This window comes from Betaproteobacteria bacterium, from assembly GCA_009693245.1.
Taxonomy (GTDB): domain Bacteria; phylum Pseudomonadota; class Gammaproteobacteria; order Burkholderiales; family SHXO01; genus SHXO01.
Genome location: SHXO01000001.1, coordinates 1 through 57,671, shown reverse-complemented (window position 1 = coordinate 57,671; position 57,671 = coordinate 1). Strand labels below are relative to the sequence as shown.

The following is a 57,671-nucleotide window of genomic DNA, read 5'->3' as shown; positions in this document are numbered from 1 at the left end:
AAGGGCGAGAAGACGAGCAGAGGAAACCAAAGGCTCCAGTTCCCGCGTTGCCAGCCCAGAACTCCAAGAGCTGCCGCCAGAAATCCTAGCGGGATGGCCCCTGCGTCGCCCAGAAAAATTTTCGAAGGGGAGAAGTTGAACAGAAGGAAAGGGACCGAGGCGCCCACCACGCAGGCACAAAACCAAGCCATCGCGCTATCGCCAGCAAGCCAGGCGGCGAATGTGTAGAAGCCAAACCCCATGATGGCCATGCCACCCGCGAGACCATCCGAGCCATCCATGAAGTTGTACAGATTGGTCATCCAGCCTACCGCGACAATCAATAGCGATTGAGCGAGAAGACTCATGCCAGGCGCCAGGAAGACCACGAAGGCAGCAGCCACGGCCAGATGCGAGGCCAATCGAATAACCTGCGGCAGCCCCCTCCAGTCATCGATCAGGGAGATACCCGCGAGCGCGAGCGCGCCCGCGAGCGGCAAGCCATATCCCGCGATCCAAATAGTACCGGCGAGAATCCCGAGCACAACGGCGATTCCCCCGGTTCGCGGCACGGGACCGCTATGCAGCGAACGTTCGTTGGGGTGGTCGAGAAAACGCAGCGGCGCCCGCGGCGACAGTAACAGCCGCAGGACCACGAAGCTAACCAGCATCGAAATGAACGGGAGCAGGTAGTAAACCGAGAAGGAAGACCATGGGGACAACCGCATCGGATTCCAGGAGTGGCGTGGATATCCTGATGGATTATCGCGGCGCGGCCAGTACGGGTCAAATATCTCGCCACGACCGCACCGTTACACCGGAGCGCGCATAGCTCTCGCCGCCCCCCGTACACCAGTCCCGCACCCGGCGCTCGCGGCCCCGCGTACTTGCGGAAGAGCCGCAGGTTCTTGAGAAATTCGTCCTGAAATGTCTGCCCGGATTTGATCTCGATGGGAAACAACTCTTGCCCCTGGTCAACCAGGACATCGACCTCGGTGCCGGTATTATCACGCCAGTAGAACAAGTTTGGCCGCTCGCCGGCGTTGAAGCGCTGCTTAAAAAATTCTCCAACGACAAAAGTCTCGAACAATGCGGGCCGAGCGGGGTGTATGGCCATGTGACGGGGATCTCGCACGCCCATCAAAAACGCGGCAAGACCGGTATCGTGGAAATACAGTTTGGGCGATTTAACCAAGCGCTTTCCCAAGTTCTCGAAGTGAGGGAGTAGGCGGAAAACAATGTAACTCGCTTCCAAAACGCTTAGCCAAGCCCGCGCCGTGCCATGGGAGATACCACAGTCGGCTGACAGGCCATCGAGTTTGAGCGCTTGTGTTGACGCCGACCGAAAACTGACCACTTATTGAGGGTAGTGCCGATTCAAAATTGACCAGGGTGTTCAATCACCTGCTTAACTATTAGGCAGGACAAGGAGATTATCACCATGGACATGTTAGGCAAGGTCAGGCGCATGAAGGTGCGCGATAAGTTAACGATCAGCGAGATTTCCAAGCGCACGGGTTTGGCACGTAACACGGTCAAACGCTGGTTAAGGGCGCCGGGGGATGTTGCTCCCAAGTATTTGCGTCGAAGTGACCCTACAAAGCTCAGTGCATATGAAGCCACCTTGGTGATGGCGCTCAAAGCTGATGCCCATCGTCACAAGGACGGCAGGCGCACGGCACGTGCGCTGTTTGTACAAATCACGGCTCAAGGGTATCGGTGTGGCTACAGCGCTGTCACGGACTTCATTCGAGCCTGGCGCAGTGATTCGGGCAAAGCCACCAAAGCGTTCGTGCCTTTGGTGTTTGAGGACGGCGAGGCCTTTCAGTTTGACTGGAGCGAAGAAGGCATGTTGGTGGGAGGGGTGTTTCACAAGGTGCAGGCTGCGCACTTGAAGCTTTGTGCAAGCCGCGCCTTCTGGCTGGTGGCCTATCCCACGCAAAGCCACGAGATGCTGTTTGATGCACACACCCGGTCATTTGCCGCGCTGGGTGGCGTGCCGCACCGCGGCATTTACGACAACATGAAGACGGCGGTGGATGAAGTTCTCAAAGGCAAAGGGCGAGTCGTCAATGCGCGATTTAAGGCGATGTGCAGCCATTATTTGTTTGATCCGGACTTTTGTAATGTGGCCTCGGGCTGGGAGAAGGGTCGGGTTGAGAAGAATGTGCAGGACTCGCGCAGACGCATTTGGATAGAGGCACGCGAGAGGCGCTTTGGCTCCTTTGTAGAGCTGAATGTATGGCTGGCCCAGAGGTGTCGTGCGATCTGGGCTGAGACGGCGCACCCGGAGCATGCGCAGTTCACGATTGCGGACATGTTGGAGATTGAGCGCGAGCATTTGATGGCCATGCCCGAGGCGTTTGACGGTTATGTAGAAAGATCTTCAAGAGTCAGCAGCACATGCTTGGTGACGGTGGCGAGAAACCGCTACTCGGTGCCGTGTGAGTGGGCGGGCAAGCGGGTGAGCACAAGGCTGTACCCCACGCAGTTGGTGGTGGTGGTCGGGGATGCGGTGGTTGCGCGCCATGACAGATTGACCAATAAGGGGCAAACCGCTTACGACTGGCAGCACTACATTGGGTTGGTGGAGCGCAAGCCCGGAGCGCTGAGAAACGGGGCACCGTTTCTGGATATGCCCGATGAGCTATTGCAGCTGCGCCGCTCATTGATGCGCTATCCCGGTGGAGACCGGGTGGTGGCTGATGTGCTGGCTGCGGTACCCCATGCGGGTATTGATGCGGTGCTGGTGGCGGTGGCGATTGCCCTGGAGGATGTAACTCCCAGCGGTCAAGTCAGCGTGGAGCACATCCAGAACGTGCTGGCCCGCTTGCGAAGTCCGCCCACACCAGAGCTGGCACAAACGGATCTGCAATTGCTTGAAGCGCCCCGTGCGGACACGGCGCGGTACGACCAGTTAAGGGATCTTGAGCAGCAAACTGGGGAGCTCCTCCATGGACGTTGATATCAAAACCAGTTTGAAATCGTTGCGCTTGCATGGCATGGCCACGGCCTGGGAGGAGTTGACTGAGGGTGGGGAAACCGGCCGGGTGCAGAGCTCCCAGTGGTTAATTGAGCATTTGCTACAGGCTGAGGACACCAATCGCGAGATGCGCTCCATCTCACACCAGATGAAGTCAGCGCGCTTTCCTTTGCACCGGGACTTGGCTGGCTTTGACTTTGCGGCCTCGCCCGTGGACAAGGCGTTAATTCAAAAGCTATCTGATTTGTCCTTTACCCAGGAGGCGCACAACGTGGTGCTTATTGGTCGGCCTGGCACGGGCAAGACGCATCTGGCCACGGCGTTGAGTGTGTCTGGTGTTACCCGGCACAGCAAGAAGGTGCGGTTCTACTCGACGGTGGATCTGGTCAATGCGCTGGAGCACGAAAAGCTGTTGAACAAGTCAGGGCGCATTGCCCAGAGTTTGGCGCGTCTGGATTTGGTGGTGCTCGATGAGTTGGGCTACCTTCCGTTCAGCCAGGCTGGGGGTGCACTGCTGTTTCATCTGCTGTCCAAACTGTACGAGCACACCAGTGTGTTGATTACGACAAACCTGACGTTTGCTGAATGGTCCAGCGTGTTTGGAGATGCCAAGATGACAACGGCATTCCTCGACCGCTTAACCCACCACTGTCATATCGTCGAAACGGGCAATGAGTCTTACCGGTTCCTGCACAGCTCTAGGAAGGCCAAAAGCCAAATCAAGGCCAGGGAACAAAGCCGTAAAGGAGGTATTAAGGAAGAAGAAATTCAACTGCCGACACAAGAGCCGTTCTGATCAGGGAGGCGCTACGGGCTACGCCCTGCGCGCTGTAAATGCAGATCAAAAAAGAAAGGAAGCGAACATATCGGTATAGTTATACACAGCTGGTAGCAATCAAACCAGCAAAAGCCCCTGGTCAAGATTCAATCGGCACAGGTGGTCAAAATTCAATCGGCGCCAACAATTTCGGCAAGTACGGGGATTTTTCATATGGCGTTTACATCCTTCACTTTCCCATAATCCAGGTCTTTCTCCAGATGGGCTGGTTCGGGGAGAGCCCTTGGTACTTTCTGAATGCCGTAATTCTCGCAGTAAGCGTGAGTGCAGTCGCGATGTGGCACCTAGTTGAAAAGCGTTACCTGCTTCGGCAGAGTCACTACATCATCACAACTTCGCCGTTCAGCAAGATCGCCGCCTAGGCGTGGTCAACCTGCGTCAGCCGCAGGATCTCAGGGAAAATGGGCAAGCAGCCCGTCGCTTACAGCAATAGCTCGAGCACATGCATGGTTGCAAGCCGCTCACCAGATCGTCTCTATTTTCGAGCAACCACCAGAGTAATACGTGCGTATCGAGAAGGAGCCTCACTTATACCAAGCCGCAAGCTCTTCGTCTGGCAGTGGCTCAAAAAACTCCTTCCCCAGCTTGAATTTTCCCTTGAGAAGTCCAGGGGTGCGCCGCGCGGGTGGCTCAAGCGGCACTAGCCTCGCGCATGGTTTTCCGGCCTTCGCCAGGATAATTTCCTCGCCCTTGCACACACGCTCGACCAGTTGGGAAAGATGGGTTTTTGCCTCGCGAACGTTGACAACGTCGGACATGGACACCCCATCTTGTGGACTAAGTTAGAAGGCTAGGCCAATTAGCCACGAGGATCAAGGTTAGCCCGCATTACGCGCAACTCTTCAATGCGCCCACGATGCGTTCTTGGACTTCGCCGCCAAGATCCGCGTGCATGGGCAAACTGATGACCTGGCTGGCCAACTGCTCGGAGACTGGAAAGCGTGCGCCTTTCGCCCACTGTGCATAGGCGGGTTGGCGGTGCAACGGGACAGGATAGTGAACGGCCGTTGGTATTCCAGCGACTTTCAGCGCCGCTTCGAGTTTGTCGCGGTCCTGAACTTTGATGGTGTATTGCGCGTAGGCGCTGGTGCGGTCCGGGCGAAGTTTGAACATCTCGATAGCGGGCGCGGCGTTGGCGAAGCCTTTTCGATAACGCTGGGCAACGAGGGCGCGCTGATCGAGCTCCCACTCGAATCGCTCTAACTTACCCAGCACGACCGCGCATTGGATCGTGTCCATGCGCCCCCCGATGCCGACGCGCGTGTGGTAGTAGCGTTTTTCCTGTCCATGAACGCGGATTTCGCGCATGGCTTTGGCCATGTCGTCGTCGTTGGTGAAGATCGCGCCGCCATCTCCATAACACCCTAGCGGTTTACTCGGGAAGAAACTGGTGCAGCCGATGGCGGATAGGTTGCAGCTTTTCCTTCCCTTGTAGGTTGCACCGAAGCTCTGGGCGGCGTCCTCGATGACAGGCAAGCTGTGGCGCGCGGCGATGGCGTTGATCTCGTCCATGTCCGCGGGTTGCCCGTAAAGCGCCACGGGCATGATGACGCGGGTGCGCGGCGTGATAGCGGCTTCGATCTGCCTGGGGTCGATGTTGGCGGTGTCCGGCTGGACATCGACGAACACGGGTTTTGCGCCCGCCAGCACAATGACTTCGGCGGTGGCAACGAAGGTGAAGGGCGTGGTGATGACTTCGTCGCCCGGCCCTATGTCCAGCGCCATTAATGAAATGAGCAGAGCGTCCGTGCCACTCGCGCAGGTGATGCAGTTCTTGGCGCCAGTGTAGGCCGCGAGCTTTTCCTCCAGCTCGGATACCTCGGGGCCCATGATGTACTGCCCGTGATCGAGGACACGCTGAATACGCGCGTCGATGGAGGTCTTGAGCGCGGCGTATTGGGTCTTGAGGTCGATGAAATCCATGATTAGTGCAATGTAAGTGCGGCGGCTTTCTCGCCAAGCGCCCGCGAGGTAGTCCATTTCCCGCCGAAGATTGTAACGAGGCGATCCGTCCGTTCCAGCACGTATTCTCGGGTTGCCCGGGTTGGGTTTGCGTGAGACCTAAGTAGAGGCCTCAGGCCGGCGAAAGTGGTCTGGATGTCTTCGGCTGTGATCGCGGGTTCGAGATACGTGTTGTGCAATTCGATGAGGGCATTTTGCTCTTCCCCGGAACAACGGATGGAGTCGTCCAATGTCTGCCTAGCTTCCGTGGTTCCAATCAATGTGCGGCCTTGGTACGGCAGGACGAAGAAGATTCGCGGGCTGCCGGGCGCCTCGAGCAAGATGCCTTGCCTCAGCGGGCGGTCCAACAGTAAGTGGCTGCCCCGCACCAAGTCTAGTTCGTAGCGCGACGCGATGCCGCTGTCTCTTAGAAGTTTCCCCGCCCAAGGTCCCGCCGCGTTGACGATTCTGTCATAGCGGTGGGTCTTGCCGCCCGCCGTGGTGAGCTCGCCATGGGCCGTGATGCTGTTAACGGGATGATGCTCGCGGCACTCGGCACCTTTTGCCTTGGCCTGTTCGGCAGCCCAGCAACCCAGCGCCCGGTCATCCATCTGGCCGTCGAAGAAAGCGTAGGCCCCTAGAAGCCCGTCTCGCCGAATTCCTGGCACCCGGCTTTGCATCTGCGTAGGATCTAGCCAGCGCGTCGTGCCGAGGCGGCGCTGGCCGCACAGCCAGTCGTACACCGCCAAGCCAAGGCGCATGATCCACTTTCCTCGGCGTGAAGACGTGTACACCGGCATCAGTATCTCGATGGGCCGGGCAAGGTGGGGGGCTTGCTGAATCCACCACGTCCTTTCTCGCAAGGCTTCCCGCACCAAACCGAAATGTCCCTGCTCCAGGTAACGAATACCGCCATGCAAGAGTTTGGTGGAAGCGGAACTGGTCGCGCCCATGAGTTCGCCGCGCTCGAACACGGTGACCTCGCATCCTAGGTTGGCCAGCGCCCAAGCCGACATCACACCGTTGATTCCGCCGCCAACCACAGCCACCCTCATGGATGGGTTCGGGCCGGTCCCGGTGGAGGAGGAAAGTCCGCGCCAGCGGTCTGGGTCAAGTTCGCTATGATGCTGTTGTAATACAAAACATTGAGCGGGGATCTTATCATGCGGGCCCGCCCCCGATGCCATGGGCATGTTTCTCGCACGACCCGGTGTTTCAGACCCAATCGCCTCGAACCATAAAGGCTTACATGCTTATTCCAGTCATTCTCTCTGGTGGCAGTGGTACGCGGCTCTGGCCGGTATCGCGCGAGGCCTATCCGAAACCCTTCATCAAACTGCAAGATGGTTTGAGCCTGCTGCAAAAACCGTCCGGCGTCTATCCGGGGTGGCTGGTGTCAGCGATATCCTGACGGTCACCAACCACGAGCATTTTTTCATCGCGCGGGACGAATACAAGGGCGCGGAATTCCCCGCAAGACACTTCTATGTTCTGGGGCCCTGTGCGCGCAACACCGCTCCCGCCCTTGCCGTTGGTGCTCTATGCGCGCAAGAGCGTTATGGCGAGGATGTGGTGCTTCTCATCCTCCCTGCGAATCACCTAGTGCATGACACGGCGGCCTTCGCCGCAGCGGTGGGCCAAGCTCAAACGCTGGCTTCCGAGGGATACTTGGTAACTTTCGGCATTCCGCCGACCCGTCCGGACACTGGATTCGGCTATATCGAGCGTGGCCGTGCCCTCGAAGGTGGCGCCGGCTGGGAAGCTGCCCGGTTCACCGAGAAGCCCGATGAAACCACCGCGCGCGACATGTTGGCTTCGGGCAAGTATCTATGGAATTCCGGCATGTTCTGCTTTCGTGCCAGCCTATTTCTTGAGGAGCTTGGTCTATCCGCACCTGAAGTCCTGGCGGGCGCGCAAGCCTGTTGGGCTGCTGCTCAGCCGAAAGGCGATCACGTCAAGCTCGATGCGGAATTGTTCGCGAAAATGACCGACATCTCCGTGGACTATGCGGTCATGGAAAAATCTCGGCGCGTCGCTCTGGTCCCGGCGGAATTCGATTGGAGTGATGTCGGATCCTGGGCCGCCATCATGGACCTCACCGCACCCGACGCTTCCGGTAACCGGGTTCAAGGCCCGGCTCTGATGGTGAATAGCCGCAATTGCTACGTGCAAAGCGCCGAGCGCATGGTGGCGGCGGTAGGGGTGCAGAACCTGATGATCGTCGATACGCCAGACGCTTTACTGGTTGTGCATGAAGATCACGTGCATGATGTGAAGAAGGCCGCGCAGCAGTTAAAATTCGCCAGGCACGAGAGCTACAGGCTGCACAAGACTGTGCCCCGTCCCTGTAGCAGCTACACCGTACTGGAAGAGGGGGAGGGCTTCAAGATGAAGCGCATCGTGGTGAAACCGGGCGCCTCCCTCAGCCTGCAAATGCATTACCACCGCAGCGAACACTGGATCGTGGTCTCCGGGACCGCGAAAGTGATCAATGGCGACAAGGATCTATTGGTTCGCACGAACGAATCGACTTACATCCCCGCCGGCAATAAACACCGCTTGGAAAACCCAGGGCGGGTCGATCTGGTGATGATCGAGGTGCAAAGCGCGAACTACCTGGAAGAGGACGACATTGTCCGCTTCGAAGACCTTTACCGCCGTGAAGGGTGAAGCGCGAAGGGTGAAGGGTGAAGCGCTAGTGGCGAAGTTGGGCATCACCGGGACATCTGATGCTTTCGAATTCCAAGCAGTAGCGAGCGCACCCGGGCCACTCGTGGCAACAATTCGTCCGCGTTTCCCTACTTCAGCCTAGTTGCGATAATTTGCTGGGTTTCGAGTTCCGCCAAGGAACCTAAGGCGATCCCCAGAAAATTGGCGAACTCGCGGCTCGAACGCCGTGCGGCTCCCTCAGCCAAATTGCTGGGCACCGATGCGGCGGCGCGGCGCATCTGCGAGCTCAATCCGTAGCGCTCCTCCGCCGGGAAATTCTGGGTAGGCCGGTATATATCCTCGAATAGGCTCATGGCTTCCCGCCATGCGTCGAGATCTTTATGGCCCATTGATACTCGCACCTTCCGGGCTTCGCCTTTCACGCTTCACGTCTCACCACGCTTCCCCCTTCACGTCTCACGTCTACAGCCTCCAATGCCGTGCGCCCAGCGCTTCGACCTTGGCCGGATCAAAAGCTGATTTGACGTCGACGAAACAGCCGCCCTTTTTCATCTTGCCTACCAGCGTCTCGATGGGTTGCTGCTTGTACCAGCGGCGGGAAACGGCGGCGACGATGGCGTCGGCCTGGGGCAGATCTTCCCATTGGGTGAGGTGTACTCCGTACTCTTCGTGGGCCTCGTCGGATTCGGCGATGGGATCATGAATCGAGACCTGGATACCATAGGTTTGAAGTTCGCGCACCACGTCGATCACCTTGGAATTGCGTAGATCGGGCACGTCTTCCTTGAAGGTCAATCCCAGCACGGTGATCTTCGCGCCCTTGACCGAGCTGCCGGTGCTGATCATTTGCTTGACGGTCTGCTCCGCGATGAACTTGCCCATGCCGTCGTTGATACGGCGTCCCGCAAGGATGACCTCCGGGTGATAGCCCAGCATCTCGGCCTTATGGGTGAGGTAGTAGGGATCGACGCCGATGCAATGGCCTCCGACAAGCCCTGGGCGGAATGGCAGGAAGTTCCACTTCGTTCCCGCCGCCTGTAGAACCTCCAGGGTATCGATACCGATCTTCTGGAAGATGATGGAAAGTTCGTTCATCAAGGCGATGTTCAGATCGCGCTGCGTGTTCTCGACCACCTTGGCGGCCTCGGCAACTTTGATGTAACTGGCTCTGTATACCCCGGCCGTCACCACCGTACTGTAGAGTTTCGCCGCCTTTTCCAGCGTCTCCGGACTATCGCCTGAAACCACCTTGGTGATGCGCGTCAGCGTGTGCTCTTTGTCGCCGGGGTTGATGCGCTCAGGTGAGTACCCGACGAAAAAGTCTTTCTTCCATTTCTTTCCGGATACCCGTTCGATTTCCGGAACACAGACCTCCTCGGTAGCGCCAGGGTACACGGTGGACTCGAACACGATGGTAGCGCCGGGGCATAGGTTTTGCCCCACCGTCCTGCTGGCCGAGACGAGCGGCGTGAGATCTGGCTGGCGGGCAGCATCGATGGGTGTTGGCACCGCGACGATGACCAAATTCGCCTTCCTAAGCTCCCGGGCATCGGTCGTCACCACCAGATGCTTGGCTTGAACGAAGGCTTCTTTTTCCACCTCGCCCGTGGGATCGTAGCCCTTCTTGTAGGCGGCAATTTTGCGCTCGGAAAGATCGAACCCGATGGTGGGCAGCTTCTTACCGAACTCGATGGCGAGCGGCAGACCCACATAACCCAAACCTACCACAGCGACTTGATCAGCCATGCTTACTCCTGTCTTGAATTTTGTAGTAATCGCGATACCACTGCGCGAAGCGGTGCAATCCCGTTTCCAGCGAAGTATCGGGGGCAAATCCAACGGCCTGGCGCAAATCCTCCACGTCTGCATAGGTGGAAGGCACATCGCCTGGCTGCATGGGCAAGAATTCCTTGCGCGCCGGTTTCCCAAGCACTTGTTCAAGGATTTCGATAAATCTAAGTAACGGCTCCGGCCGGTGGTTTCCGATGTTGTACAAACGGTAAGGCGCGGCTCCTTGCGTGGGCGGAATGGCGTTCATGACTCGCACCACGCCTTCGACGATGTCGTCCACGTAGGTGAAGTCCCGTTCCATATTCCCGTGGTTGAAGACCTTAATGGGCTCGCCCGCCAGGATGGCGCGAGTGAACAAAAATGCCGACATGTCCGGCCGGCCCCAAGGGCCGTAGACGGTGAAGAAGCGCAACCCCGTGGAGGGAATCCCGTAGAGGTGGCTGTAGGTATGCGCCATGAGCTCATTGGCTTTCTTTGTTGCCGCGTAGAGGCTAATGGGATTATCGGTGCGGTCCGATACGCTGAAGGGTAGTTTTCGATTTCCGCCGTACACGCTGGAGCTGCTGGCGTAGATCAAATGCCCTGGGGGATGCGTGCGGCATGCCTCCAGCAAATTGGCGAAGGCCACGATATTCGAATTGATGTAGGCGTGCGGGTGGGTGAGGGAATAGCGCACACCGGCTTGGGCGGCGAGATGGATTACACGGTCAAAGTTGCCCGTGCTAAACAGCTTATCCACGGCGCCCCTATCGGCGAGATCGAATCGGTGAAACTCGAAGGCCTTGGAAATAGACAGCCGCTCAAGGCGCGCAAGTTTCAAATTGGGATCGTAGTAATCGTTGATGTTATCCACACCTACGACGTTCACTCCATCGTCCAGTAGGCGGCGGGAAAGGTGCATTCCGATGAATCCGGCGCAGCCCGTAACCAACACTCTCATCGCGGAGCCTTAACGGCGTTGTCCTGGTTGCGTGGCATGGGCGTAGAAATGGAAGTGGTGCAAGTGCGCCGGAGAGAGCAAGATATGCGCCGCGAACCGCCACATTTTGGCGGCGGGCTCATAGTCCGTAGAATGATGTCATGCCTCGCATCCTTTTGGTCAAAACCTCCTCTCTCGGCGACGTCGTTCACAACTACCCCGTGGTCACGGATATTCACCGGTGGATTCCCGGCGCCGATGTTCATTGGGCGGTCGAAGAAAATTTCCGTCTATTGCCTGCGCTCCACCCAGGGGTAGCCCGGGTATTCCCCGTGGCCTTGCGACGATGGCGAAAAAGCCTGCTTCAGGCGGCCTGCAGGCGGGAAATCTCGCAAATGCGCGATGCTATCCAAGCGCAATCTTACGACGTCGTCATCGACACGCAAGGATTGCTGAAAAGCGCTCTCGTGTGCGCCCTGGCCCACGGTCGTAAGGTGGGATTCGACTGGAAAAGCGCGCGCGAACCCTTGGGACTTTTCTATCACGAAACCCATCGCGTTGCGCGGTCTGTGCATGCGGTGGAGAGAAATCGCGCATTGGCCGCCAAGGCGCTTGGCTATCGTCCCGAAGGCTCGGCCGAATTCGGAGTTCGTGCCGATGCCAAGCTCATTGACCATGACGACTGGTATCTCGGCCTACGTGGCCGCCACTATTGCGTGTTTCTGCACTCGACCAGCGCCGACTCCAAGCTCTGGCCCGAGCACCAATGGTCGAAGCTCGGTGCCTACGTCGCGGGGAAGGGCTTGCAAGTCGTATTACCCTGGGCAAGTAATGCGGAGCACGAACGCAGCACAAGGCTGGCCCAATTGATTCCGCGAGCCGTGGTGCCTCCCCATCTGCCCTTGGACAAGATGGCGGCGTTACTCGGGGGCGCCAGTCTCGCAGCCGGGGTCGATACGGGATTGACCCACTTGGCGGCCGCGCTTGGCACGCCCACGTTGGGCATCTATTGCGCGACGAGCCCCCGCGCCACAGGCGTATACGGTTCTCGCCATGTGCTCAATATCGGCACGGGAAAAGCCGCGCCGGCATTGGGAGAGGTGTTGGATGGGCTAGCACGGGTGCCGATGCCATCTTGATCCGGTTCCTCTATCGCCTGCTGGTTTGGCTTGCATTGCCAGGGGCGATGCTAAGGCTCGGCTGGCGCGCGCGGCGGCAACCGGAATACCTGAGAAACCTGTCTGAACGCTTTGGCCGTTCTCGCGCCGCCGGAGGAGGCCGTCCTATTTGGATTCACGCGGTTTCCGTGGGCGAAACGCGCGCGGCCGAGCCTTTGATCCGCGCAATTCAGGCACGCCATCCTGGCGTGCCCATCTTGCTCACTTGCACCACGCCCACGGGCCGTATAAGTGGCGAACAGTTGTTCGGCGATGGCGTCCAGCAAGCGTACTTGCCCTATGACCTGCCGCACGCTGTGCATAGGTTTCTGCGCACCCACCAACCAAGGCTCTGCATCTTGATGGAAACGGAATTGTGGCCAGAGCTCATCCTTGGCTGCCGAAAGCAAGGTGTTCCGGTCTACATCGCCAACGCCCGGCTCTCGGAACGCTCCGCGCGCCGTTATGGCTACGTTTCTTCTTTTACCGCGCAAGTACTCCGTGCCACGACAACGATCGCCACGCAAGCCGAAGCGGACAGCGCCCGCTTTCAAAACCTTGGCGCGGCCAGGGTCGTCACTTGCGGCAATCTCAAATTCGACCGCGGCGCGCAACCGGGCGACTACCTGCTCGCGGAGAAACTGCGGAAGTACCTAGGCCGCAGGCCCGTGCTTCTGGTGGCGAGCACCAGGCAAGGCGAAGAAGGTTTTTTTCTTGACGCCTGGCGTGATGCCGCCCGGCGCGACGTGTTGATGGTTTTGGTGCCGCGCCATCCGCAGCGTTTCGACGAGGTGGCGAAATTGATCGAGCAGCGCGAACTACGATACCAGCGCCGCAGCCACGACGAAGAGGTGGATGCGGCAACAGAGGTCTGGCTCGGCGACAGCATGGGAGAAATGTTCGCCTACTACGCAGCCAGCGACGTGGCGGTGATTGGCGGCGGGTTTCTCGAACTGGGCGGCCAGAATCTGCTGGAAGCTTGCGCCGTGGGCAAACCCGCGATTGTGGGGCCGCACATGTTCAACTTCGCGGACGCAACGCGAGCGGCCTTGGAAGCCCGCGCGGTCATGCAAGTAGATACCGCGGGCGAAGCCATGGACGCCGCCTTGGCGCTGCTCGAAGAGCCCGCGCGGCTACGATCCATGGGGGAGGCCGGACAGGCACTAATGAAAACTCATGCAGGCGCGACGCAACGGGTCTTGGAGGCTCTAGGACTGTAACGGGCGCTCGAACATGCGGGTAGGCGTGACGATCCGGCCGACACCCACATCCAGCGGACCCGTGGGGACGTGCTCCATTATTTGCAGGTCATAGGCGGCGGCGATAAAGAAGCGCTCCCCCTGCCAGCCGCCTAGCAACTTGTCGTAGAACCCGCCGCCGTAGCCCATGCGTTCGCAAGCCGGGGTGAATGCCACCCCAGGAACCAGGACCGCGCCGATCGATCTCGTGTCCAGCACCTCCTCGCAGCGCTTGCGTAGGGGCTCGCGTATACCCCACGTGCCGGGCTCCAGATCCAGGAGAAGGTCGTTCACCCAAAAGAGTTCCAGGCAGCGTTTTTCCCGGTTGACTCGCGGGAGTACCAGCCGTTTGCCATGATCCAGAATGTGATGCAGGAACGCCCCCGTCTGTACTTCACTACCCATGGAGACGTAGGCGAGTACCGCCTGGGCTTGCTCGATTTCCTTGCAGCCGAGAAGACGCTCGGTAATCAGTTGGGAGAACAACCGGCGAGAGGATTCGGGCAGCGCGTCACGCCACCCGGCCACTTCGCGCCGAAGCGCGCGCTTGCGTTGTGCGAGCGTATCCTCCATCGATGCTGGCACCCACTAGGATTTTTGCTCTCGCAAAAGCGTATTGAGGACTTCGATGTCACGCTCCGTGAGCTTACCCACCGCCTGCTTCAACTTGAGCTGGTTGACAATGGCCGAGTAGCGCGCGCGCTGAAGATCCCTGCGCGCGCTGAAGAGCCGCTCCTGTGCATTGAGCACGTCCACCTGTGTGCGAACGCCGACTCCCTTCCCAAGCTTGGTCGCGTCGAGCGAAAGCTTATTGGAAGCCAGAGCTTGGTCCAACGCCTTGATCTCCGCCAATCCCGACACCACGCCGAGAAAAGCTTCCCTCGTACTCTGCGCAACTTGGCGGCGGGTCAATTCGTAGTCTTGCTCGGCCTTGCTGCGATTGGCGATGGCTTCGCGTACCTTGGCGCTCAGGTTCCCGCCCGTATACAACGGGTAGCCCAGTTCGACACCGACGAAAAAGGTTCTCGTGTCCGTTCCGACACCGAAGCTGATGTTATTGGTGGCGTCGTAATTCAGGCCGCTCACGGCATCCACCGTGGGGTTTCTTCCCCCGCGTGTCTTGGTGAGCTCGGCCTCCGATTGCTCAAGAACCGATTTTTGAACAAAAACTTCCCAGCTGCTCTTATAAGCCTGCTCCACCCAACGGTCTATGTCATTGGGCTCTGGCAGGCTCAAGCTGATCGGATCCACAAGTACCGATAGTCTCGCGGGCAAACGGCCGATGATCTGTTGCAGCGCACGCATCTTGACTTCGAAATCGTTCTTGGCCCTCACCTGTTGCGCGCGCACTAGGTCGGCTCGTGCCTGGGCATCGTAGGTATCCGTGATGGTGGCGTTCCCCACCTCGAAGTTACGCTTGGCCTGGGCGAGCTGCTCGGAGATGGCGGCTTCCTGCGATTTCAGATATTCCACCGTATCTTGTGCCAGCAGCACGGCGAAATAGGCCTCCGACACTCGTACCATGAGTTGCTGCCCCGAAAGCGCCAATTGAGCCTCGGCTTGCTGCAAGCCCGCTTTGCTCTGCGTATAGGTCGCGCTATTCTGCGGCCGGTAGAGCGGATGAGATGCGTTGATGCCTGCCTGCCATGAAGTGAAGCTTTGACTGTTGTTGGATATGAGAGTGGTGTTGTCCGACTTGACGTCGACATCGTTCCATTTCGTATTACCCCCCAAATTTATTTGGGGCAACAAGGTCGAACGGCCTTGAACCACTCTTTCCCTGGCCGCTTCAACTTGCGCCCGAATGCCGGCATAGGCGGGATCGGCCTTGACGGAGTCGCGGTATATTTTCAGTAAGTCGTCACCCCAGGCCAAGGGTAGGACGGCGGAAAGGACAAAAGCAAGGAGGGTCTTCCTCATTGGATCTCCAGTAAGAGGCTTCTTAGTAACGCTCAAAAAACGAATGATTCGGGTTGCGGGGCATTACGCAAGCTTGCGATATTTGTCTCGAACAATCCCGTATTGGAGAAAGCATCCGCGGACGTGCGCACAATCAATCGCGCCGTCATAATGGGCGGCTTGCCCATCACGGCGATTAAGCGCCCCCCCACGTTAAGCTGTTGTAGGAACTCGTTCGAAAGAACGGGGGCCGACCCGGTGAGAACGATCACGTCATAGGGCGCTTGGGCTTTCCATCCTCGGGCAGCGTCGCCAGTGTAGAGTGAAGCGTTGCTTATACCCGCCAAATGAAGATTACGCGCCGCCATCTGGTGCAGTTCCGGACGAATTTCCACGGAGTGCACTTTGGCGGCCAATGCCGCCAGTAACGCTGTCATATAGCCTGAACCGCTTCCAACCTCGAGGACGACACTGCCCGGCTGAACGTCCACCTCTTGTAGCAGACGCGCCTCCAGTTTTGGCGCTAGCATGACTTCGCCATGATGACCCAGGGGAATTTCCATATCCACGAAGGCAAGAGAGCGATAGCTTGGCGGCACGAAGTCTTCGCGCCTCACCTTGAACAACAAGCTCAAGATTTTTTGATCCAGCACTTCCCAGGTGCGCACCTGGCTTTCCACCATGTTAAAACGAGCTTGTTCGTAGTCCATCACCGAGGCTTTATGAGTACCCATGTTTATTCTATGGTTCCAAATTATCCCACGATTGGATATGCTTCCCTCTCACTGGAGAGACCATGATGCCAGCTAATTCTCAATTTCTTGCCGCGACGGCGCGTGCCGACGACGCAGCCTTGCAGCCTTTCCCCAAGTCCCAAAAGATTTTTGTCACCGGTTCGCGTCCCGATTTGCGGGTTCCCATGCGCGAGATCAGCCAGGAAGACACGCCCGCTTCCATGGGCAAGGAATCCAATCCACCGCTCTACGTTTACGACACTTCTGGTCCCTATACGGACCCATCGGTCAAGGTGGATATCCGCTCAGGATTGGCCGCGCTGCGAGCACCCTGGATCGCCGAGCGCGGCGACACGGAAGAGCTCGCCGCTCCTACATCGGCATTTGGCCGGCTGCGCTTGAGTGACCCCAAGCTCGCCGAGTTACGCTTCAATTTGAAGCGGCATCCGAAGCGCGCTATGCCAGACCGTAACGTGACGCAGATGCATTACGCAAGAACGGGGGTGATCACTCAGGAGATGGAGTTCATCGCCCTGCGGGAAAACCAGCGCCTGGACCTTTACTCCGGGCTTATTGGGAAGCAACACCCAGGGGAAAGTTTTGGTGCCAACCTGCCCCGGCAGATCACACCTGAGTTCGTGCGCAGCGAAGTGGCCCGCGGCCGGGCCATCATTCCGGCCAACATCAACCACCCAGAGAGCGAGCCGATGATCATCGGCCGCAACTTCCTGGTGAAAATCAACGCCAATATCGGCAATTCCGCGTTAGGCTCCTCCATCGGCGAGGAGGTGGAGAAAATGACCTGGGCGATCCGCTGGGGCGGCGATACGGTGATGGACCTCTCCACTGGAAAGCACATCCACGAAACCCGCGAGTGGATCATCCGTAATGCGCCCGTCCCCATCGGCACCGTGCCTATTTACCAGGCCCTGGAGAAAGTGGACGGCAAGGCCGAGGAACTCACCTGGGAAATTTTCCGCGATACGCTCGTGGAACAAGCCGAACAAGGGGTGGACTACTTCACCATCCACGCCGGCGTGCGCCTGCCCTACATACCCATGACCGCTAAACGCATGACGGGCATCGTCTCGCGCGGCGGCTCCATCATGGCTAAGTGGTGCCTGGCCCACCATAAGGAGAGTTTTCTTTATACGCATTTCGAGGACATCTGCGAGATCATGAAGGCCTACGACGTCAGCTTCTCGCTGGGTGACGGGCTAAGGCCCGGGTCCATCTATGATGCCAATGACGAGGCTCAGCTCTCGGAATTGAAAACCCTGGGAGAACTCACCCAGGTGGCATGGAAGCACGATTGCCAGGTGATGATCGAAGGGCCCGGCCATGTGCCCATGCACATGATCAAGGAGAACATGGATCTCCAGCTCAAGTACTGCCACGAAGCCCCGTTCTACACCTTGGGCCCGCTCACCACGGACATTGCCCCGGGTTACGACCACATCACCAGCGCCATTGGCGCGGCGATGATCGGGTGGTACGGCACGGCCATGTTGTGCTATGTCACGCCCAAGGAGCACCTGGGCTTGCCCAACAAGAAGGACGTCAAGGATGGCATCATGGCCTACAAGATTGCCGCCCACGCCGCCGACCTGGCCAAAGGCCACCCAGGCGCCCAGATTCGCGACAACGCGCTGTCCAAGGCGCGCTTCGAATTTCGCTGGGAAGATCAGTTCAACTTGGGGCTCGATCCGGACACGGCGAAGGATTTCCATGACGAGACGCTTCCCCAGCACGGCGCCAAGCTCGCTCACTTCTGCTCCATGTGCGGCCCCCACTTTTGTTCCATGAAGATCACCCAGGACGTGCGGGACTACGCGGAGAAGCAAGGCATCAGCGATAAGGAAGCACTAACAGCCGGTATGCGAGAAAAGGCGGTGGAGTTTGTCAAGAGCGGGGCTGAGATATACCGAAAGGCCTAACTCTGCCGTAAATACGTAGTCCTCAGCTCCGGCACAGACCCATCCTTCGTGGATTTTCTTATCCTATTCAAAGCGCTCGTCCTCGGTATTGTTGAAGGGCTCACGGAATTTCTACCCGTCTCCAGTACGGGCCATTTGATCTTGGCCGGGGCGTTGCTGGACTTCAACGACGCCAAGGGCAAAGTCTTTGAGCTGGCGATTCAAACGGGCGCCATGCTCGCGGTGGTTTGGGAATACAGAGCACGCTTTGCAACGGTGCTAAGGGGTCTTACCTCGCGGCCAGCCGCCCAGCGCTTTGCGCTGAATGTTCTCGTCGCTTTCATACCGGCGGGGGTCCTGGGGCTCCTGCTGGGAAAGATCATCAAGGGGTATTTATTCGCTCCCGTGCCGGTAGCCATCGCGTTCATCGCCGGCGCTTTCATCATCCTGTGGGTGGAAGGCAAGAATCGCGCGATACGAATCGATACCGTGGACCACATGACGTGGGTGGACGCCCTGAAGGTGGGTTTCGCCCAATGCTTCGCCCTTATTCCCGGAACATCGCGATCCGGCGCAACCATCATCGGCGGCATGTTGTTTGGGCTGTCGCGCCGAGCCGCGACGGAGTTTTCGTTCTTCCTGGCGGTGCCGACCTTGATCGCGGCTGGTGCCTACGATCTCTATAAGCACCAGGATATTCTCCACATAAGCGATCTTCCGATGTTTGCAGTAGGCCTCATTTCCTCCTTTCTGTCCGCCTACCTCTGCATACGCTGGCTCATCCGGTACGTGGCGAACCACGACTTCAAACCCTTTGCCTGGTACCGGATCGCCTTCGGAATCGCCGTGTTAGTAAGTGCATATACTGGATGGGTGGACTGGGGCCCACACTAAGTTGGACAAACAGTTAGCGCCCACTCACGGCATCTAAGACTGTATCCAGGGCAGTCCCGCGAAGCGCCATCCCCCTACCGAATTCCGGTGTCCCTGGTGATCCTTATCGCCCTCGAATCCCTCCAAGACATTGAAGCACTCCACGTAACCCGCGCTTTTGGCGGCGGCAGCGGCGGCATGCGAGCGGGCGCCACTACGGCAGATGAATAAGGCGGCCGAGGTTTTGGGTACCGCTTGTTGAAGTTGCTCCAGAAACCGGGGATTGGAGACGCCTCCAGGATAGGTCTGCCACTCGATCTGGATGCTACCTGGTATGCGGCCAACGTAATCGCACTCCGCGCGGGTGCGCACATCGATAAGCACCGCATCCTCCCGCTCCTGTAGTAACTCGAACGCCTCCGAGGGCAATAGCGCGCCCTCGTACGTAAGGTTGTGTTCTTCAGCCCTTTGACGCGACCGCTTGAGAATCTCCTCGATTGTTGCCATACCGCACCCCCTCCTTATTTCTTCCTGCGATGCTAATCCCCTCTGCTCCCGAGCGGAACTGGGATTGCACGAATATCCCCGCCGCACCATAATGGACTGGCTCCATATCCGGACGCACCAATCAAGCGCGCACTAAGCGAGGCAAGCGATAATAACTACATGATTTATATCGCTATCATGCCGACTCATCGGTCGGCATGATACCTGCGCCACAATGGCCCGTTTTCCTGCTTCGAGCACGCTATCACAACAACCGGGAGATTCATGAAATGACTACGGCGGCAGATGTACTCAATATGATCAAAGACAACGAAGTGAAGTTCGTTGACTTTCGTTTTACCGATACCCGCGGGAAGGAACAACACGTGTCCGTACCCGTTAAGGCCTTCGGAATGGAGAAGTTCGAAGACGGTCACGCCTTCGATGGCTCCTCCATCGCGGGGTGGAAGGGAATACAGGCTTCCGACATGCTGCTCATGCCCGATCCCAGTAGCGTCCGCATGGATCCGTTCACCGATGAGCCAACTTTGGTGCTGTCCTGCGATGTTCTGGAACCCGCCGACGGCAAGCCCTATGACCGCGATCCGCGGTCCATCGGCAAGAAAGCTGAAGCCTATTTGAAGGCCACCGGCCTGGGCGACACTGCCTACTTTGGCCCCGAGCCCGAGTTTTTTGTTTTCGATTCCGTACGTTGGGGCGTGGACATGTCCGGCTGCTTCGTCAAGGTGATCTCCGAAGAAGCGCCCTGGATGACGGGCGAAGAGATCGAAGGCGGGAACAAGGGCCACCGCCCTCCGGTCAAGGGCGGGTATTTCCCCGTGGCACCCGTGGACTCCCTGCAAGACATCCGCTCCGCCATGTGCATGGCGTTGGAAGAGCAAGGCGTGGAAGTCGAAGTGCATCATCACGAAGTGGCGGCCCCTGGGCAATGCGAGATCGGCACCAAGTACGCACCTCTGGTCCAGCGCGCCGACTGGATGCAAATCTTGAAGTACACCGTCCAAATGGTGGCTCACTCCTATGGCAAGACCGCCACCTTCATGCCCAAGCCCATCGTCGGCGACAACGGCTCGGGGATGCACGTTCACCAATCCATCTGGAAGGGCGGGCAGAACCTGTTCGCGGGTAACGGCTACTCGGGGCTCTCCGAGTTCGCGCTGTACTACATCGGGGGAATCATCAAGCATGCGCGCGCACTAAACGCCATCACGAACCCCGGCACGAACTCCTACAAGCGTTTGGTTCCCGGTTTCGAGGCCCCCATTAACTTGGCTTATTCGGCTCGCAACCGCTCAGCCTCCATCCGCATTCCCTTCGTGTCCAGTCCCAAGGCGCGACGCATCGAAGTTCGGTTCCCCGACCCAACCGCCAATCCTTACCTCGCGTTTGCCGCGATGATGATGGCGGGCCTGGATGGCGTTCAAAACAAGATCCACCCCGGTGACCCCATCGACAAGAACCTCTACGACTTGCCGCCGGAGGAAGCCAAGAAGGTTCCCAACGTGTGCTCGTCTCTGGACATGGCATTGGATTATCTGGATCGCGACCGCGAGTTCTTGACCCGCGGCGGCGTATTCACCAACGAAATGATCGATGCCTACATAGCCCTCAAGATGGAGGAGGTTACGCGTTTTCGCATGACCACGCACCCCGTCGAGTTCGACATGTATTACAGCCTATAAACGCGCCAAGGAGCGAGGCCCAGGGCCTCGCTCCTTCGAGGCTGAATTGTTGTATCCGTGAGCCCATTGAGTCGTTAATAAAGGTCTGGAACCATCCAAGGAAAGCTCATGCTCGGCGGAAAGAAATTTATCGTGACAGTGTTGTTAAGTGTTAGCTGGTCCTTCGCGCCGGCAGCGGACATTTGCAGGTACGTCGACGAGGACGGAAGAACCGTCTACTCGACGGTACCCCTCAAGAACGCGAAGAAAGTCGTGTGCTTCAAGACCGCGGCCCCGCCGCCCGCCACCGCGGAATCCCCCAAGCGCGAGGAGCGCTCGGTGGAATCCGCGCCAAAACCCAAGGTGGACAGCTCCACGCAAGCACGCCGCGACAATGACCGGCTAGGAATCTTGCAGGATGAATTAGCCCGGGAACGCCAGCTCCTGGACGAGGCGCGGCAAGCCCTCGCGGAGCAGGAGGCCGCCCGAAGCGGTGACGAGCGAAATTATCAGCGCGTACTCGACCGGCTCAAGCCCTATCAGGACAGAGTCGAGCAGCATCAACGCAATATCGATTCGCTTAATAAGGAAATCAACAACCTTCGATGAGCGCCCGCCGGCATCATCGAGCACGAGTGTAGGAGTGGCTTAGGTGTTAACGATGACTGACCGGTCCCATGCAACATTGCACGCTACCTCTCGCGCTACGTTTGCCACGGGCGGCCTGGAGGCGCTAGCCACTGCGGTGGTGGCGTTGAACGCCGAGCATCGCATCGCCTACGTCAATCCCGCCGCGGAGAATCTTTTCAAGATTAGCCAGCGCCACGTGCTCGATGTTCCTCTCGCTGACGCATTCCCGGAAAGCCCGGATCTGGAGGGCCTCGTGGAACAGGCACAGGTACGGTCCGCCAGCTTCACTTTGCATGGCCTGACCGTGACGCCGGCAGGCCAGCCGAAGGTCGAGGTGTCGTGCACGGCGTCTCCCCTGGACACCGGCGGCTTCTCCGGTTTCGTGCTGGAATTCGTCGAACTCCACCAGCAATTGCGCATGGCCCGGGACGAACGAATGCTTGACCAGTCCGAAGCCAACCGGGCGCTGCTGCGAAACCTCGCCCACGAAATCAAGAATCCCCTGGGAGGTATCCGCGGAGCAGCCCAACTTCTAGAACGCGAATTGGACCGCGCCGACCTGCACGAATACACGCAAGTCATCATGAAGGAAGCCGACCGCCTGCAAACCCTCATGGACCGGTTGCTTGCCAACCGGCGGCCTAAACCAGCCCCGATGAATATCCACGAGGCCCTGGAGCGAGTACGCAGCCTGCTGACCGCCGAGTACCCCAACGGCCTGCGTATCCGGCGCGACTACGATGTGAGTTTGCCGCCACTCATGGCGGACCAGGAGCAAATCATCCAAGCCGTCCTCAACGTTACCCGTAACGCCGCGCAGGCCTTGCACGGCAAGGGCGAGATCGTTATCCGCACTCGCGTCGCGCGGCAAGTCACCATGGCGCGCCGCCTGCACCGTATCGCCGCCATGATCCAGATCACCGACAACGGACCTGGCATCGCCAAGGACATCCAGGACAAGGTTTTTCATCCCCTATTTTCCGGGCGTGAAGATGGCACGGGCCTGGGCCTCACCATCGCGCAGAACTACATACAGCAGCACCATGGCATTATCGAAGTCGAGAGCGAACCGGGTCGCACTTGCTTTACTTTGCTGCTGCCTTTTCATGCCAGCGAACCCGTTCCCGACATCACCTTGGCAACCGCGAAACCTGCACCGGGATAGATAATCATGAAACCAGTTTGGATCGTGGACGATGATCGTTCCATCCGTTGGGTGTTCGAAAAAACCCTTCAGCGCGAGGATATCGATTTCCGGCTTTTCTCTTCCGCGCGCGAAGCGCTCAGCGCACTGGCCCAAACGCAGCCTCAAGTGATCGTAAGCGACATCCGAATGCCCGGTGGCTCCGGGCTCGAACTCCTGCAAAAGGCCAAGGAGCAATATCCCGCGCTTCCCGTCATCATCATGACGGCCTACTCCGATCTGGATAGCGCGGTGGCCGCCTTTCAGGGAGGCGCCTTCGAATACCTGCCCAAGCCCTTCGATGTCGATCACGCGGTGGCCCTCATACGCCGGGCCATTGAGGAAAGCATGCGCCAGGAACACGGCGCCGATGTGAGCGATGCCGAGACCAATATTCTCGGCCAAGCGGCCAGCATGCAAGAGGTGTTTCGCGCCATCGGCAGGCTTTCGCAGTCCCACGCCACCGTATTGATCAATGGCGATTCCGGAACCGGAAAAGAACTCGTCGCGCGCGCCTTGCACGAACATAGCCCGCGCAAGGAAAAACCCTTCATCGCCATCAACACCGCCGCCATTCCCAAGGACTTACTGGAGTCCGAACTCTTCGGCCACGAGCGTGGCGCCTTCACGGGCGCGCAGAACATGCGCCGCGGGCGCTTCGAGCAAGCCGAGGGCGGCACGTTGTTCCTCGATGAAATCGGCGACATGCCCGCGGAGCTGCAAACCCGCCTCTTGCGCGTGCTCTCCGATGGGAATTTCTACCGCGTGGGGGGCCATCAGTCCATCCGCGCCAGCGTGCGAATCATCGCGGCCACGCACCAGGATCTCGAACAACGGGTACGCCAAGGGTTATTCCGCGAGGATTTGTTTCACCGCCTGAATGTGATCCGAATCCGCATCCCGGCGCTGCGTGAACGCCCCGAGGATATTCCTCTGCTGGCTCGTCACTTCCTTGCCAAGAGTGCGAAGGATATCGGCGTGGAACCCAAACGATTATCCGAAGCCGCGATGAAGTGCCTGGGCGCTCATGACTTACCGGGCAATGTTCGGCAGTTGGAAAATCTCTGTCATTGGCTGACCGTCATGGCGCCCGGGGTCAATGTGGACATTGCCGATATGCCCCCGGAATTTCGCGCAGGGCAGCGTAGTGCGCACTCGGACAACTGGGTGAGCGCGTTGGAGAAGGAGGCGGAAAGCGCATTGCACCGCGGCGAACATAATCTCATGCACGACATGACACGACAATTCGAACGCACTCTCATCCTCAAGGCACTCGCCCACACGGGCGGGCGGCGCATCGAGGCATCCCACCTCCTGGGCGTGGGACGCAACACCCTAACCCGCAAGATTCAAGATCTCGGTATTGAAGACAAGGAACCGCACCGCGAACCCGGGTAGCGCCTGCTGGGAGGAATATCGCCCCTCCTCGGTACACGGCAGGCTCTTCACTCACAAAGCGGCTTGCAGGCGCCTGTTTACGTTCTTGAGTCTAGCGATATTTTCCCAACGGGACAAGACACTAGATGCGTAAGGAGCCGCCGTTGCACGGCCGCGCAGCGGCAAACTCTCTGGCCCGCCCATTGCGTCATCTACCCCAGGCCCAAGACCGGCACCCGCCGGTATGTCGCAGGAGGGAGCAAGCATGACACTCTTGAATTCGTTGTTGATCTGGCCCGACAGGCCATTACCTTCTCTACTGGTCCTACTCGTCATTGCGATGCCATTCATGTATGCGGCACGCCATCCGGTCCACGCATTGGTGCGCCGTCTATTCCGCGCCTTCGAGAACCCCCTCAGACTGGCATCGCGTTGGTTGTTCGATGTTGCCAACCGCCTGCGTACGCGAAACCGCGAGGTGCTATTCGCTCACGGAGGGCGTGAAGCGAAGCTGGTCATCGACCGTGAATTCGAGCGCGTGACCCTCCTGGTGCAACGGGATCTTGAGGGTTACCCGGCGCTGCAAAGAAAGATCATGGATGAGATCACGCGCATCGAGGAGGATTACAAGAAGAGCGGCGAAGTGCCGCCTCCGCCGCCGGAGTGGGTGACGGCGATACAAGCGATCGCGGCCATCAAGGCGACGGGCGACGGCGTCGTGGAAGACATTCTGGCGGCCATTCGCGACCCCCTGGACAAAATATACAACCGCGTGGTCGCCGAGTATCGCGCCGGTTATCAGGAACGTCATGGCCTGCTAAAACGAGCATTGCCGTCTTGGCGCTCCCTCGGCCAGACCATGAGCCAGGTCGAACGCGGCATTACCGGCCTGCACCAAAGCGCGGTGAAAATCGATTCGACCGTGCAAAAGCCCGAAGGAATTTTTTCTCGGGGCGCCAAAACCGAGGATTCGCTAACCGCTTCGGCCTCGGCACAATTCTTCATCTCCTGCCCGGTCATGCTAGTAGCCATCGGGGGTGCTTACGTCAACTATAAGCTGATCTCGCTTCCCATGTCGGCGATGGTGGGCGGCGGCGACTACATCACGGAAACGCTATCGGCCGCCCAGGTCTCTTCCATGGTCATCATCTTGTTCGAGACATTGATGGGTTTGTTCCTGATGGAAACCATGCGCTTTACGAATCTGTTTCCCTTGGGCAATCTCACCGAGAAAATGCGCCGCCGCATGATGTGGGCATCGCTGAGCATTCTGCTGGTGCTTGCGGGTTTTGAAGTAGCGCTGGCCATTATGCGCGATACGATCATCGCCTCCGACGTTGCCCTCAAGCAATCCCTCGCGGACGCCACCACCGCCGCGGCGAGTTCCGGATGGGTAACGCGCATCCCAACCTTCGGACAAATGGTTCTGGGATTTACCTTGCCCTTCGCCCTGGCCTTCGTGGCGATACCCTTGGAGCACTTCGTGAATACAGGCCGGATCGTGCTGGGAGCCCTACTGGTCATGGCGGTGCGCGGCGGGGCCATCTCGCTTCGTGTCGCCGCGAGTCTGGTGAGAGAGGCGGGCAAGATACTCGTGGTGGCCTACGACGTATGCATTTTCGCCCCGCTCGCCGTGGAGCGCTGGGTCGCGAAGGCCTGGGATCACACACCCGAGTTGGACAAGGCGAGCGGCCAGGGGGCGGCATGAAGAAGAGCACGTGGTCATTCATGCTCGTTGCGGCGCTTGCCTGGTTCGCCGCGGGCTGCGGCCCGCAAGCCAGCCACAGCCAAGCCATCTATATGCTGGTTGACACGTCGGGGACTTACGCGAAGGAAGTGGGCAAGGCTGAGCTTGTGATTCGGTACATCCTGGGCAACTTGAACCCGGGCGACACATTCGCCGTGGGCAGGGTGAAGAGCCGGAGCTTCAGCGAGAAAGACATCGTGGCGAAGGTCAGCCTAAGCAAGGATCCCCTGCAAGCCAACGCGCAGAAGAAAGCGTTTAGCGAGCAGATCGCGAAATTTTCCAAGGCAACCTCTGGTAATCAAGGCAGCCGATACACGGACATCACCGGGGGTGTCTTGCAAGCCGCGGAATTTTTGAACGAGGCTGGCGCCAGGCGAAAAACCATCGTGATCTTCTCCGATATGCAAGAGGATCTCGACCAACAGACGGTGCGCGATTTCCCCATCAAGCTCAATGGCATCGGTCTGGTGGCTCTCAACGTAACCAAGCTCTCCGCCGACAACATGGACCCGCGCCGCTATCTCGAACGTATCGAGCGCTGGGAGCGCAAGGCGCGCACCGCTGGCGCGACCGACTGGCGCGTAGTCAACGATATGGAGCATCTGGAACGGGTCTTCGAGAAGCGCGGATAAACGGACCCGTTATCTTCACCACTTAGGGCGCGCCGCTTCTGGCTCGATTGTTTCTACCGGTAGAAGACGTGTTTGCCGATACGAGCGATGGGGCGCTTGCCCTTTGCCCAACTTGGCTTGATGTAGACCGCATGATAGTGCAGCGCGCCCTTGAGCATCGGCGGCACCTTCCCGTGGTACATGGTTTCGGCGATCATGGTGGATTGCCGCCATGCCTCGCCTTCGGGCCGGGGCACGCTGTCGAATTCAGTCCACGAGAAAGCCCCCACGTAACGTTCGCGCAGCGGATCCCAATTCTTTTCATAGACGACTTCGCATACGGTATCCGCGAACCGGCCGGAGTTCACGCGGTTCATCGTGACCTCCGCGACGGCATATTGGCCAACCAGTGGCTCTCCGCGCGCCTCGTGGTACACATTGAGTGCGAGGCAGGCCATATCGCGCTTATGTGACTCCTCGGTCACGACGGACCGCGTGAATAAGGCGAGGGCGCCAAAGCACAAGACGAGGACGCCAACAACGACCATGGGGAGTTTGTCCATAAACTGCCAGCGAAACCGTAGGCCGGTCCACCAGCCTCCCATGCGGCGGCTCCTGCGAGCCGGACGCCTTTGAATCAAGCCCTTCAATAACATTCGCTTGGTGTAACCATGGCAATCGCCGTGCCGGCGCGTTGGCGCATACCAAACGCACGAACTACGCCTAAAGGAACAGGTTTTCTATTACAAAATTTTCGAGAACTTCTCGCGAAGAATGTTCTTCTGCACCTTGCCCATGGCATTGCGCGGCAGGTCTTCAACGATGTGAATCCGCTTTGGCGTTTTGTAACTGGCAAGCTGTGCCTTGACCTGCGCAATGACCTCTCGCTCCGTTAGCCGTGCCTCTTTCTGCAATACCAGAACCGCGGTAACTGCCTCTCCAAAATCGGGATGAGGGACGCCGATTACCGCGCTCTCCAAAACTCCCGGTAATGCATCGAGCACCAGTTCGACCTCCTTCGGATACACGTTGTATCCCCCGCTGATGATGAGGTCCTTGGCGCGGCCCACGATGGACAAATAGCCTTGCTCGTCAAACATCCCGACATCGCCTGTCTTAAACCATCCATCGGCGATGAACTCTTCCTTGGTCTTCTCCGGCATCCTCCAATAGCCTGCGAATACGTTGTCGCCTTTGATCTGTATCGCACCCGCCTCGCCGCGTCTCACGGGATGATCGTTCTCACCTGCAACTCGCACTTCATTCCCGGGCAAAGGCAATCCAACGGTTCCGCCCGCGCGAATACCTTGCAATGGATTGGAAGTGATCATTCCGGCTTCCGACATGCCGTATCGCTCGAGAATACGATGGCCGGTGCGTGCTTCGAATTCCGAGAAAGTATCCAATAACAAAGGAGCGGAGCCCGAGATGAAGAGCCGCATGTTGCGCACGGCCTCGCGGCCGAAGCCGGGCTCGGCCAACAGCCGCGTATAGAAAGTGGGAACGCCCATCAATACACTCGCATTGGGCAGGGCCGCGAGGACGGCTTTGGGATCGAACTTACGGTGCCAGAGAATCTTGGCGCCCGAAACCAGCGCCGTGTGGTTGGCCACGAATAAGCCGTGGATATGGAAAATGGGTAACGCATGCACCAGCACATCGCGGCGGCTGAAAGCCCAGTAATCCACGAGAACACGAGTGTTGGACGACAAGTTGCGGTGCGTGATCATGGCACCCTTGGAGCGGCCCGTCGTTCCGGAGGTGTAGATGATCACCGCGATATCGTCCGCCGCCACTGCCGCGGCCGGCGCTTCGCTGTTAACGCCAACCAAGGCCTCCTGCAAGGATCCCGCGCCCTCTTCGTCCAGCGTCAATACCTTGGTGTCCGCCAAGGATTCGATTTCCGCTTTCGAGTGCGGCGAGCAGATCACCAGTTTTGGTTGCGCATCGCCAAGGAAATGCTCCAACTCCGCGCGCCGGTAGGCTGTGTTGAGCGGGACGTAGATCACGCCCAAACGCAGGCACGCAAGATAGAAGAGCAGCGATTGCACTGATTTGTCCGCTTGCACGACCACACGGTCACCGCGCCCGGCCCCAAGCTGGGCTAACAGGGCAGCGTAGCGCCCGCTGCCCGCCAACAAATCGTGGCCCCGGTATTGGATACCTTCCTGCGTTTCGATGATTACGCGGTCAGGATGGCCGCGGTGCGCGGCCTCAATCAAAGAGAAAAAATTGTCGCTCATGATGATGAGTATTCTTCCAAACGAGAGTCCAGTACGCCTTCCGCGATTCCAAGGTCGATCAACTCGCCCACGGAAGAGGCCCCGTCCACTGCTCTGCCGAGAATGCTGTCCACGGCGGCCGAACCCAGAACTTCCACGCGCGCGCTGGACAACACCGATACTCGCTCCACGGCGGCGGCGAATACCACATAGACGGCGCCCGAAGCACCCCCCGTAATCCACAGAACGGTTTTGTGTCCCCGTGCCGCGAGACCGCTAATGGCTACGGAAAGGTGTACGAGGTACTCGGCGAGAATCGCTTTCTCGTCGGCAATTTTCGCGGCGTGGCCACTGGCGTCCAGGAGCAGTATGACGGGACTGCCTGGGTGCGACTGCGCTACCTCTTGCAGAATACCCGCAAGCTGCCAAGCGTCGGCCGCACCGAAATCGCCACCCGTGAGGAAACCGCAAAACACCGCTTTACGCGAGGCCGGTGCCGGCAAGGACAATACGATATTTCCGCGCTGGGCCGGGGTGTACGACGGCGGAAGTAATGCTTGCAGTTTGTACCGGGAATCCGGTGCGTCCGGCGCCACGCCTAATCGCGCCCCCAACATAACGTGCGCGGACCGCCAGTCATTGGGGGGCTTCAAGTCCGCAAGCCAGCGCCCCATGGCCATTCTTGGGTCGTCGTGCATCTGCGCGTGCTGGTCGGATTGCAGACGGGCGCTCGCACCCAGCAATGCGGACACGCTCGCATGATCGGTGGAATCGAACACGTCGCGGCCTTCCACCCCTTCGATGATGGCGGGACCGGACGTGGACAATCGCGTGACCGGTGAGTAGATGCGATGGCCGGCCAACATGGCCAACAGACTCGCCCCTCCATAGCAGCCCCGCCCCAGCACGGCGAGAATAGGAATGTCCTCCGCCTTCGCAAGCAAAGCTTCCCGGTAGAACCGCCGAAACGCGGCGAGAGCAGGTAGACCCTCATCCACCTTCGCCCCCGAACAATCGAGCAACCAAACCATCGGCACGCGCCGCCCGCGTGCTTGCCCGATGACCCACGACAGCGCTTTCCCATCCGCCACACCGATGGCGCCGCGTGCATGGCCAGGATCGGTAGCAAAGAAAAGAAGTGGCTGGCCATTCAAGCGGCCCTGTCCGCACAAAGCCTTTGCGCCGCTTACGGTTTCGTATTCGGCACCATCGAATATCCGCGAAATCTTGTCCGCGATATCGCTGGCCGTCACAGCTTGCACCATCCTTCGATGATGCTCTCGAACACCGCCGTGGCTTGATGCACGCGCTCCATGACGCAGTATTCATCTGTTTGGTGAGCCATCTGCGGCTCGCCGGGACCGAGAATCAAGGTGGGCGGGCCGCCTAGTGCCGGGGTCAAGGCGGCGGCGTCAGTGAAGTAGGTGGCCGTGCGCGGCCGCGGGCGTTCGCCCAAGATGGGTTGCATGATGTCGTAGACGGACTGCACCCATTCGTGCTCGGGAGGCGTGTAGATGCTCTCCAGATCCATCATGACTTCCAACGAAACGTCACGCCCCAATTGCCCGGTGAGTTGCCGGAGAAGCTCCGCATGAAGAGTCCCCGGAACCGTTCGTATATCGATGGCCACGCTGGCCTCATCGGGCACCGAATTGATATTGAGACCCCCGTGGAAGCTTCCGACGTTCAGCGTCGATTGCCCCATCAGATCATGGGGAGGCGTGTTGAAACGAAAATTCTCCAAGGCCGTGACCGCGCGCGCCGCTTTATACACGGCGTTCACGCCACGTTCCGGCATGGAACCGTGGGCCGTCACGCCCTGCGCTGTCGCGCGCAACCAGAAGGCGCCCTTGTGGCCAACGAACGGGTAGTTGCTAGTGGGCTCGGCCACCACGATGGCACCCGCCACGCCAAGATGCTCGTCCGTGACCAACTTGAACGCTCCTTCGCATCCAGTCTCCTCGGCCGCCGTGATGATTAGGATCAAACCCGGCGTGGCGCGAAGATGGGGCGCCAATTTCGCGGCCGCCACGACAAAAGCCGCCACCCCCGACTTCATGTCGCTGCTGCCGCGGCCGAACAATCGTCCGCTGTCTGTCTCTCCGGCGAAGGGATCTTTCTTCCATTTCGCCGCACCCAGCGGGACCGTATCGATGTGACCCGTAAAACACAGCGGAGCACCCGCGCCGTTACCTATCCGAGCGACAAGATTGGAGCGTCCCTCGCCGATTCGGTGGTATCGAACACTAAATCCCGCCGCTTCCAATATGGTCCCCAGATGTCTGGCGCAGTCGTCTTCCTTGCCTGGGGGATTGATGGTGTTCATCTCCACGATTTCTCGCGTGAGTGCCAGTGCATCGAACCGGTTATTCATGAAATCTCCTCGTGTCCCCGCGCGCCAAAATAAGCCTGCCGCACTTCATCTTTCGCCTGGAGTTGTTCCGCGCTTCCAGATGCCGCGACGCGCCCCTGCGCCAGCACATATCCGTAATGAGCAATGGCCAAGGTCTGACGGACATTTTGCTCCACCAGCAAGACGGTCACGCCCATCCGATTGATGCGCTGAATGACGAAGAAATTCTCCTTCACCAAGAGCGGCGAGAGCCCGAGCGAGGGTTCGTCGATCAACAATAGCTTGGGTTGGGACATCAGACCCCGGCCGATGGAAAGCATGGCCTGCTCGCCACCGGAGAGGGTTCCGGCCAATTGGTGCTGGCGTTCTTGCAAACGCGGAAAGATGTCGAAGACCTTGCGCAAACGCTGGGCAACCAATGGAGCGCTTGCTTCCAGGTAGGCTCCCGCGCGCAAGTTCTCCTCGATGGTCATCTTGGGGAATACTCGCCGGCCCTCTGGGATACAAGCCACGCCACTGGCAATGATCGCGTGAGTGGGGGTCTCTCCGATATCCTTGCCGTTCAGTATCACCCGCCCTTCGCGAGCCGGCGTCAATCCAAGAATGACCCGAATCAGCGTGCTTTTCCCCGCTCCGTTGGAGCCCAGGATGCAGGTGATACGGCCTTCTTCCGCGCTCAGGGAAACCCCGGACAAGACATCGGCCTGATCGTAACCGGCAAATACATTTTCCAAGACAAGTAGTGCGGCCATGGTCAATCCGCTCCGAGGTAGGCCTGCTGCACGGTCGGATCCGCCGCCACTTGTGCATAGGTGCCCTCGCAGAGTTTCTCTCCGAAATTGAGCACGACGCAGCGTTGGGTAACGCGTCCAATGACCCCCATCTCGTGTTCGATGAGGATGATCGCGAGCCCTGGCGTGGTTTCGCGCACCAAGAGGATGTCATCCATCAACTCGCGTGTTTCTTCGTGCGTCATGCCCGCCGAGGGTTCATCGAGAAGTAGAAGTCTCGGCCGGCTGATGAGTGCACGGCACACTTCCACGCGGCGCCGGTCGATCATCCCCAGGGAACCGGCCGCGCCGAATAGACGTTCGGGCAACTTGTCGTTAAAGGACCGCAGCAACACCCGGGCGGCTTCGATGTTTGCTTCTATTTGCGCCGCCAGGGCGCGGCGTTGAAACAGATTGAACAGGAAGCCGCGCCGTAAATTGCGGTGATTGCCGATCATCAGATTGTCGAACACCGATAGCGAAAGACACAAACGCGAACGCTGAAAGGTGCGCGTAATGCCCGCCCCGTAGATTTGTTGCGGGGTACGGGCGGTGAGCGACTCCCCAGCGAACTCCACCTCGCCGCCAGCCAGGGGATAGAGCGCCGTGAGCGCATTGAAGAAGGTGGTCTTGCCCGAGCCGTTGGGGCCGATGAGGCCCAGGATCTCGCCTGCATCCACGGACAAGCTGAACTTGTTCAGCGCCGTCAAACCGCCAAAGCGCACCGTGAGATGGCGGCAAGCAAGCAGGCTCATGCTAATTTCCCCGGCGCGAACACGCGTAGACGCCGCGGTATCAAGCCATCTGGGCGAAAGCGCAGAATGAGCACCACCAGGACCGAGAATAACAAGATGCGGTATTCCTGGATGACCTGGAGTTTTTCCGGCAGTACGATGACCAGCGCCGCCGCCGGAATGATGCTCCACGGATTGCCCAGGCCGCCCAGGATGACGATGGAAACCAGAATCAGCGAATCGCTAAACGTGAAGTCCGCGGGCGCGATGAATCCTGTCATCATTGCATAGAGGGAACCCGCCAGACCCGCGAAGAAATTTCCGAAAGCGAAAGCCAGCACCTTCCACCGCCCCACCCCCACCCCGAACACCGATGCGGCGGTTTCGTCGATGCGCACCGCATCCAAGTACACCCCAATCCAGGAGCGCTCCAGGCGCTTTACCACGCAGAAGGCAACGACCAAGATCGCCAGCGCCAGCAGCGCGTAGTTGAAGTAGAAGGAAATCTCTCCGGCTTCGCCGTACTCGATGTTGTCATTGAAAGCATAGCCCGCGATACGCAATCCCGGTAATTTCAAGCCTTGCGGGCCGCCCAAGAGATCGTTGACCTCCAAGAAAGTCTTGAACAATATGCCGAAGGCGATCGTAATCAGGGCTGCGTAGTGCCCGCGTGTACGCAGCATGGGCAACGTAAGCACCGTCCCGGTGAGCGCGGCCATCGCGCCCCCGAGTAACAAAATCAGCAGGGGAGGGACGGCCGTGTGCTGCGAGAGGACCGCGGTGGCGTAAGCGCCCACTCCAAAGAAAGCCGCACCCGCGAAATTCACCACGCCGGCGTAGCCGAACTGGACGTTGAGGCCCAGGCAGGCGATGCAGAACAGCATCACCTTTACCAGCATGAGCAGCGCGAAATGGTCTCCATGAAACGCCGCCATCAAGGCAAGCGCCCCCGCTACGACCAGGGCATTCACTTGCGAGGGGCGGGCGGCATGGGTGGCCTCCAGCGTCTGAAGAACTCCCAACCGTCCAGCCGCGACGAGGACGAGGACCGCGGCGAGCACCACCGCAGCCACCGCCCATTGCTGTTCCACCGCAAGCATCAAGTAGCCGAGCCCGGCGAAGCTTGCGATCGCAACAACCGCGATAACCCTATTAGGATGCGCGGGGCTCATACGCGCTCCGCGCTGCGCTCGGCGATGAGCCCGGTGGGTTTCCATGCCATGATGAGAATGATGACGGCGAAAGCAAAAACATCCTTGTAGGCGCTCGCCACGGGCAGAAGTACGACACCAGCCGTTTGCAGCGCGGCGAAGAGAAAACCGCCGAGAATGGCGCCATAAATGTTTCCCAAGCCGCCCACGACCGCGGCGCTGAAGCCGATCACGCCGAGCAACAGCCCCATGCCGAAATTGATCTCGTTGTAGTACAGGCCGTTGGTGACGCCGGCCAGGGCCGCGAGCCCGGATCCGATGCAAAAAGTGACCAACACCGTGCGCTCGAAGTTGATGCCCATGAGCATCGCTGTCTCGCCATCCTGGGCCACGGCGCGAATGGCGAGCCCCAATTTGCTGCGCGTCATCACCAGTTGCACCAGCACGATGGCGCCCAAGCCAAGCACCAGAAGAAGAACGCTGTCGTAGCGCAGGGTAAAGGCCCCGAAGTTGGCGGATTCCGTGGGGAGTAAGCTAGGAAAGGGCTTTGGGTTCGAGCCGTTCGGGTATTGCGTGCGGACCAACTCGCGCAGGCCTGTACCCGCCATCAAGGTGATGAGTAACACGTTGAGCGGCGGTGCACCGCGCAGCGGTAGCACGAGATACTTCCCCAGAACCGCGCCCAGCAGGGCCATCAATAGCATGGGGATGAGGAGCACCGCGCCGAGTTGCACCAGCGGCGAATGCACTCCGGCCGCCTGCATGCCAATGTAGACCGTATATCCGCTGAAGGCGCCCGTCATGAGTACGTCGCCGTGGGAGAATTTGATGACGTCGAGGACACCGAAGAAAAGCGTGAAGCCCACAGCGACCAGGGCGTAGATCATCCCCAGCATCAAACCGTTGAAAACATATTGCGCGAGCAGGCCGGGATCCATTAGAGCCTCGGTAAAACCGGCTTAGCGTCCAAAGCAACCCTGGCCCCGGCGGCCATCACATTTGCTCGTACTTGCCTTCGCCTGCCTCCACGGCACTGCGCCCGCCGAGCTTGTCATACCAGGCACGCAGGCGCGCGCGGCCCGCCTTGAAACCTTCGATCAAGGGGCCGCGGTCGTAATTCATGATCACCATGAGGCTGTTGCGCGGCCTGTCTTGTGAGCTCATGGGCTTGACGCTGTGATAGCTCTTAGGGGTAACAGCGAATGAATAACCGGTGTTCGGAGCGAAACGCATGGCGCGCGCTTCGCGAAATCCTCCACTGGCATCCTTGTCGTGGAATACGGTTCCAAGATGAACTTGGGATTCATCGGCGGGTAGGTAGTATTGAATCGTTATGGCCTTGCGGGGCGAATCCGGGTGGATGGAAATCTTATAGCCGCCCAGATCGCGAAACAGCGTGATGTGGGGCTGGAATTTGATGGCGGCCCCGGCCCTGCCTGTCATGGATTCCAGAACCGGATTGAACTTCGCCCGCCACGCCTGCTCTACCTTGGGCGCATTCAAACCCGCGACGATTTCCTTCCAGAATGTACGCTGGGCAGGTGGCAGCCTGTCGATATTGGCGGCCAGCAAGGGAAACTGTAGGCGGGCACTACGACCGCCGGCCATGATGGCATCGCTGTGTTTGAGTTCCCGGTAGTAATGATCCTGGGGAAGCATGGCCAATAACTCCGCGTAGGCCTCGGGAGGAAAAATTTCCTCCAGCGCCATATGATCGAAAGGCGCATGCTCAAGGCGCGTACGGTCTATCACCGCGGCCAAATGATCGCCGATCTCCTTGGAGGTAATCATCTAGCGTTCTCGGCGATCACCGCGTCCAAAATATCGCGTGGCGAACGGTACATCCGCACACGGCGTTGTTCTTCCAATCCCGAGGCAAGCTTGCGAAACGGCCGGATAAATGGATAACGGCTAAAGACGTGGCGCAACGTCGTATGGCCACGCAAGATAGCGGCAACGCGTGCGTAGTTGCCAGGAATCGCCCATGAAGAAGAGGTAGCGGGGGAAACCTGGGTCTTGCGCCAAACCACCATGATGTTGCCGCCATCCGCGGAAGTAAACCGGCTTACCACCGTGAAGCCAGCGCGCTCGCCGGTTTTCTCCAGGGCAGGTAAATTGAAGTGATACAGATGACCGCGATGAAACTGGGTGTGGGGTTGCTGGCACACGGCCTCGGCATTGGGTACCTCGACGACAATAAGCCCTTCGGGCCGCAGCCAGCCGTGCACGTTTCGTAGCGCATCGAAGGGGCTTTCCAGATGTTCAACCATATGGAACATGGTGACCACATCTTGCGACGCCGGCTCCACGGGGCAGTCCTGGTGGAACCCTCGCCGCACGGGTAGCCCGAGAACTTCGGCGGCGTAACGCGCATATCCCTCATTGGGCTCGAAGCCCGCGGCGTCGTACCCCATGGCCCGTAAAACATAGACCACCTCGCCGCCTCCGGCGCCCACGTCCAGAACACGCATGCCCGTCTTGAGGACGTTGCGTAGCCGCTGGTAACGTTCCACGGCCACTTTACCCGAGCGGTAGGTGTGCTTGGGTTTGGGCTGGTAAGTGCCTTTGAAGCCCAGGCGGTATTCCTGCGCATAAAACTCGCGCACTTGCTCGGGTGCGGGCCGCGGATCCGTCCACACCAATCCGCACTGCCTGCAAATCACCGAGCGCAGATGCGCGCCGTGGCGGTCCTTGGTGCGAATCTGCTCGGCATCCACCGACCCGCACAGATTGCAGGGAATGGTGCAAGGAGCGGGCATATTCATATTGGGAGCATCACGTACCGATACGGGGGAAAATGGTGGCCGCGAATTTTACTCCCGCACTCGGCGTCAATCGTCTTCACGCTTTCCGGACCCCTCCAGTTCCTGCAAGCGTAAAGCTTTATCGAAGAACTCCGTGTAGCAGCTTATGGTGATATCGCAGGAGATGGTCACCCCGGCGTGCTCGCCTTCCCAGGCATAGACACGGTGCCGCGTGTGCACGCTTTGCGGCGGGCCATGGCGCTGCGTGAGGTGCGCGACGATGCGGTTGAAATCGTTGGTGCCCACGCTAAGAAACGTGCCGGCAACGAAGCGGCCCTTGTGAAAGTAGTAGCTAATGCGGCGCACTTCGATCCCGGCGAAATAGGGGCGGTCCGATACGCGCCGGTAGTACCCCGAATTTTCATCTTCGGTGATGACCTTCAGACTGGCGCGGTACGTCTCGATGGGCGCGCCCCACTCCATTCCGAGAAAATCGCGCGGCTCGTTCTGCATGGCATGACCCAACAACGGGCAAAAGACTAGAGCCCAAAGCATGATCCGGTGCATTCTCGTTTCCTTTGTGTTCCTGTTAGAAAGCAAAAGTATCACACGAGTTTGCCGCTCACGGCCCTGGATGGAAATCAAACTGTCCAGCAAAGCGTAGGGAGCCCTCGCGGGTCAAGTGGGTGGTATCCGCGTAAAGCAGTTGTCCGTCCTTCTTGGCGTAGCAGTAAAGCGCGTCGCACAGAATGGGGTAGGTATCGAAAATCTTCACGCCAGGAAACGCCCGCGCGGAACTGTACAAAATGTCCCGGTATGACTGGGTGGCGTTATCCACCCAGCTTCGCTCAACGGCACAGGTGGGTTTGGCCGGCTGCGCCGAGAATGGGCGCGCCATGAGGCAGTTGCGCGGATGAAAATTGAGCGGCGGATTATCGGTGAGCATCACCACGTATTTTCCCGCTTCCACGAACTTCGCCAGAGTCGCATGCAGGCCCGCCCGCAAGACGGTGTTGTTGTCCGCCGCGGGGAGATTCGGATGCGATAGGGTCACGCCCCGCGCGCTATTCATGTATCCGGTGCCATTGAAGGCGATCACTACGGTGCGCACGGCACTGTTCGCGGCGATTTCATCGATGGCTGGAGTAACCGAATCCTGGCAGGTTCCGCCTGGCCCGCCCTCGTTACGGACACCGTGGAGCGGAGCGCAACCGCCATGGGAGTACACGCGCACGCCATCGCCGTGCTTTTTCGCATACGCATACAGACCCACGGAAAAATGATTGGCATGACTATCGCCGAGAATGGCCATGGTGGCGTTCCGGCTGGCGGCGTGCTCTTCGGGTGTCATGGTTGCGATCTGTGGCGCGCGCGGAAGGCGGTCTTCGAAGCCGTGCACATTCTTGGTGTATTTTCCCAGCGCACCCGCAATCGCCATGGATGCGATCAAACCTGTAAGCACAGGTACCGATGCATTGCGCCGGATGGGTCGCTCGAGCATTCGGTAGGAAAACACGGCGAGCAGCAACGCTACTCCCACGGCGCTTAGTAACTGCCACGCCGCTGGGGGCTGTGGTTCCGTGATGCGCAAGAAGGCAAGGAGCGGGTAATGCCACAAATACCATGCGTAGCTCACCAGACCTAAGGCCACGAGCGGCGGCCAGGACAAGAGGCGGCGGTTAAATCCCGCGCGCGGGCCGGCTGCAATGAGTAGGCAGGTTCCCGCGACAGGAAGTAACGCGAATGGCCCAGGAAAAACGCTTTGGCGTTGGACAAAAAAGAAGCCGCAAGCCACCAACACCGCGCCCAGCAAGGACCACGATTGCGCATATCCCAGACGATGCCACCCGCTCAAGCGCGCCAATCGCGAGGGAAAATCCTCGCCGGGTTTCAGGTGGTGCGCGCCCTGCGCCAACAACGCCCCGGCCAGCAACTCCCAGAACCGGCTCCACGGTAGGAAGTACGCCGCCGTCTTGGTGTTGAGGCTCATCCAGCAAGACGTCACGAAGGAGAGTACGAGGAGCGCAAGGAGGATCCGGCCGAAGGAGACACGCAAGCGCGCAAGTGCCATGAGCATCAACGGAAAAATGAGATAGAACTGCTCTTCCACACTCAGCGACCACAGATGCAACAGCGGTTTTAGCAACGCGTCCGTATCGAAATAGCCCGCTTCGCGGTTGAGCACGAAATTGGCGATGAATACCGCGCTGGCGCCTATGTGTTTGCCAAGCTGGCTGTATTCATCCGATAGTAACGACACCCAGCCCGCGGCCCAGCAGGTGAGCAGAACAAAAACCAATGCGGGAAAGATCCTGCGGATGCGCCTTGCGTAGAAATTCGCCAGGCTGAAACCATCCGCCTGCATGGCGCCGAGAATCAGCGAGTGGATGAGGTAACCGGAGATGACGAAAAACACGTCGACTCCGGTGAATCCACCAGGGATCCATTGGCTCTCTACGTGATAGAACACCACGCCCAGAACAGCGATGGCGCGCAGCCCGTCGATGTCCGCGCGGTACACCGTCCGCGCGTACGCGGGAGGCGAAGCGTTCAACGGACGCAGTGCGTCATGAATTCTCCAACGCCACGGCCAACCCTCGTAGCGCGGGTGTTTGCGCCACGATCACGTAGGTGGGGACTTGCGCCACATAGCTGGAGAAGCGTCCTTTATGCTCGAAGCGCGAGCGGAAAGCGGAGCGATCGAAATAATCCCCCAACTTAGGCACGATGCCCCCGCCGATGTAGGCGGCGGCACGAGCACCCAGGCACACGACGAGATTGGCGGCAGCCGTGCCCAAGCCCGCGCAGAAAATTTCCAGTGTTTCGGCGCATTGCGGATCTTCGCCTCGCAGCCCCGTTTGGCTTATCTGCTCTGGCGAGTAATTGCGCGGCACGACGTGGGCGAGCTCGCACAACGCCAGGTAGATGTTCAACAATCCCGGGCCGCTCAATAGCCGCTCCGCCGACACATGACCGTAGCGCTGGCGCAGCACCCGCAAGACATCGTCTTCGCGCTCGCTTCATGGCGCTAAACGCCACGTGCCCGCCTTCGCCTTCAAGGGGAATCCAGCGATCACCCTGGGGAATGAGGGCGGATACTCCCAAGCCCGTACCGGCTCCCAACAATGCGATGGGCCTTCCAGGTACTCCCTCGCCGCGCCCCACCTTGCGAACCTCGTCCGCCTGCAATTTCGGCAACGAAAGCGCCAGGGCAGTGAAGTCGTTGAGAACGAGAAGACGGTTGAGCCTCAGACGGCGGCGCGCTTGCTCAATGGAAAATGCCCAGGGGCTATTGGTGAGCTTGACGAGATCGCCAGTAACCGCGGTGGCCACGTCCATGGCCGCCTCGGTAATGGGCGGACTTCGGACCTGGTCTAGGTAATACTCAACCGCATCCTCCAAACCGCGATAGCCCGCGCATTGAAGAACGAGTTCGTCTTGGGGGGTGCCGCTACCCTCGGGCAATAGCGCCAAACGGACATTGGTGCCCCCGATGTCCGCGAGCAAGCGCATGGGATCTAGACGTGCAGGACGCCCTTGGTTTTCGCCACCACGTTCTCGGTGGTAAAACCAAAGTACTTGAACAAGTCCGAGGCTGGGGCGGATTCGCCGAAGCGGTCCATGCCTACCACGGCCCCTTCGAGCCCCACGTACTTACGCCAGTAGTCGGTGACTCCTGCTTCAATGGCCACGCGCGGCAAGCCAGCCGGGAGAACCGCCGCTTTGTAGGCGGCGTCCTGTGCATCGAATACAGAAGTGCACGGCATGGAGACCACGCGCACGGCCACCCCTTCCGCGGCGAGGGCTTTCTGGGCGGCGAGCGCCAATGCAACCTCGGACCCCGTCGCGATCAATACGGCCTTGGGAGTCTGCGCGTCCGCCAGCACGTATGCACCCTTGCGGATGCCCTTCAGCTGCGCACTATCGCGAGCGACATGGGGAAGATTCTGGCGTGATAGCAATAATGCTGAAGGCCCCTTGCGCCGTTCCACCGCCGCCGTCCAGGCGGCGGCCGTTTCGGTGGCATCGCAAGGACGCCAGACATCCATATTAGGAATCAAGCGCAAACTCGCCGCATGTTCCACGGCCTGGTGGGTGGGTCCATCCTCGCCCAAGCCGATCGAATCGTGAGTGAACACGTAGATGCCTCGCAACCCCATCAACGCCGCCATGCGCAACGCATTGCGCGCATAGTCCGAGAACACCAGGAAGGTACCGCCGTAGGGTATGAAGCCCCCATGCAGCGCCAAGCCGTTCATCACGGCGCACATGCCGAATTCGCGTACGCCATAGAAAAGATAGTTGCCGCCAGCCTCCTTCATCACACCCTTGGAACCTGCCCACAAGGTGAGATTGGAGGCCGCTAGATCGGCCGAACCACCCATGAGTTCCGGGAGCACCGGCCCAAGAGTTTCCAAGGTATTTTGCGAGGCCTTACGCGTGGCTACAGTCTCTGCCTTGTCGTTGGTCTTGGCGAGCAACTGAGCAGCGTGATCGCGCCACTGGGCGGGCAACTCGCCCTTCACGCGCCGCTCGAATTCGGCAGCTTCAGCCGGGTAGTTTTTTTTGTATTTCGAGAATACCTCGCTCCAGGCGCCCTGCACCCTGGCGCCGCGCTCTCTTGCATTCCACCCAGCATAGATATCTTTCGGGATCTCGAAAGGCGCGTGGGTCCAACCTAGCTTCTCGCGGGTGGCCGCCACTTCTTTCTCACCCAATGGCGAGCCGTGCGCAGCACCAGTGTTGGCTTTGTTGGGCGAGCCCTTGCCTAGGGTAGTGCGGCAGCAGATCAGCATTGGGCGCGAGCTTTCGCCCTTCGCTGCGGTAATGGCGGCATCCACCGCGGCGAAGTCGTGGCCGTCCACGTTGCGAATGACGTTCCAACCATAGGCTTCGAAGCGCTTGGGGGTATCGTCGGTGAACCACTGCGCCATACGGCCTTTTTCCGAGTCGATGGAGATGCCGTTGTCGTCGTAGAGCGCGATGAGCTTGTTCAACCCAAGCGTTCCGGCCAGCGAGCACACTTCGTGGGAAATACCTTCCATCAGACAACCATCGCCTAGAAACACGTAGGTGTGGTGATCCACGATCTTGCCATCTGGCTTATTGAAGGCGCGCGCCAGCTCTCGCTCCGCGATGGCCATGCCCACGGCGTTGGCAATTCCTTGGCCAAGCGGGCCCGTGGTGGTTTCCACGCCGGGGGCGAGGCCGTATTCCGGATGGCCCGGTGTCTTCGAGTGCAACTGGCGAAAGCGCTTGAGTTCGTCCATGGACAATTCGAAACCCGTCAGGTGCAACAGCCCGTAGAGCAACATGGATCCGTGGCCATTGGAGACCACGAAACGGTCGCGGCCAGGCCATTGCGGATCGGCCGGATTAAAGCGCAGATGGTGATTCCACAATACTTCGGCGATCTCGGCCATGCCCATGGGCATGCCTGGATGACCGGAGTTGGCTTTTTGCACGGCGTCCATCGCGAGCACGCGAAGTGCATTGGCTAATTCTTGGCGGGTGGCCATGGGATCGAATTCCTAAATGACTTCGGTACGAAGCGGCGAAAGCGGCGGATTATAGGGGATCGGCCTGCGGTCCCAACCGTGCTACTCCTTGCGCGAGATTTGAATTCCCAATTGTTTGAGCTTGCGGTAAAGATGCGTGCGCTCCAGCCCGGCGCGCTCGGCCACGCGGCTGATATTGGCCCCTTCGCGCGTCATGTGGTATTCGAAGTAGATCCGTTCGAAGGCTTCCCTCGCCTCGCGCAAATCCGTATCCAGGCCGACGGAAGCACTGCTCATGGGCGCATCCAAGCGCGCCAATGTGCTGTTGACATCGGATAGGGTGATCTCGTGGCTCAAGGCTAGTAGCGCCGCGCTCTTCACGACACTTTCCAACTGCGCGAGGTTACCCGGCCAATGAAACAACCGCAGCGCATTGAGGGCGGCGGTACTGAGCTGGCGCGCCGGGACTTCCCTTGATTCCACGTAACGGCTCAGAATCAAGCGCGCGAGTTCCGGAGTGTCCTCTGGGTGTTCGCGCAGACTGGGGATGCGCACACTCAAGGAGCTCAAGGCGCTATAGAGACGCGCATCGAAGAGCCCTTGGCTCACCAAGACGGCAAGGTCTTTTGAGGTCGTGGAGACGACGCGCGTATGGTAGCGGTCCAGCTTGCTGCATTGTTGTAGAAGATTGCGTTGCTGCTCCGCGTTCAAATTGCTGACTTCGTGCAAGAAGAGGGTTCCCTCCGCGGCCTGACCCACCAGATTGTTGGCGCTGTCGCCGAGGACGGAAAAATTTTCCGGCGCCACCCAAGGCGAGTTGGCGTTATGCAGAAATTTTGCGCAAAGGCTCTTACCGACACCGGGCTCGCCCGTGAACAATACGGGAAGCGGCAAATTGCGAATATTCTCGAGCCGGGTTCTTAGCTCTTGCAGCAAAGGCGAGCGGCCAAGGTAAGCCATGGACAACCCCGGCCGGCTGGTGGCTTGTCCCTGCCGCAACGCTTGTCCCACGGTGGTCAGAAGCTTTTGCAGGGCGATGGGTTTTTCCAGAAAAGCATAGGCGCCGATGCGGGTGGCTTCCACGGCCGTGTCGATGGTTCCGTGGCCGGACATCATGACCACCGGCATGGTGAGTTGCCCTGAAGTAGCCCACTCCTTCAGCAGCGTGATGCCATCGGTGTCCGGCATCCAGATGTCGAGCAGGACCAAGTCTGGCCGGGTGCGCATGCGCATGGTTCTGGCCTCCCCCGCGCTCTCCGCCAAGCGCACTTGATGCCCCTCGTCGTGCAAGATCTCCGAGAGTAGCTCCCGAATTCCGATCTCGTCATCCACCACTAATATTTGGCTCATTTTTTATCCGGCTCTTGCCTTTATTTCCGCAACGCGGGCAGGCGCTTGCGCCCAGGGTATGGTAACGCGCACCAAGGCGCCTCGCACGGGGAGATTCTGCAATTCGATTTGCCCGTTATGTTCCTCGACGATGCGTTTCACGATCGCCAGCCCTAGCCCCGTGCCCTTGGTCTTCGTGGTCACATAGGGTTCAAATAAGCGCCCCAGCAGTTCCGCGGGGAATCCGGGGCCATTGTCGCTCACGCAAATACGCGCCCCCGCGGGCATGGCTTCGGTGCGCAGTTCGATTCGCGCGTCACTTTGTTCTCCCACGGCTTGCTGCGCGTTTTGCAGCAGGTTATGAATCACTTGCCGCAGCTGCGCGGGATCTCCCATAACCGCTTGCAACCCCGCGCCAAGGCGGGGCTCGATGATAGGCCGGTTGGCTTCGTACAAAGACAGTATTTCTTGCACCAGGAAATTCAGATCGAGCGCTTGCAACTTGATCTCGGGCGCGCGCGCATAGTGGCTAAAGGCGTCCACCATTCCCTTGAGCGCCGTCACCTGATTGACGATGGTTCGGGTGGAGCGGCGCACCATGTCGGCGTCCTCCCCGGCGAGCTTCTCCACCAGCCTATGCTCCAGCCTTTCGGCTGAAAGCTGAATCGGTGTAAGCGGATTCTTGATTTCGTGCGCGAAGCGGCGCGCGACTTCACCCCAGGCCGCATAGCGCTGGGCTTGCAGCACCCGCGTAATGTCGTCGAAAACCACGATGTAACCGCCGCCGGGTTGCAAGCTGGAACCCCGCACGAGAAGAATTTTAGCGCCGCCCTCGGCCTTGAACTCGAATTGGGCCTCCCATGAAGCCGCGGTGGGGCGGTCGAGTAGGGGGCTCACTTCGGTCGCGACTTGCGCCAGTTTCTCGTCGTGTCTTCCCCAATGGGAAAGCGGTCTCCCTATGAGCGCGCCCAAGTCCGCGCCCAGAATCAGTGCCGCGCTGGGGTTGAAGGAGCGTAGTTGGCACTCCGAATCCAGGGACAAGACGCCAGCCGATAGCTTGTCGACGATACTCTCCAGATAGGTCTTTGCCGCATGCAACGCTTCCTGGTTTTGCATGACCTCGCTTTGCGCTTCGGATAGCTGGTGAGTCATGGTGTTGAAGGATTCCGTCAGCACGCCTAATTCATCATGGCGCTGAACGGGGTGGCGAAGCGTGAAATCGCCCTGCGCCACCGCACGCGTACCGGCCGCTAACGCGCGCAAAGGCGCGGCCAAGCGTTCGCTGAATAAAATCGCGAGCAATAGTGCGGAGGACAGGGCAAGCAGCAAGGTCAGCGTCAGGGAGATACCATAAAGCCGCTTAAGCCCGGTGCGCGAGAGTTCCAATTCTTGGTAATCGCGGTACATCGCTTTGACTTGTTCGGCGTCGCGTGCCAATACTTTGGGCACGGCCTGCACGAGTTGCAGGGCATGAATTTCATCTCCCGGGCGGTCCACGGGAACCACCACTCGCAAGAGATAACCCGTTCCAGAATCCGACTCGATGGCCCGGAAGGTTTTCATCATGCGAACTTGGCGTAAGGAGTCAGCCTTGGGCATAACCGGCATTAGCCCGCTGCTTTCGCTTCCTGAGAATACGATCAAGGTTCCATCGGAGCGAAAAAGCGCAACTTCCTGCACCCCGGTTTGCTCGCGCAATTCGTTGATGACCGAGGCGTGTCGCGTCGTGTATACACGCTCTAGGGCGTTGGCGGCGTTGTGTGCCTTCTGCGTGAGTTCTTGCAGAAGATTCTCCAGCACCGTGCGGCCCAGGCGCAGTCCGCTTTCAAGCGCCTTGTCCACCCGCACATCGAACCAGGATTCGATGCTGCGATTGAGGAACTGCACGGACACGCTGTATACCAGCGCACCGGGAAGTACGGCGACCAGGGCGAACAGCAGCACCAAGCGCAACGCCAGCTTGGAACCAAACAAACCGGCGCGCAGGCGTCTGCGCAAAATGAGCAACTGATAACCCACCAGGCCCATTAACACCAGCACCAGCACAAGCGTGATCCCCAGCAGCACGGGGAGGTCTTGCGCGAACATCGCCGTGTTGCTGCTGGCACTCAACAGCAAATAAAGCACGACGACGCCCAAGCCCAAAAGGAAAGCCACCAAAAGCTGCACGCTCCGGCTGGCGAATTGCTTCCTCAAGCTCTTGAAGGACGTGCTCACGGTTTGAAGGTCCAGCGGTACCAATCGGAACCTAAATTCCAATCGCGCGAGCCAAGCGCGTTGATCTGAAGCGGCTTGGGTAACTGCGAAGTATCGAGACGCATGCGCACACCCGCGATGTAGACCTCGCCTGGAGGAACCGCGTCGCGCGCGGCGATGGGCCGGTTGCGCGTTCGTCCCAAGACCGCTAATGCCTCTTCCAAGGTATCGAAGGATTGATGTAAGCCCCCTGCGCTCAAACGGTACTGGCGGCTCAGTAAGTTATAGAACAATTTTTGCTGGCTACGATACGCCGCGACATCCCGGTTCCATAAATTGAAGAAATACCAGCGCGAATATTGCAGCTCGAACTCGGTGACGAAATTCAACGTAACACCCCGTGTCAGAGCATCTTCCAGAACATGGCCCAAGGAAACATCGAAGGTTATGTTAAGAGTGAGGGCATTCTCCTGTGGCAGGATCTCGGCGGACTTGATGACAATGCCCTCGGCCCACGCCGCGCGCAAGCAACAGAGCATGCAGCACAGAGCCGCGAGCGCTTTGAGGCGTGGCTTAGCCCTTATGAAGTAAGGCGTAGAAGAAACCATCGTTATGGGCACTGGGCATCCATCGTCCGGCGGTATCCAACGGGAATGCGCTGGGCGCGAGGCGCGCATCGCGCGTGCGCTCGCAAAACGGCGCGATGACGTCTTCGTTCTCCGCCTTGAATAGGGAGCAGGTCACATAGAGCAATTTACCACAGGGTTTGACGACCCGCCAAAGCGCATCGAGAAGGCGGTGTTGATGGCGCGCGTATTGGGCAATGTCTTGGTCCCGGCGAAGCCATTTGCTGTCGGGATGCCTGCGCACGACACCCGAGGCGCTGCACGGCGCATCGAGCAAAACGCTGTCGTAGGGTTCGCCATCCCACCAGGCGGAAATATTCTCCGCGTCTGCCGCCTTAAGCGAAGCATCCAATCCAAGACGATCCAGAGTCCCCCGCACACGCTCGAGGCGCTGCGCGCTTACGTCGAGCGCCGTCATGTGCACCGCGGCCGTCTCCAGCAGATGGGCGGTCTTGCCGCCTGGTGCGGAGCAGGCGTCGCAGATGCGCATGCCATCCTTGGGCTGGAGAAGGGCGGGTACCAGTTGGGCGCCGTAGTCTTGGACGGAAACCCAACCTTCGCCGAATCCCGGCAACCGCTCCACTGGCACAGGTTGCCCGAGAACCAACCCTGCCTCTCCCACGGGGGTGGCGGCCATGCCCAGTTCCGAGAGTTTCTCAAGATAGCTCTCCTGGGTTTGCTTGCGCCGGTTCACCCGCAAGGTCATGGGAGGATGGCGATTGCCCTCGGCGAGTATCGGGGCATAGTCTTGGGGATGATCACGCTTGAGCCGTTCTATCCACCACGAGGGGTAGGAGTAAAGCGCTTCTTCTGTCCAAGAGATACGAGATTTGAGCCCGGTTTGTTCACGCAGAAACCGCCGCAGCAATGCATTCACCAAAGGCTTTGCCCAAGGCCGGCCAGTCTCTTGCGCGGCGTTCACCGCCTCATTGACCACGGCGTGAGGCGCGTTACGGGTATGAAGCAGCTGGTACAAGCTCACCCATAGCAGCGCCTTTACGCGGTCGTCCGCGATGGGTTTGCGAGTCATGAATGCGGCATACGCCTGCAATTCACCGAGGCGGCGCAAGGTGCCATAGCTTAAATCCTGAATGGTGCCCCGGTCCGATGCGCCAAGAGCCGGATACGCACGCCATAGGGGGGAGAATTGATCCGAAAGGCTTTCACCCGACAAGACCGCGAGAACAATGTCGCTAGCAAGCTGCTGGTTTTTCCTCATGGAGTATCAATTGCCCAACACACTTCCCGCCGGCACCGCCTGGCCTCGCAAGAAATCGGGCACCTGAAGTCTCTTACCACCGGCTTTTTGTAGCTCCAGAATGCGTAGTACGCCTTTTCCGCAGGCGACATCGATTCCGCTGGAAGAGGCCGCGACGATGTGCCCTGGTTTGGCGTCTTCCGAGCCGCCGCTCACGACGCTTGCCCGCCAGATTCGTATAGGCTCGCCCGCCAGATTCGTAAAGGCTACCGGCACCGGGTCGAACGCGCGAATTTGCGCATCGATATGACGCGCTTCTTGACTCCAATCGATGCGGGCCTCCTCCTTGGAAATCTTGCGGGCGTAGGTCACGCCATCGTTTGATTGAGGCATCGCTTTTGCCGTGCCCGCTTCAAGGTTCGAGAGCGCCTGCACGATGAGCTTACTCCCTAAAGCGGCAAGTTTGTCATGGAGCGTTCCGCCCGTTTCCTTGGCATCGATGACCAGGGATTGGCACAGGAGGATCGGGCCAGTATCCAAGCCCTCCTCCATTTGCATGATGCATACACCGGACTTCTGGTCCCCGGCAAGGATTGCCCTTTGTATGGGGGCGGCACCTCGCCAGCGCGGCAACAGCGACGCATGGATGTTGACGCACCCCAAGGGAAACAGGCGAAGCACTACCTTGGGCAGAATCAGTCCATAGGCCGCCACGACCATGGCCTGTGCCCTTTGTTCCAGAAGACGGGCTTGCGCGCCTTCGTCCCTGAGAGACACTGGCTGGAACACCTCGATGCCTTGCCTTAGGGCGATCTGCTTGACCTCGCTTTGTGCCGGCTTGTGTCCGCGGCCGGCGGGCCGGTCCGGCTGAGTCAATACCAGACAGATTTCGTGTCCGGCACCCGTGAGCGCCTCCAATGCCACGCGGGCGAATCGCGAAGTGCCCGCGAACACGAGGCGCATTCGCGGGCTAAGCGGTGCGCCGCTGCCGCTTCTTGAGCCTGCTCAAGATGCGTTGTTGTTTAAGCCGGGAGAGGTACTCGACAAATACCTTTCCCTTCAGGTGGTCCATCTCGTGCTGAATGCACACACTCAGGAGTCCGTTTGCTTTCAAGGTAAAGGGTCGTCCGTCGCGGTCCAGCGCTTGAACGGTGATTTTATCGGCCCGTACGACATTTTCGTAGATGCCCGGCACGGATAGGCAGCCCTCCTCGAACTCGGCATTCCCCGAGCTTTCGCTTATTTCGGGGTTTATCAGGACATTAAGTTCGTCCCGCGTATCGCTGATATCAATGACGATGACTTGCAAGTGAACGTCGACCTGGCTTGCCGCCAAGCCGACGCCCGGTGCAGCGTACATGGTTTCGGCCATGTCGCTGACTAGGGTGCGGATATGGTCATCCACCAAACGTACCTTTTCAGCGACGGTATGAAGGCGAGGGTCGGGCCATTCCAGGATGTTGAGCCGGGTCATGTTTTAGGAGGTAAAGATACCTTGCCCGGATTCCAACCGGCAATCGCTACAAACGGACTTAAAGTATCGCCCCGGCTCGGTCGTTAACGCAGCAGGGACAACGTCAGATGAAAGAACCATGCATTCAATGAATCGGATTATATCGGCTGTGCTTCTTGCCACCGGGATCCTGCTTGAGCCGCTGAAGGCGGCGTCCGAAGAGGAGGCGGCGGCAGTCAAGGGGCCCTCAACGGCGCCAGCGGCGCAAAGCGAGGACAAAGCTTCTCTCAAGGAGAACCCTCCCGCACGCTATGTCGTGGAAAAAGGAGATACGCTATGGAGCATTTCCGAGCGTTTCTTGCAAAATCCTTGGCGCTGGCCTGACGTGTGGGGCATCAACAAGGACTACGTCAAGAATCCGCATCTCATATACCCCGGCGATGTCATCATCCTCGATTTGACCGGTGCCACGCCCCGCCTACGCTTGGAGGGAATGACGGAAAATGGGACCATGCCCTCCGCGCTGTCTCCGGAATCACGCTGGAAAGGCGCGGATAAGCTATCTCCTCAGATCCGCACTCAGGATCTTTCCGCGGCGCCCATTCCTACCCTTTCTCCCAGGCTCATCGAGCCCTTCTTGTCCAAAGCACTGCTTGTGGATCCCGAAGCCGTCAAGCGGGCGCCACGCATTGTCGCCCAGGCGGATGGAAGGGTAATAGCGGCGTCGGGACATACGGTATATGCTGAAGGCGTAAAGAAGAACGACGGGAGGCGTTGGACTGTTTACCGGCCGGGGCGCCGGTTCGAAGACCCCGATACGAAGGAACTGTTGGGTTACGAGGCCATATATCTGGGAAATTTCGAAGTGGATAGTTTTGGCGATGTGAGCGCGGGAACGATCACCAAATCGCAGCAAGAGATCATTTCCGGCGACCGCCTGGCGGTCGCCCTCCCCGCCTCCGCGCTCCCTTACATACCGCGCTCACCAGTCAAGCCAATTCGCGGAAAAGTGGTGGTCGGCGCTGATGGATCCGTTGGGGAAATTCCCCCGCTTTCGGTTGTGGTGCTAAACTGCGGCGGACGTGACGAACTGGATGTGGGACACGTGCTAGGATTGTTTCACTCCGAAGGGGCGGTCAGGGCGGCCAATAGCGGCAGGACTCTTCGTTTGCCCAGGAGCGCTACGGTGTGGCGATGGTCTTCCGGGTATTTCCTCGCATGTCCTACGCTCTCGTGCTGAGCGCTTCCCGGCCAGTCCATATCAACGACGTGGTGCATAACCCCTGAGCGACGACTCCGCGGCGCGTAACGAAGATTGGTTAAGACTCTCTTTAGTAGAGGGCCTGGGGCCTAGCCCGCTCAAGAAACTACTCGCCGCCTTCGGTTCTCCGGAGGCGGTTCTTAAGGCTTCACGCTCCCAAGCATCCGCTGTCATAGGAGCGGCCGCCGCCGCGACACTGCAAGAGGGCTGCGACCCCGTATTGCTGGCCAAGTCCTTGGACTGGCTGAAAGCTCCGGATCGCTTTCTGGTAACCCTTCAGTCCTCCGATTACCCATCCGCGCTGAAGGAAATAAGCCTTGCCCCGGCACTGCTCTACGCCATGGGCCGAAGGGAACTACTGGCTTGCGAGAAGCTAGCCATCGTCGGCAGCCGCAATCCCACCGCACAAGGCGAAAAGAACGCTGTGGGCTTTGCGCAAGCCCTGAGCGACGCAAACTTGACCATCGTGAGCGGGTTGGCGCTTGGCATCGATGCCTGCGCTCACCGCGGTGCCTTGCAGGGCCACGGCTCCACGATCTCCGTGGTCGGGACCGGGCTCGACCGCGTCTATCCGGCCCGCAACCGCGATCTTGCGCGAATGATTGCGGCGGATGGCCTATTGCTTTCGGAGTTTGCCCTGGGCACGCCGCCCGTCGCGGGGAATTTTCCCCGGCGCAATCGCATCCTAAGCGGGCTGTCCTTGGGGTGTCTAGTGGTGGAAGCCGCCATTGGTAGCGGTTCCCTTATCACGGCGCGGCTCGCGGGGGAACAAGGCCGGGATGTATTCGCGATTCCCGGATCCATTCATTCTCCGTTGTCGAAAGGCTGCCATGCGCTTATCAAGCAGGGGGCGAAATTGGTGGAGACCGCGCGCGACGTGCTGGAGGAACTGGGATGGGGCACGCCGGGGCCGAACCAAGAAGGTACACACCGAGAAGTATTATCGGATGACGATGAAGCCCTTCTAAAGGTCGTTGGGTACGATCCTGTGGATCTTGACAGCCTGTGCGACCGGTCCGGGCTGGCGGTCGATAAATTGAGCGCGCAGTTACTCCAATTGGAGCTAGCAGGACTCATCGTGACTCTACCTGGCGGCCTCTACCAGCGCACCGGCTAACGCAGCGAAAGTTGCGCCGAGGCGGCTGCTGCACTTATCATCTGCGCCTTTTTCCGGACTTTGCATCCCACCGGACCCGAACTTCGACATTTCTTCTCTCCATGGCCAAAGCTCTAATCATTGCCGAGAAACCTTCTGTTGCCAACGACATAGCCAAGGCCTTGGGCGGGTTTTCCAAGCACGACGGATACTTTGAAGCCGAGCGTTATGTGCTGTCATCCGCCGTTGGCCACCTGTTGGAGATGTACGCGGAAGACGATCCCAAGCGGGGTAAATGGACCTTCACCCATCTCCCCGTCATACCAGGTAAGTTTTCGCTACAACCCATAGCCAAGAGCGAAGGCCGTCTTCGCCTGCTCAACAAGCTCATCAAGCGCAAGGACGTAACTGAACTCATTAACGCCTGCGACGCCGGCCGAGAAGGGGAGTTGATTTTCCGCTTGATCGCGCAAAACGCCAACGCCAAGCAACCTATTCAGCGCTTGTGGTTGCAATCCATGACACCGGCCGCCATTCGCGACGGGTTCAAGGCGCTTCGCAGCGGCAAGGAAATGGAGCCTCTTGCGAATGCGGCTCGCAGCAGATCGGAGGCCGATTGGATCGTAGGCATCAACGGCACGCGCGCCATGACTGCCTTTAACTCCAAGAGTGGTGGTTTCTACTTGACGACGGTCGGTCGCGTACAAACACCGACGCTAGCCATAGTTGTGGACCGCGAAAAGGCCATCAAGGCTTTTGTGCCTCGCGACTATTGGGAAGTACGCGCGACCTTCGGCGTCAAGGCTGGAGTCTACGAAGGCCGCTGGTTCGATCCGAAGTTCAAGAAAGATGACGAAGACTCGGAACGCAGAGAGAACCGGCTTTGGTCATTGAAAGCAGCCTCGGCCATCGTCGCGGCCTGCGAGGGCAAGACGGGTACCGTAAGCGAGGAATCGAAACCTTCTACTCAACTCTCGCCCTTACTCTATGACTTGACTTCATTGCAACGCGAAGCCAACGGGCGTTTTGGTTTTTCCGCCAAGACCACCTTGTCCATCGCACAAGAGCTCTACGAAAAACACAAGGCGGTTACCTATCCGAGAACCGACTCCCGGCACCTCCCGGAAGATTATATTAAGACGGTCAAGCAAACGCTTTCTTCCATGGGAGGCAACCAAAACTTCCAGCGTTTCGCCGCCAAGATCCAAAAGCAGGGTTGGGTAAAACCGAATAAGCGCATCTTCGACAATACCAAGATTAGCGATCACTTCGCCATCATCCCGACACCGGACGTCCCTAAGAGCTTGAACGAGATTCAAGGCAAGATCTACGACCTGATCGCCAGGCGCTTTCTAGCCGTCTTTTTCCCGGCCGCCGAACATCTCATCACGACTCGTATCACTGCCGTTCAGAAGCATCTCTTCAAGACCGAGGGTAAAGTTCTGGTAATGCCAGGCTGGCTGGAGATCTACGGCAAGGAGGTGCAGGGCGAAGATGCTAACTTGGTGGAAGTGAAGAAGAACGAAGCTGCGCTCACCCAGGCGATCGAAGCATCTGGCCTGCAAACCAGGCCTCCGGCCCGTTATTCAGAGGCAACCTTGCTCTCGGCCATGGAGGGTGCGGGTAAGTTGATCGAGGACGATGAATTGCGCGAAGCCATGGCTCAGAAGGGTTTAGGTACGCCAGCGACACGCGCGGCAATCATCGAAGGTTTAATCACCGAGCGATATCTATTGCGAGAGGGACGCGAACTCATTCCCACGGCCAAGGCTTTCCAGCTCATGACTTTGTTGCACGGCCTCGGCGTCGCGGAACTGACGCAACCCGTGCTCACGGGGGAGTGGGAGTACAAGCTTGCCCAGATGGAACGCGGCAAACTCAAGCGTGAAACGTTCATGAAGGAGATCGCCGCAATCGCCGCTCAGATCGTCAAGCGAGCCAAGGAATACGATAGCGATACCATTCCCGGCGACTACGCAACGCTGAAGACCAAGTGCCCCCATTGCAAGGGAACGGTGAAAGAAAACTACCGGCGCTTCGCTTGCGAAAAATGCGAATTCTCGATCACCAAAACTCCAGCCAGCCGGCAGTTCGAAATGGACGAAGTGGAAGAATTGCTAAGCAAACGAGAGCTCGGGCCGTTGCAGGGCTTTCGCTCCAAGATAGGCAGGCCCTTCGCCGCGATTCTGCGCATCGTGTCCGATGCCGAGACCGGAAATTTCAAATTGGAATTCGATTTCGGGCAAAACGATGCGGGCGACGGTGGCGAGGACATGGATTTTTCCTGCCAACAGCCCTTGGGAAGCTGCCCAAAATGCAGTGCTGCCGTCTATGAGCATGGCATGAGTTATCTATGCGAGAACACACCCGTGAAGCGCTGCGATTTTCGCTCGGGGAAAATTATTCTTCAGCAAGAGATCGCACGCACGCAGATGGAAAAGCTCCTCAAGGAAGGACGCACGGATTTATTCACCCGGTTCATTTCCAAGAAGGGCCGGCCCTTCAAAGCTTTCTTGGTTAAGGGCGCTGGAGGCAAGATTACCTTCGAGTTTCAGGCGCGGGCGGCTAAGGAACCAGCGAAAAAAGCCGCCAAACCTGGTGCGGAGATAACCTTGCGTTCCAAAGCTACCAAAGAGACCAGCGAACCCGTGACGAAGAGCCGCCGCAAAGCCGCTTAGACATCGAGGTTGCGCACCCCCAATGCGTTTGCTTCGATAAAGGCCCGGCGTGGCTCCACCACATCGCCCATCAAGGTCGTGAAGATTTCGTCCGCGGCGATCGCATCTTCGATCTGGGTTCGCAAAAGACGGCGAACTGTCGGGTCCATGGTTGTTTCCCACAGTTGCGTTGGATTCATTTCGCCCAGGCCTTTGTACCGCTGTACTGCCATGCCCGCTCGCGCTTGGTCAAGTAACCAATTAAGTGCCTCGCGGAAAGTGCCCACCGGTTGCTCCTCTTGGCCGCGAGTGACTTTGGCGCCTTCTTGCACCAAGCCAATCAACATTTTTCCGACCTTTCGCATTTGGAGGTAATCGCCGCTTTCCACGAAATCCCGGTTGATCAGAAAAGACCGGGCGTTGCCATGTTGAACTTTCCGTACGAGCAGTGCATAGGTCTCGTTGCTTTCGTCGAAACGCGTACTGATGCTAATTGCGGGATTTGCTATCGCGCTCTGCAATCTTTCCGCGGCTTCCTGGGTTCTTTCTTGGCTCGATAAGTCCACATCCTCGCTTTCCATGAGCGCCTGCAAGACATCCTTGTCCAGCCGCCTTGATAAGCGCTCAATGACCGCCTCGGCAAGAATAAACTCTCGAGCGAGATGAGCCAGAGTATCGCTTTCCATTCCGGAATGGCCAGGAGCGTGGTATAGCACGGCTTCTTTCAGTGCGATCTTGAGCAAATGTTCCTTGAGCTCGTGATCGTCTTTGAGGTATCGCTCTTCTTTCCCGTGCTTTGCCCGGTAAAGGGGCGGCTGCGCAATGTAGATATGCCCGCCTTCGACCAGTTCGGGCATTTGCCGGTAGAAGAAGGTGAGAAGAAGTGTGCGAATGTGGGAGCCATCTACGTCCGCATCGGTCATGATGATGATGCGGTGGTAGCGTAGTTTCTCGATCTTGAATTCTTCCTTGCCAATGCCCGTTCCCATGGCCGTGATGAGAGCGGCGATTTCTTGTGAGGAAATCAACCGGTCAAATCTTGCACGCTCCACGTTGAGAATTTTTCCCTTAAGCGGCAAGATTGCCTGGAAACGCCGGTCTCTACCCTGTTTGGCTGAACCACCAGCGGAATCTCCTTCGACCAAATATAACTCGCACTGAGCGGGATCTTTTTCTTGGCAATCGGCCAATTTTCCAGGTAGTCCAAATCCATCCATGACGCCTTTGCGGCGCGTCATGTCGCGCGCTTTGCGCGCGGCTTCTCGTGCTCGAGCCGCATCGACAATTTTGCTACAGATCACTTTAGCCGCTGGAGGGTTCTCCAACATGAAGGCCATGAGGGCATCCGTCACGAATTCCTCGATGGCCGGCCGCACTTCGGATGAAACGAGTTTGTCCTTGGTTTGCGAGGAAAACTTTGGATCGGGGAGCTTCACGGACAACACCGCCGTAAGGCCCTCCCGCATGTCCTCGCCGGTAGTCTCCACTTTGGCTTTCTTCGCTACCTCTTGCTGCTCGATGTACTGATTGAGCGTACGCGTCATCGCCGCTCTTAACGCCGTGAGGTGGGTACCACCGTCCTTTTGAGGAATGTTGTTGGTAAAACAGAGCACGGATTCCTGGTAGGAATCGTTCCACTGCATCGCGACTTCAACGCCAACACCATCTTTTTCTCGAGTCGCATATAAAATCTGCGGGTGCAATATGGTCTTGGTCCGGTTGATGTACTCCACAAAAGCCCTGATCCCGCCGGCATACTGAAAGACTTCTTCCTTACCGTTACGTTGATCTATAAGATCTATGCGCACGCCGTTATTGAGAAACGACAGCTCGCGCAGGCGCTTGGCTAGAATGTCGTAGTGAAACTCGACCGTGCCAAACACTTCCGCGCTGGGTTTGAAGTGTATTTCGGTGCCGCGCCGCTCTGTGTGGCCCACCACCCTTAGCGGAGCCACGGGATCGCCGTCTCGAAATCCCATGGAATGGTGCTGGCCATCCCGGCGCACACTGAGTTTTAGGGTTTCGGACAGCGCGTTTACGACCGAAACCCCCACACCGTGCAATCCCCCCGATATTTTGTAGGAATCGCTGTCGAATTTGCCGCCCGCGTGCAATACGGTCATCACGATTTCGGCGGTCGACCGATTTGCCTCGTCAGAAGGATGGATATCGGTGGGAATGCCTCTTCCGTTGTCAGTCACGCTGATGGAATTGTCGCTATGGATCGTTACTTTGATCTCGTCGCAGTAACCAGCTAGCGCCTCGTCGATGGAGTTATCGACCACCTCGAAGACCATATGATGCAAACCGGTGCCATCGCTGGTATCGCCGATATACATTCCTGGGCGTTTGCGAACGGCTTCCAAACCTTTCAGAACTTTGATGCTACCTGCGTTGTAATCCGACATCGGGTGGTGTGGCCTTTTTGTGGAGTTAGATTCTCATGGGCATAACGACATACTTGAAGGAAGTATCGCCCGGTATCGTCACCAACATGCTGCTGTTGGAATCGCCGAAGGAGAAATCCACTGTCTTCGACTTTGTGTTGAGAAGGACATCCAGAAGGTAGCCCACATTGAATCCTATATCGAGAGGAGCTTGGTTGTATTCGACCGGTAGCTCTTCTTGAGCTTCCTCCTGCTCTGCATTCGCCGAGAGTATGCGCAGAGTGTTATCCGTCACGATCCAGCGAATACCCCGGAATTTCTCGTTCGATAGGATTGCAGCGCGTTGCAGAGCATGTAGGAGTTCCCCGCGGTCCAGAGAAATGGTCTTTTGGTATCCGGTGGGAATGACTTTGTTGTAATCGGGAAACTTTCCGTCGATGACTTTGGTAGCAAATTCAATCTCTCCGAAACGTATACCAACCTGGCCTGTTCGAATACTAACGACGACTTCTGTGTCGGAATCCGATAGCAAACGCACGATTTCGCTCACCGCCTTCCTGGGTAGAATTACCTCCGTGGTAGGTAGTGGCTCCCGGGGACTGAAATCCGTATAGGCCAAGCGATGACCATCAGTGGCCACGGCAACAAGTTTTTCTTGTGTGAGAGAAACAAGTAAGCCATTGAGATAGTATCGAATATCCTGGTGAGCCATCGAGTACTGCACCGCCTGAAGAATCTCCTTGAGCTGTCGCTGCTGTAGCTTAAACTCCGCGACTGGTGCCTCGGTTTGCGAAAGCTTCGGGAAATCTTTTGCCGGTAACGCTTGCAAATTGAAGCGGCTGCGGCCGGATTTCAAGGTGAACTTACTCTCCGCGACCTCGATCCCGACGGTAGTTTCTTCTGGCAGTGATCGCAGAATCTCTTGTAATTTTCGCGCGGACACGGTTGCAGTCAAAGGTTCTGCCGATGCTAGCTTTGCTCTTGCCGTTACCTGAATTTCAAGATCTGTAGCGGTAACGCTTAGATCACCGTTTTGAATTTCCAGGAGCAGATTTCCCAGGATTGGCAATGTATTGCGCCGTTCTACGGCCCCGCTTACAGCCTGAACCGGCGCCAACAAATCATTTCGTGATAAAAAAATAGTTTGCATAGTTACTATTAAGAATTATTTAAAGATTTATAAATCTATAACTACTAAGCCATCGCTTCTCTGTGGGTATTTGCGTTGAGCCCCGCCAGTGTTGGTGTGGCAGACAATGAGAAGTGTGTATAGCTTGTCGGAGTTTGGCGTAGCGTTGAGGATAACTTCTCAAAGGGATTTAGAATTCCATTACGCTCGCAG

Annotated in this window: 49 protein-coding genes and 2 pseudogenes (1 of these 51 running past the window's edge); 17 read left to right on the top strand and 34 right to left on the bottom strand. The window is 58.6% G+C overall.

The window, feature by feature from the left end; genetic code table 11:
- Together EXR36_00255 and EXR36_00250 are read right to left on the bottom strand one after the other, a co-directional pair.
- A protein-coding gene (locus tag EXR36_00255; GenBank protein MSQ58113.1) for a glycosyltransferase family 4 protein crosses the window boundary here: on the bottom strand, window positions 1-707 show its 5' portion. Its footprint begins 289 nt before the window's first position; only the first 707 of its 996 coding nucleotides appear in the window; it begins with the start codon at window positions 705-707; the stop codon falls past the left edge of the window.
- Complete coding sequence (locus EXR36_00250; protein ID MSQ58112.1) at window positions 437-1,336, bottom strand: DUF4143 domain-containing protein; 900 nt, start codon at window positions 1,334-1,336, stop codon at window positions 437-439. The genes EXR36_00255 and EXR36_00250 overlap by 271 nt, the downstream gene beginning before the upstream one ends.
- Before the next feature lie 84 nt (window positions 1,337-1,420).
- Here EXR36_00250 and EXR36_00245 point away from each other — a divergent pair, with 84 nt between their 5' ends.
- The 3 genes from EXR36_00245 to EXR36_00235 are packed head-to-tail and all read left to right on the top strand — an operon-like array spanning window position 1,421 to window position 4,162.
- Window positions 1,421-2,944: an IS21 family transposase gene (locus tag EXR36_00245; protein MSQ58111.1), complete on the top strand. Its 1,524-nt coding sequence runs from the start codon at window positions 1,421-1,423 to the stop codon at window positions 2,942-2,944.
- Window positions 2,934-3,758, top strand: a complete 825-nt coding sequence (locus EXR36_00240; protein MSQ58110.1) for an AAA family ATPase — start codon at window positions 2,934-2,936, stop codon at window positions 3,756-3,758. Before EXR36_00245 ends, EXR36_00240 begins: the two co-directional genes overlap by 11 nt.
- A gap of 38 nt (window positions 3,759-3,796) precedes the next feature.
- Window positions 3,797-4,162: a hypothetical protein gene (locus tag EXR36_00235; GenBank protein MSQ58109.1), complete on the top strand. Its 366-nt coding sequence runs from the start codon at window positions 3,797-3,799 to the stop codon at window positions 4,160-4,162.
- A 162-nt stretch (window positions 4,163-4,324) separates the two neighbouring features.
- Here EXR36_00235 and EXR36_00230 read toward each other — a convergent pair whose 3' ends face one another.
- From EXR36_00230 to EXR36_00220, 3 genes are all read right to left on the bottom strand, one after another.
- A complete protein-coding gene (locus tag EXR36_00230) occupies window positions 4,325-4,558 on the bottom strand; it encodes a type II toxin-antitoxin system Phd/YefM family antitoxin (protein MSQ58108.1) in 234 nt (77 codons plus the stop codon).
- A gap of 70 nt (window positions 4,559-4,628) precedes the next feature.
- Entirely contained in the window at window positions 4,629-5,723 is a 1,095-nt protein-coding gene (locus EXR36_00225) for a DegT/DnrJ/EryC1/StrS family aminotransferase (GenBank protein ID MSQ58107.1), read from the bottom strand.
- 2 nt (window positions 5,724-5,725) lie between these two features.
- The gene (locus EXR36_00220; GenBank protein MSQ58106.1) at window positions 5,726-6,796 is read right to left on the bottom strand and encodes a glycerol-3-phosphate dehydrogenase/oxidase; all 1,071 of its coding nucleotides are present in this window, start codon (window positions 6,794-6,796) and stop codon (window positions 5,726-5,728) included.
- A gap of 194 nt (window positions 6,797-6,990) precedes the next feature.
- On the opposite strand from EXR36_00220, the pseudogene EXR36_00215 reads away from it, so the two are divergent.
- Window positions 6,991-8,411, top strand: a pseudogene (locus EXR36_00215) (mannose-1-phosphate guanylyltransferase/mannose-6-phosphate isomerase).
- Between the two features lie 128 nt (window positions 8,412-8,539).
- On the opposite strand, the gene EXR36_00210 reads toward EXR36_00215, so the two are convergent.
- The 3 genes from EXR36_00210 to EXR36_00200 form a co-directional block, all read right to left on the bottom strand.
- Window positions 8,540-8,800, bottom strand: coding sequence for a four helix bundle protein (locus EXR36_00210; protein MSQ58105.1), 261 nt, complete (start codon window positions 8,798-8,800; stop codon window positions 8,540-8,542).
- A 73-nt stretch (window positions 8,801-8,873) separates the two neighbouring features.
- The gene (locus EXR36_00205) at window positions 8,874-10,157 is read right to left on the bottom strand and encodes a nucleotide sugar dehydrogenase (protein MSQ58104.1); all 1,284 of its coding nucleotides are present in this window, start codon (window positions 10,155-10,157) and stop codon (window positions 8,874-8,876) included.
- A complete protein-coding gene (locus EXR36_00200) occupies window positions 10,150-11,142 on the bottom strand; it encodes an NAD-dependent epimerase (protein ID MSQ58103.1) in 993 nt (330 codons plus the stop codon). The genes EXR36_00205 and EXR36_00200 overlap by 8 nt, the downstream gene beginning before the upstream one ends.
- Window positions 11,143-11,282: 140 nt before the next feature.
- Here EXR36_00200 and waaC point away from each other — a divergent pair, with 140 nt between their 5' ends.
- Window positions 11,283-12,260: a lipopolysaccharide heptosyltransferase I gene (gene waaC, locus EXR36_00195; GenBank protein MSQ58102.1), complete on the top strand. Its 978-nt coding sequence runs from the start codon at window positions 11,283-11,285 to the stop codon at window positions 12,258-12,260.
- A complete protein-coding gene (locus tag EXR36_00190; GenBank protein MSQ58101.1) occupies window positions 12,254-13,498 on the top strand; it encodes a 3-deoxy-D-manno-octulosonic acid transferase in 1,245 nt (414 codons plus the stop codon). Before waaC ends, EXR36_00190 begins: the two co-directional genes overlap by 7 nt.
- Here EXR36_00190 and EXR36_00185 read toward each other — a convergent pair.
- The 3 genes from EXR36_00185 to EXR36_00175 are packed head-to-tail and all read right to left on the bottom strand — an operon-like array spanning window position 13,487 to window position 16,125.
- The gene (locus tag EXR36_00185; protein MSQ58100.1) at window positions 13,487-14,101 is read right to left on the bottom strand and encodes a 5-formyltetrahydrofolate cyclo-ligase; all 615 of its coding nucleotides are present in this window, start codon (window positions 14,099-14,101) and stop codon (window positions 13,487-13,489) included. The genes EXR36_00190 and EXR36_00185 overlap by 12 nt on opposite strands.
- Window positions 14,102-14,104: 3 nt before the next feature.
- Window positions 14,105-15,436: a channel protein TolC gene (locus tag EXR36_00180; GenBank protein MSQ58099.1), complete on the bottom strand. Its 1,332-nt coding sequence runs from the start codon at window positions 15,434-15,436 to the stop codon at window positions 14,105-14,107.
- 32 nt (window positions 15,437-15,468) lie between these two features.
- The gene (locus EXR36_00175; GenBank protein MSQ58098.1) at window positions 15,469-16,125 is read right to left on the bottom strand and encodes a protein-L-isoaspartate O-methyltransferase; all 657 of its coding nucleotides are present in this window, start codon (window positions 16,123-16,125) and stop codon (window positions 15,469-15,471) included.
- Window positions 16,126-16,214: 89 nt separating this feature from the next.
- On the opposite strand from EXR36_00175, the gene thiC reads away from it, so the two are divergent.
- Window positions 16,215-18,086 (top strand): phosphomethylpyrimidine synthase ThiC, encoded by a 1,872-nt coding sequence (gene thiC, locus EXR36_00170; GenBank protein ID MSQ58097.1) that lies wholly within the window; start codon window positions 16,215-16,217, stop codon window positions 18,084-18,086.
- 48 nt (window positions 18,087-18,134) lie between these two features.
- Window positions 18,135-18,959 (top strand): undecaprenyl-diphosphate phosphatase, encoded by an 825-nt coding sequence (locus tag EXR36_00165; protein MSQ58096.1) that lies wholly within the window; start codon window positions 18,135-18,137, stop codon window positions 18,957-18,959.
- Window positions 18,960-18,992: 33 nt separating this feature from the next.
- Here EXR36_00165 and EXR36_00160 read toward each other — a convergent pair whose 3' ends face one another.
- Complete coding sequence (locus EXR36_00160; GenBank protein ID MSQ58095.1) at window positions 18,993-19,445, bottom strand: rhodanese-like domain-containing protein; 453 nt, start codon at window positions 19,443-19,445, stop codon at window positions 18,993-18,995.
- Window positions 19,446-19,714: 269 nt separating this feature from the next.
- Between EXR36_00160 and glnA the strand changes: the two genes are divergently transcribed.
- The 6 genes from glnA to EXR36_00130 all read left to right on the top strand — a co-directional run bounded on the left by glnA (window position 19,715) and on the right by EXR36_00130 (window position 26,675).
- Window positions 19,715-21,127: a type I glutamate--ammonia ligase gene (gene glnA, locus EXR36_00155; GenBank protein ID MSQ58094.1), complete on the top strand. Its 1,413-nt coding sequence runs from the start codon at window positions 19,715-19,717 to the stop codon at window positions 21,125-21,127.
- 108 nt (window positions 21,128-21,235) lie between these two features.
- Window positions 21,236-21,715, top strand: a complete 480-nt coding sequence (locus EXR36_00150; protein MSQ58093.1) for a DUF4124 domain-containing protein — start codon at window positions 21,236-21,238, stop codon at window positions 21,713-21,715.
- Between the two features lie 52 nt (window positions 21,716-21,767).
- Complete coding sequence (locus EXR36_00145; GenBank protein MSQ58092.1) at window positions 21,768-22,901, top strand: PAS domain-containing protein; 1,134 nt, start codon at window positions 21,768-21,770, stop codon at window positions 22,899-22,901.
- A 6-nt stretch (window positions 22,902-22,907) separates the two neighbouring features.
- Window positions 22,908-24,317 (top strand): nitrogen regulation protein NR(I), encoded by a 1,410-nt coding sequence (gene ntrC / locus EXR36_00140; GenBank protein ID MSQ58091.1) that lies wholly within the window; start codon window positions 22,908-22,910, stop codon window positions 24,315-24,317.
- A gap of 244 nt (window positions 24,318-24,561) precedes the next feature.
- Window positions 24,562-26,004: a hypothetical protein gene (locus EXR36_00135; GenBank protein ID MSQ58090.1), complete on the top strand. Its 1,443-nt coding sequence runs from the start codon at window positions 24,562-24,564 to the stop codon at window positions 26,002-26,004.
- Window positions 26,005-26,024: 20 nt separating this feature from the next.
- On the top strand, window positions 26,025-26,675 hold the full coding sequence (locus EXR36_00130; protein MSQ58089.1) for a VWA domain-containing protein: 651 nt from the start codon (window positions 26,025-26,027) through the stop codon (window positions 26,673-26,675).
- 53 nt (window positions 26,676-26,728) lie between these two features.
- On the opposite strand, the gene EXR36_00125 is transcribed toward EXR36_00130, so the two are convergent.
- From EXR36_00125 to def, 20 genes and pseudogenes are all read right to left on the bottom strand, one after another.
- A complete protein-coding gene (locus tag EXR36_00125) occupies window positions 26,729-27,310 on the bottom strand; it encodes a cell wall hydrolase (protein ID MSQ58088.1) in 582 nt (193 codons plus the stop codon).
- An 87-nt stretch (window positions 27,311-27,397) separates the two neighbouring features.
- Complete coding sequence (locus EXR36_00120) at window positions 27,398-28,897, bottom strand: malonyl-CoA synthase (protein ID MSQ58087.1); 1,500 nt, start codon at window positions 28,895-28,897, stop codon at window positions 27,398-27,400.
- Window positions 28,894-30,141, bottom strand: coding sequence for a hypothetical protein (locus tag EXR36_00115; GenBank protein MSQ58086.1), 1,248 nt, complete (start codon window positions 30,139-30,141; stop codon window positions 28,894-28,896). Before EXR36_00115 ends, EXR36_00120 begins: the two co-directional genes overlap by 4 nt.
- Window positions 30,126-31,250, bottom strand: coding sequence for a M20 family peptidase (locus EXR36_00110; GenBank protein ID MSQ58085.1), 1,125 nt, complete (start codon window positions 31,248-31,250; stop codon window positions 30,126-30,128). Before EXR36_00110 ends, EXR36_00115 begins: the two co-directional genes overlap by 16 nt.
- The gene (locus tag EXR36_00105) at window positions 31,247-31,981 is read right to left on the bottom strand and encodes an ABC transporter ATP-binding protein (protein MSQ58084.1); all 735 of its coding nucleotides are present in this window, start codon (window positions 31,979-31,981) and stop codon (window positions 31,247-31,249) included. Before EXR36_00105 ends, EXR36_00110 begins: the two co-directional genes overlap by 4 nt.
- Before the next feature lie 2 nt (window positions 31,982-31,983).
- The gene (locus EXR36_00100) at window positions 31,984-32,760 is read right to left on the bottom strand and encodes an ABC transporter ATP-binding protein (protein ID MSQ58083.1); all 777 of its coding nucleotides are present in this window, start codon (window positions 32,758-32,760) and stop codon (window positions 31,984-31,986) included.
- Window positions 32,751-33,905 (bottom strand): branched-chain amino acid ABC transporter permease, encoded by a 1,155-nt coding sequence (locus EXR36_00095; GenBank protein MSQ58082.1) that lies wholly within the window; start codon window positions 33,903-33,905, stop codon window positions 32,751-32,753. The genes EXR36_00100 and EXR36_00095 overlap by 10 nt, the downstream gene beginning before the upstream one ends.
- Entirely contained in the window at window positions 33,902-34,822 is a 921-nt protein-coding gene (locus EXR36_00090; GenBank protein ID MSQ58081.1) for a branched-chain amino acid ABC transporter permease, read from the bottom strand. Before EXR36_00090 ends, EXR36_00095 begins: the two co-directional genes overlap by 4 nt.
- A gap of 55 nt (window positions 34,823-34,877) precedes the next feature.
- Window positions 34,878-35,675 carry a hypothetical protein gene (locus tag EXR36_00085; protein MSQ58080.1) on the bottom strand — a complete coding sequence of 266 codons (798 nt, stop codon included), beginning with the start codon at window positions 35,673-35,675 and terminating at the stop codon, window positions 34,878-34,880.
- A complete protein-coding gene (locus tag EXR36_00080; protein ID MSQ58079.1) occupies window positions 35,672-36,649 on the bottom strand; it encodes a class I SAM-dependent methyltransferase in 978 nt (325 codons plus the stop codon). The genes EXR36_00085 and EXR36_00080 overlap by 4 nt, the downstream gene beginning before the upstream one ends.
- A gap of 66 nt (window positions 36,650-36,715) precedes the next feature.
- Window positions 36,716-37,195 (bottom strand): hypothetical protein, encoded by a 480-nt coding sequence (locus EXR36_00075; GenBank protein MSQ58078.1) that lies wholly within the window; start codon window positions 37,193-37,195, stop codon window positions 36,716-36,718.
- A 55-nt stretch (window positions 37,196-37,250) separates the two neighbouring features.
- Window positions 37,251-39,203, bottom strand: coding sequence for an acyltransferase (locus EXR36_00070; protein MSQ58077.1), 1,953 nt, complete (start codon window positions 39,201-39,203; stop codon window positions 37,251-37,253).
- A pseudogene (glk, locus tag EXR36_00065) lies at window positions 39,196-40,141 on the bottom strand (glucokinase). The gene EXR36_00070 and the pseudogene glk overlap by 8 nt, the downstream one beginning before the upstream one ends.
- Before the next feature lie 5 nt (window positions 40,142-40,146).
- Entirely contained in the window at window positions 40,147-42,147 is a 2,001-nt protein-coding gene (gene tkt, locus EXR36_00060; protein ID MSQ58076.1) for a transketolase, read from the bottom strand.
- 81 nt (window positions 42,148-42,228) lie between these two features.
- On the bottom strand, window positions 42,229-43,476 hold the full coding sequence (locus EXR36_00055; protein ID MSQ58075.1) for a sigma-54-dependent Fis family transcriptional regulator: 1,248 nt from the start codon (window positions 43,474-43,476) through the stop codon (window positions 42,229-42,231).
- 3 nt (window positions 43,477-43,479) lie between these two features.
- Window positions 43,480-45,543, bottom strand: coding sequence for a HAMP domain-containing protein (locus EXR36_00050; protein ID MSQ58074.1), 2,064 nt, complete (start codon window positions 45,541-45,543; stop codon window positions 43,480-43,482).
- 125 nt (window positions 45,544-45,668) lie between these two features.
- Window positions 45,669-46,328: a DUF4390 domain-containing protein gene (locus EXR36_00045; GenBank protein MSQ58073.1), complete on the bottom strand. Its 660-nt coding sequence runs from the start codon at window positions 46,326-46,328 to the stop codon at window positions 45,669-45,671.
- Entirely contained in the window at window positions 46,225-47,496 is a 1,272-nt protein-coding gene (rsmB, locus tag EXR36_00040; GenBank protein MSQ58072.1) for a 16S rRNA (cytosine(967)-C(5))-methyltransferase RsmB, read from the bottom strand. The genes EXR36_00045 and rsmB overlap by 104 nt, the downstream gene beginning before the upstream one ends.
- Before the next feature lie 6 nt (window positions 47,497-47,502).
- A complete protein-coding gene (locus tag EXR36_00035; protein ID MSQ58071.1) occupies window positions 47,503-48,438 on the bottom strand; it encodes a methionyl-tRNA formyltransferase in 936 nt (311 codons plus the stop codon).
- Window positions 48,439-48,445: 7 nt separating this feature from the next.
- On the bottom strand, window positions 48,446-48,949 hold the full coding sequence (gene def / locus EXR36_00030) for a peptide deformylase (protein MSQ58070.1): 504 nt from the start codon (window positions 48,947-48,949) through the stop codon (window positions 48,446-48,448).
- A gap of 118 nt (window positions 48,950-49,067) precedes the next feature.
- On the opposite strand from def, the gene EXR36_00025 reads away from it, so the two are divergent.
- The 3 genes from EXR36_00025 to EXR36_00015 all read left to right on the top strand — a co-directional run bounded on the left by EXR36_00025 (window position 49,068) and on the right by EXR36_00015 (window position 53,963).
- Window positions 49,068-50,168 (top strand): LysM peptidoglycan-binding domain-containing protein, encoded by a 1,101-nt coding sequence (locus tag EXR36_00025; protein MSQ58069.1) that lies wholly within the window; start codon window positions 49,068-49,070, stop codon window positions 50,166-50,168.
- Window positions 50,169-50,211: 43 nt separating this feature from the next.
- A complete protein-coding gene (gene dprA / locus EXR36_00020; protein MSQ58068.1) occupies window positions 50,212-51,306 on the top strand; it encodes a DNA-protecting protein DprA in 1,095 nt (364 codons plus the stop codon).
- Window positions 51,307-51,407: 101 nt separating this feature from the next.
- The gene (locus EXR36_00015; protein ID MSQ58067.1) at window positions 51,408-53,963 is read left to right on the top strand and encodes a DNA topoisomerase III; all 2,556 of its coding nucleotides are present in this window, start codon (window positions 51,408-51,410) and stop codon (window positions 53,961-53,963) included.
- On the opposite strand, the gene gyrB is transcribed toward EXR36_00015, so the two are convergent.
- Window positions 53,960-56,350: a DNA topoisomerase (ATP-hydrolyzing) subunit B gene (gyrB, locus tag EXR36_00010; protein MSQ58066.1), complete on the bottom strand. Its 2,391-nt coding sequence runs from the start codon at window positions 56,348-56,350 to the stop codon at window positions 53,960-53,962. The genes EXR36_00015 and gyrB overlap by 4 nt on opposite strands.
- A gap of 25 nt (window positions 56,351-56,375) precedes the next feature.
- Window positions 56,376-57,479 carry a DNA polymerase III subunit beta gene (locus EXR36_00005; GenBank protein ID MSQ58065.1) on the bottom strand — a complete coding sequence of 368 codons (1,104 nt, stop codon included), beginning with the start codon at window positions 57,477-57,479 and terminating at the stop codon, window positions 56,376-56,378.
- Between the last annotated feature and the right edge of the window lie 192 nt (window positions 57,480-57,671).

What these genes read in the sequence shown, in the direction of transcription:
- EXR36_00225 (MSQ58107.1), bottom strand. Translation starts at nt 5,723, where the DNA reads ATGGATTTCATCGACCTCAAGACCCAATACGCCGCGCTCAAGACCTCC.
- EXR36_00055 (MSQ58075.1), bottom strand. Translation starts at nt 43,476, where the DNA reads ATGAGCCAAATATTAGTGGTGGATGACGAGATCGGAATTCGGGAGCTA.
- EXR36_00105 (MSQ58084.1), bottom strand. Translation starts at nt 31,981, where the DNA reads ATGGCCGCACTACTTGTCTTGGAAAATGTATTTGCCGGTTACGATCAG.
- EXR36_00045 (MSQ58073.1), bottom strand. Translation starts at nt 46,328, where the DNA reads ATGCGCGCCTCGCGCCCAGCGCATTCCCGTTGGATACCGCCGGACGAT.
- EXR36_00210 (MSQ58105.1), bottom strand. Translation starts at nt 8,800, where the DNA reads ATGGGCCATAAAGATCTCGACGCATGGCGGGAAGCCATGAGCCTATTC.
- EXR36_00240 (MSQ58110.1), top strand. Translation starts at nt 2,934, where the DNA reads ATGGACGTTGATATCAAAACCAGTTTGAAATCGTTGCGCTTGCATGGC.
- EXR36_00175 (MSQ58098.1), bottom strand. Translation starts at nt 16,125, where the DNA reads ATGGACTACGAACAAGCTCGTTTTAACATGGTGGAAAGCCAGGTGCGC.
- EXR36_00085 (MSQ58080.1), bottom strand. Translation starts at nt 35,675, where the DNA reads ATGATTACCTCCAAGGAGATCGGCGATCATTTGGCCGCGGTGATAGAC.
- EXR36_00245 (MSQ58111.1), top strand. Translation starts at nt 1,421, where the DNA reads ATGGACATGTTAGGCAAGGTCAGGCGCATGAAGGTGCGCGATAAGTTA.
- EXR36_00025 (MSQ58069.1), top strand. Translation starts at nt 49,068, where the DNA reads ATGCATTCAATGAATCGGATTATATCGGCTGTGCTTCTTGCCACCGGG.
- EXR36_00200 (MSQ58103.1), bottom strand. Translation starts at nt 11,142, where the DNA reads ATGAGAGTGTTGGTTACGGGCTGCGCCGGATTCATCGGAATGCACCTT.
- EXR36_00080 (MSQ58079.1), bottom strand. Translation starts at nt 36,649, where the DNA reads ATGAATATGCCCGCTCCTTGCACCATTCCCTGCAATCTGTGCGGGTCG.
- EXR36_00075 (MSQ58078.1), bottom strand. Translation starts at nt 37,195, where the DNA reads ATGCACCGGATCATGCTTTGGGCTCTAGTCTTTTGCCCGTTGTTGGGT.
- EXR36_00115 (MSQ58086.1), bottom strand. Translation starts at nt 30,141, where the DNA reads ATGGTGCAAGCTGTGACGGCCAGCGATATCGCGGACAAGATTTCGCGG.
- EXR36_00235 (MSQ58109.1), top strand. Translation starts at nt 3,797, where the DNA reads ATGCAGATCAAAAAAGAAAGGAAGCGAACATATCGGTATAGTTATACA.
- EXR36_00160 (MSQ58095.1), bottom strand. Translation starts at nt 19,445, where the DNA reads ATGGCAACAATCGAGGAGATTCTCAAGCGGTCGCGTCAAAGGGCTGAA.
- EXR36_00145 (MSQ58092.1), top strand. Translation starts at nt 21,768, where the DNA reads ATGACTGACCGGTCCCATGCAACATTGCACGCTACCTCTCGCGCTACG.
- EXR36_00095 (MSQ58082.1), bottom strand. Translation starts at nt 33,905, where the DNA reads ATGAGCCCCGCGCATCCTAATAGGGTTATCGCGGTTGTTGCGATCGCA.
- EXR36_00130 (MSQ58089.1), top strand. Translation starts at nt 26,025, where the DNA reads ATGCTCGTTGCGGCGCTTGCCTGGTTCGCCGCGGGCTGCGGCCCGCAA.
- thiC (MSQ58097.1), top strand. Translation starts at nt 16,215, where the DNA reads ATGCCAGCTAATTCTCAATTTCTTGCCGCGACGGCGCGTGCCGACGAC.
- ntrC (MSQ58091.1), top strand. Translation starts at nt 22,908, where the DNA reads ATGAAACCAGTTTGGATCGTGGACGATGATCGTTCCATCCGTTGGGTG.
- gyrB (MSQ58066.1), bottom strand. Translation starts at nt 56,350, where the DNA reads ATGTCGGATTACAACGCAGGTAGCATCAAAGTTCTGAAAGGTTTGGAA.
- EXR36_00135 (MSQ58090.1), top strand. Translation starts at nt 24,562, where the DNA reads ATGACACTCTTGAATTCGTTGTTGATCTGGCCCGACAGGCCATTACCT.
- def (MSQ58070.1), bottom strand. Translation starts at nt 48,949, where the DNA reads ATGACCCGGCTCAACATCCTGGAATGGCCCGACCCTCGCCTTCATACC.
- EXR36_00035 (MSQ58071.1), bottom strand. Translation starts at nt 48,438, where the DNA reads ATGCGCCTCGTGTTCGCGGGCACTTCGCGATTCGCCCGCGTGGCATTG.
- glnA (MSQ58094.1), top strand. Translation starts at nt 19,715, where the DNA reads ATGACTACGGCGGCAGATGTACTCAATATGATCAAAGACAACGAAGTG.
- EXR36_00220 (MSQ58106.1), bottom strand. Translation starts at nt 6,796, where the DNA reads ATGAGGGTGGCTGTGGTTGGCGGCGGAATCAACGGTGTGATGTCGGCT.
- EXR36_00005 (MSQ58065.1), bottom strand. Translation starts at nt 57,479, where the DNA reads ATGCAAACTATTTTTTTATCACGAAATGATTTGTTGGCGCCGGTTCAG.
- EXR36_00230 (MSQ58108.1), bottom strand. Translation starts at nt 4,558, where the DNA reads ATGTCCGACGTTGTCAACGTTCGCGAGGCAAAAACCCATCTTTCCCAA.
- tkt (MSQ58076.1), bottom strand. Translation starts at nt 42,147, where the DNA reads ATGGCCACCCGCCAAGAATTAGCCAATGCACTTCGCGTGCTCGCGATG.
- EXR36_00205 (MSQ58104.1), bottom strand. Translation starts at nt 10,157, where the DNA reads ATGGCTGATCAAGTCGCTGTGGTAGGTTTGGGTTATGTGGGTCTGCCG.
- EXR36_00015 (MSQ58067.1), top strand. Translation starts at nt 51,408, where the DNA reads ATGGCCAAAGCTCTAATCATTGCCGAGAAACCTTCTGTTGCCAACGAC.
- EXR36_00050 (MSQ58074.1), bottom strand. Translation starts at nt 45,543, where the DNA reads ATGTTCGCGCAAGACCTCCCCGTGCTGCTGGGGATCACGCTTGTGCTG.
- EXR36_00150 (MSQ58093.1), top strand. Translation starts at nt 21,236, where the DNA reads ATGCTCGGCGGAAAGAAATTTATCGTGACAGTGTTGTTAAGTGTTAGC.
- EXR36_00120 (MSQ58087.1), bottom strand. Translation starts at nt 28,897, where the DNA reads ATGAGCGACAATTTTTTCTCTTTGATTGAGGCCGCGCACCGCGGCCAT.
- EXR36_00180 (MSQ58099.1), bottom strand. Translation starts at nt 15,436, where the DNA reads ATGAGGAAGACCCTCCTTGCTTTTGTCCTTTCCGCCGTCCTACCCTTG.
- EXR36_00090 (MSQ58081.1), bottom strand. Translation starts at nt 34,822, where the DNA reads ATGGATCCCGGCCTGCTCGCGCAATATGTTTTCAACGGTTTGATGCTG.
- EXR36_00125 (MSQ58088.1), bottom strand. Translation starts at nt 27,310, where the DNA reads ATGTTATTGAAGGGCTTGATTCAAAGGCGTCCGGCTCGCAGGAGCCGC.
- EXR36_00110 (MSQ58085.1), bottom strand. Translation starts at nt 31,250, where the DNA reads ATGAATAACCGGTTCGATGCACTGGCACTCACGCGAGAAATCGTGGAG.
- waaC (MSQ58102.1), top strand. Translation starts at nt 11,283, where the DNA reads ATGCCTCGCATCCTTTTGGTCAAAACCTCCTCTCTCGGCGACGTCGTT.
- rsmB (MSQ58072.1), bottom strand. Translation starts at nt 47,496, where the DNA reads ATGAGGAAAAACCAGCAGCTTGCTAGCGACATTGTTCTCGCGGTCTTG.